The organism is Streptomyces griseobrunneus (assembly GCF_046713465.1).
Taxonomy (GTDB): Bacteria; Actinomycetota; Actinomycetes; order Streptomycetales; family Streptomycetaceae; genus Streptomyces; species Streptomyces microflavus.
The window spans coordinates 509,153-563,681 of record NZ_CP177080.1; the positions used below are offsets into that span (position 1 = coordinate 509,153).

Annotated in this window: 54 protein-coding genes, 3 pseudogenes and 1 riboswitch (2 of these 58 cut by a window edge); of the genes and pseudogenes, 15 read left to right on the top strand and 42 right to left on the bottom strand. The window is 71.8% G+C overall.

Annotation, left to right across the window (positions count from 1 at the left end; all coding sequences use genetic code 11):
- The 5 genes from ACK8N7_RS02480 to ACK8N7_RS02500 all read right to left on the bottom strand — a co-directional run.
- On the bottom strand, positions 1-98 hold the beginning of the coding sequence (locus ACK8N7_RS02480; RefSeq protein WP_500440672.1) for a nickel-dependent hydrogenase large subunit. Its footprint begins 1,693 nt before the window's first position; the window shows 98 of its 1,791 coding nt (coding positions 1-98); the start codon lies at positions 96-98; its stop codon lies beyond the left edge, outside the window.
- A gap of 77 nt (positions 99-175) precedes the next feature.
- Complete coding sequence (locus ACK8N7_RS02485; protein ID WP_403219145.1) at positions 176-1,258, bottom strand: NADH-quinone oxidoreductase subunit B family protein; 1,083 nt, start codon at positions 1,256-1,258, stop codon at positions 176-178.
- A gap of 192 nt (positions 1,259-1,450) precedes the next feature.
- Entirely contained in the window at positions 1,451-2,014 is a 564-nt protein-coding gene (locus tag ACK8N7_RS02490; protein WP_500440675.1) for a type 1 glutamine amidotransferase domain-containing protein, read from the bottom strand.
- 51 nt (positions 2,015-2,065) lie between these two features.
- Entirely contained in the window at positions 2,066-3,181 is a 1,116-nt protein-coding gene (locus ACK8N7_RS02495; protein ID WP_500440676.1) for a glutamate--cysteine ligase 2, read from the bottom strand.
- Positions 3,182-3,188: 7 nt separating this feature from the next.
- On the bottom strand, positions 3,189-3,416 hold the full coding sequence (locus ACK8N7_RS02500; protein ID WP_500440678.1) for a DUF5133 domain-containing protein: 228 nt from the start codon (positions 3,414-3,416) through the stop codon (positions 3,189-3,191).
- A gap of 209 nt (positions 3,417-3,625) precedes the next feature.
- On the opposite strand from ACK8N7_RS02500, the gene ACK8N7_RS02505 reads away from it, so the two are divergent.
- Positions 3,626-3,874 carry a hypothetical protein gene (locus ACK8N7_RS02505; RefSeq protein WP_403219139.1) on the top strand — a complete coding sequence of 83 codons (249 nt, stop codon included), beginning with the start codon at positions 3,626-3,628 and terminating at the stop codon, positions 3,872-3,874.
- 83 nt (positions 3,875-3,957) lie between these two features.
- Here the strand turns inward: ACK8N7_RS02505 and ACK8N7_RS02510 are convergent, their stop codons facing one another.
- From ACK8N7_RS02510 to ACK8N7_RS02550, 9 genes are all read right to left on the bottom strand, one after another.
- Positions 3,958-4,086, bottom strand: coding sequence for an LPFR motif small protein (locus tag ACK8N7_RS02510; RefSeq protein ID WP_015613079.1), 129 nt, complete (start codon positions 4,084-4,086; stop codon positions 3,958-3,960).
- A gap of 179 nt (positions 4,087-4,265) precedes the next feature.
- Complete coding sequence (locus ACK8N7_RS02515) at positions 4,266-4,469, bottom strand: cold-shock protein (protein ID WP_015613078.1); 204 nt, start codon at positions 4,467-4,469, stop codon at positions 4,266-4,268.
- A 233-nt stretch (positions 4,470-4,702) separates the two neighbouring features.
- Complete coding sequence (locus tag ACK8N7_RS02520; RefSeq protein WP_500440681.1) at positions 4,703-5,080, bottom strand: DoxX family protein; 378 nt, start codon at positions 5,078-5,080, stop codon at positions 4,703-4,705.
- Positions 5,081-5,203: 123 nt separating this feature from the next.
- On the bottom strand, positions 5,204-5,602 hold the full coding sequence (locus ACK8N7_RS02525) for a DUF6221 family protein (protein WP_015613076.1): 399 nt from the start codon (positions 5,600-5,602) through the stop codon (positions 5,204-5,206).
- Positions 5,603-5,742: 140 nt separating this feature from the next.
- A complete protein-coding gene (locus tag ACK8N7_RS02530) occupies positions 5,743-6,198 on the bottom strand; it encodes a VOC family protein (RefSeq protein WP_403219135.1) in 456 nt (151 codons plus the stop codon).
- Positions 6,182-7,789, bottom strand: coding sequence for an MFS transporter (locus ACK8N7_RS02535; protein WP_403219133.1), 1,608 nt, complete (start codon positions 7,787-7,789; stop codon positions 6,182-6,184). Before ACK8N7_RS02535 ends, ACK8N7_RS02530 begins: the two co-directional genes overlap by 17 nt.
- A gap of 160 nt (positions 7,790-7,949) precedes the next feature.
- Positions 7,950-8,963, bottom strand: coding sequence for an NAD(P)/FAD-dependent oxidoreductase (locus tag ACK8N7_RS02540; RefSeq protein ID WP_403219305.1), 1,014 nt, complete (start codon positions 8,961-8,963; stop codon positions 7,950-7,952).
- Entirely contained in the window at positions 8,960-9,487 is a 528-nt protein-coding gene (locus ACK8N7_RS02545) for an isoprenylcysteine carboxyl methyltransferase family protein (protein ID WP_500440684.1), read from the bottom strand. Before ACK8N7_RS02545 ends, ACK8N7_RS02540 begins: the two co-directional genes overlap by 4 nt.
- Positions 9,488-9,553: 66 nt before the next feature.
- On the bottom strand, positions 9,554-10,606 hold the full coding sequence (locus tag ACK8N7_RS02550; RefSeq protein ID WP_403219309.1) for a type III polyketide synthase: 1,053 nt from the start codon (positions 10,604-10,606) through the stop codon (positions 9,554-9,556).
- Between the two features lie 118 nt (positions 10,607-10,724).
- Here ACK8N7_RS02550 and ACK8N7_RS02555 point away from each other — a divergent pair, with 118 nt between their 5' ends.
- From ACK8N7_RS02555 to ACK8N7_RS02570, 4 genes are all read left to right on the top strand, one after another.
- Entirely contained in the window at positions 10,725-11,594 is an 870-nt protein-coding gene (locus tag ACK8N7_RS02555; protein WP_403219312.1) for a UbiA family prenyltransferase, read from the top strand.
- A 220-nt stretch (positions 11,595-11,814) separates the two neighbouring features.
- Positions 11,815-14,766 carry a CARDB domain-containing protein gene (locus ACK8N7_RS02560; protein ID WP_500440687.1) on the top strand — a complete coding sequence of 984 codons (2,952 nt, stop codon included), beginning with the start codon at positions 11,815-11,817 and terminating at the stop codon, positions 14,764-14,766.
- A gap of 122 nt (positions 14,767-14,888) precedes the next feature.
- Positions 14,889-15,968 carry an NAD(P)H-dependent amine dehydrogenase family protein gene (locus ACK8N7_RS02565; RefSeq protein ID WP_403219317.1) on the top strand — a complete coding sequence of 360 codons (1,080 nt, stop codon included), beginning with the start codon at positions 14,889-14,891 and terminating at the stop codon, positions 15,966-15,968.
- Positions 15,965-16,444: a carboxymuconolactone decarboxylase family protein gene (locus ACK8N7_RS02570; protein ID WP_015613067.1), complete on the top strand. Its 480-nt coding sequence runs from the start codon at positions 15,965-15,967 to the stop codon at positions 16,442-16,444. Before ACK8N7_RS02565 ends, ACK8N7_RS02570 begins: the two co-directional genes overlap by 4 nt.
- Positions 16,445-16,530: 86 nt before the next feature.
- On the opposite strand, the gene ACK8N7_RS02575 is transcribed toward ACK8N7_RS02570, so the two are convergent.
- Positions 16,531-18,174, bottom strand: coding sequence for a GMC oxidoreductase (locus tag ACK8N7_RS02575; RefSeq protein WP_500440689.1), 1,644 nt, complete (start codon positions 18,172-18,174; stop codon positions 16,531-16,533).
- A gap of 158 nt (positions 18,175-18,332) precedes the next feature.
- Positions 18,333-19,181 carry a transglycosylase SLT domain-containing protein gene (locus ACK8N7_RS02580; RefSeq protein WP_403219322.1) on the bottom strand — a complete coding sequence of 283 codons (849 nt, stop codon included), beginning with the start codon at positions 19,179-19,181 and terminating at the stop codon, positions 18,333-18,335.
- A 3-nt stretch (positions 19,182-19,184) separates the two neighbouring features.
- Positions 19,185-19,339: riboswitch (cyclic di-AMP (ydaO/yuaA leader) on the bottom strand.
- Between the two features lie 484 nt (positions 19,340-19,823).
- On the opposite strand from ACK8N7_RS02580, the gene ACK8N7_RS02585 reads away from it, so the two are divergent.
- The gene (locus ACK8N7_RS02585; protein ID WP_403219323.1) at positions 19,824-21,215 is read left to right on the top strand and encodes an FAD-dependent oxidoreductase; all 1,392 of its coding nucleotides are present in this window, start codon (positions 19,824-19,826) and stop codon (positions 21,213-21,215) included.
- A gap of 40 nt (positions 21,216-21,255) precedes the next feature.
- Here ACK8N7_RS02585 and ACK8N7_RS02590 read toward each other — a convergent pair whose 3' ends face one another.
- Together ACK8N7_RS02590 and ACK8N7_RS02595 are read right to left on the bottom strand one after the other, a co-directional pair.
- Positions 21,256-23,868, bottom strand: a complete 2,613-nt coding sequence (locus ACK8N7_RS02590; protein ID WP_403219326.1) for a SpoIIE family protein phosphatase — start codon at positions 23,866-23,868, stop codon at positions 21,256-21,258.
- Between the two features lie 85 nt (positions 23,869-23,953).
- Positions 23,954-24,568, bottom strand: coding sequence for a hypothetical protein (locus tag ACK8N7_RS02595; RefSeq protein WP_500440691.1), 615 nt, complete (start codon positions 24,566-24,568; stop codon positions 23,954-23,956).
- 147 nt (positions 24,569-24,715) lie between these two features.
- On the opposite strand from ACK8N7_RS02595, the gene ACK8N7_RS02600 reads away from it, so the two are divergent.
- Entirely contained in the window at positions 24,716-26,002 is a 1,287-nt protein-coding gene (locus tag ACK8N7_RS02600; protein WP_500440692.1) for a helix-turn-helix domain-containing protein, read from the top strand.
- A 134-nt stretch (positions 26,003-26,136) separates the two neighbouring features.
- Positions 26,137-27,144: a PHP domain-containing protein gene (locus ACK8N7_RS02605; RefSeq protein WP_500440694.1), complete on the top strand. Its 1,008-nt coding sequence runs from the start codon at positions 26,137-26,139 to the stop codon at positions 27,142-27,144.
- 128 nt (positions 27,145-27,272) lie between these two features.
- Here ACK8N7_RS02605 and ACK8N7_RS02610 read toward each other — a convergent pair whose 3' ends face one another.
- Together ACK8N7_RS02610 and ACK8N7_RS02615 are read right to left on the bottom strand one after the other, a co-directional pair.
- Positions 27,273-27,464 carry a DUF6381 family protein gene (locus ACK8N7_RS02610; protein ID WP_031124967.1) on the bottom strand — a complete coding sequence of 64 codons (192 nt, stop codon included), beginning with the start codon at positions 27,462-27,464 and terminating at the stop codon, positions 27,273-27,275.
- Between the two features lie 121 nt (positions 27,465-27,585).
- Positions 27,586-28,788 carry an FUSC family protein gene (locus ACK8N7_RS02615; protein ID WP_500440696.1) on the bottom strand — a complete coding sequence of 401 codons (1,203 nt, stop codon included), beginning with the start codon at positions 28,786-28,788 and terminating at the stop codon, positions 27,586-27,588.
- Positions 28,789-28,924: 136 nt separating this feature from the next.
- Here ACK8N7_RS02615 and ACK8N7_RS02620 point away from each other — a divergent pair, with 136 nt between their 5' ends.
- Positions 28,925-29,107 carry a DUF6480 family protein gene (locus tag ACK8N7_RS02620; RefSeq protein ID WP_500440698.1) on the top strand — a complete coding sequence of 61 codons (183 nt, stop codon included), beginning with the start codon at positions 28,925-28,927 and terminating at the stop codon, positions 29,105-29,107.
- A gap of 43 nt (positions 29,108-29,150) precedes the next feature.
- Positions 29,151-29,549, top strand: a pseudogene (locus tag ACK8N7_RS02625) (endonuclease); the annotation flags it as partial.
- A 167-nt stretch (positions 29,550-29,716) separates the two neighbouring features.
- Here ACK8N7_RS02625 and ACK8N7_RS02630 read toward each other — a convergent pair.
- From ACK8N7_RS02630 to ACK8N7_RS02655, 6 genes and pseudogenes are all read right to left on the bottom strand, one after another.
- Complete coding sequence (locus ACK8N7_RS02630) at positions 29,717-29,896, bottom strand: hypothetical protein (RefSeq protein ID WP_015613055.1); 180 nt, start codon at positions 29,894-29,896, stop codon at positions 29,717-29,719.
- Positions 29,897-29,985: 89 nt separating this feature from the next.
- Positions 29,986-30,378 carry a hypothetical protein gene (locus tag ACK8N7_RS02635; protein WP_015613054.1) on the bottom strand — a complete coding sequence of 131 codons (393 nt, stop codon included), beginning with the start codon at positions 30,376-30,378 and terminating at the stop codon, positions 29,986-29,988.
- A gap of 71 nt (positions 30,379-30,449) precedes the next feature.
- Positions 30,450-32,038: pseudogene (locus ACK8N7_RS02640) on the bottom strand (hypothetical protein).
- Between the two features lie 188 nt (positions 32,039-32,226).
- Positions 32,227-32,973, bottom strand: coding sequence for a hypothetical protein (locus ACK8N7_RS02645; RefSeq protein WP_500440700.1), 747 nt, complete (start codon positions 32,971-32,973; stop codon positions 32,227-32,229).
- 55 nt (positions 32,974-33,028) lie between these two features.
- A complete protein-coding gene (locus ACK8N7_RS02650; protein ID WP_030081942.1) occupies positions 33,029-33,223 on the bottom strand; it encodes a hypothetical protein in 195 nt (64 codons plus the stop codon).
- Between the two features lie 117 nt (positions 33,224-33,340).
- Positions 33,341-34,255 (bottom strand): phosphatidylinositol-specific phospholipase C/glycerophosphodiester phosphodiesterase family protein, encoded by a 915-nt coding sequence (locus tag ACK8N7_RS02655; RefSeq protein WP_500440703.1) that lies wholly within the window; start codon positions 34,253-34,255, stop codon positions 33,341-33,343.
- A gap of 235 nt (positions 34,256-34,490) precedes the next feature.
- On the opposite strand from ACK8N7_RS02655, the gene ACK8N7_RS02660 reads away from it, so the two are divergent.
- Complete coding sequence (locus ACK8N7_RS02660; RefSeq protein ID WP_500440705.1) at positions 34,491-35,000, top strand: GNAT family N-acetyltransferase; 510 nt, start codon at positions 34,491-34,493, stop codon at positions 34,998-35,000.
- A 19-nt stretch (positions 35,001-35,019) separates the two neighbouring features.
- On the opposite strand, the gene ACK8N7_RS02665 is transcribed toward ACK8N7_RS02660, so the two are convergent.
- The 11 genes and pseudogenes from ACK8N7_RS02665 to ACK8N7_RS02715 all read right to left on the bottom strand — a co-directional run bounded on the left by ACK8N7_RS02665 (position 35,020) and on the right by ACK8N7_RS02715 (position 46,087).
- Complete coding sequence (locus ACK8N7_RS02665; protein WP_500440707.1) at positions 35,020-35,694, bottom strand: ABC transporter ATP-binding protein; 675 nt, start codon at positions 35,692-35,694, stop codon at positions 35,020-35,022.
- Entirely contained in the window at positions 35,687-36,691 is a 1,005-nt protein-coding gene (locus tag ACK8N7_RS02670) for an ABC transporter ATP-binding protein (protein ID WP_500440708.1), read from the bottom strand. Before ACK8N7_RS02670 ends, ACK8N7_RS02665 begins: the two co-directional genes overlap by 8 nt.
- Complete coding sequence (locus ACK8N7_RS02675; RefSeq protein ID WP_403218389.1) at positions 36,688-37,545, bottom strand: ABC transporter permease; 858 nt, start codon at positions 37,543-37,545, stop codon at positions 36,688-36,690. Before ACK8N7_RS02675 ends, ACK8N7_RS02670 begins: the two co-directional genes overlap by 4 nt.
- Positions 37,538-38,503, bottom strand: a complete 966-nt coding sequence (locus ACK8N7_RS02680) for an ABC transporter permease (protein WP_403218390.1) — start codon at positions 38,501-38,503, stop codon at positions 37,538-37,540. The genes ACK8N7_RS02675 and ACK8N7_RS02680 overlap by 8 nt, the downstream gene beginning before the upstream one ends.
- A 23-nt stretch (positions 38,504-38,526) precedes the next feature.
- A complete protein-coding gene (locus tag ACK8N7_RS02685) occupies positions 38,527-40,152 on the bottom strand; it encodes an ABC transporter substrate-binding protein (RefSeq protein WP_500440710.1) in 1,626 nt (541 codons plus the stop codon).
- 158 nt (positions 40,153-40,310) lie between these two features.
- Complete coding sequence (locus ACK8N7_RS02690; RefSeq protein WP_500440712.1) at positions 40,311-40,826, bottom strand: hypothetical protein; 516 nt, start codon at positions 40,824-40,826, stop codon at positions 40,311-40,313.
- Positions 40,827-40,972: 146 nt separating this feature from the next.
- The gene (locus ACK8N7_RS02695) at positions 40,973-42,091 is read right to left on the bottom strand and encodes an acyl-CoA dehydrogenase family protein (RefSeq protein WP_403218393.1); all 1,119 of its coding nucleotides are present in this window, start codon (positions 42,089-42,091) and stop codon (positions 40,973-40,975) included.
- Positions 42,088-43,281 carry an acyl-CoA dehydrogenase family protein gene (locus tag ACK8N7_RS02700; protein WP_500440714.1) on the bottom strand — a complete coding sequence of 398 codons (1,194 nt, stop codon included), beginning with the start codon at positions 43,279-43,281 and terminating at the stop codon, positions 42,088-42,090. Before ACK8N7_RS02700 ends, ACK8N7_RS02695 begins: the two co-directional genes overlap by 4 nt.
- A complete protein-coding gene (locus ACK8N7_RS02705) occupies positions 43,278-44,243 on the bottom strand; it encodes an NADPH:quinone oxidoreductase family protein (protein ID WP_500440716.1) in 966 nt (321 codons plus the stop codon). Before ACK8N7_RS02705 ends, ACK8N7_RS02700 begins: the two co-directional genes overlap by 4 nt.
- A gap of 125 nt (positions 44,244-44,368) precedes the next feature.
- On the bottom strand, positions 44,369-44,968 hold the full coding sequence (locus tag ACK8N7_RS02710) for a helix-turn-helix domain-containing protein (protein WP_015613039.1): 600 nt from the start codon (positions 44,966-44,968) through the stop codon (positions 44,369-44,371).
- A gap of 121 nt (positions 44,969-45,089) precedes the next feature.
- Positions 45,090-46,087 (bottom strand): annotated as a pseudogene (locus ACK8N7_RS02715) (IS5 family transposase).
- Between the two features lie 113 nt (positions 46,088-46,200).
- Here ACK8N7_RS02715 and ACK8N7_RS02720 point away from each other — a divergent pair.
- The gene (locus tag ACK8N7_RS02720; RefSeq protein ID WP_500440718.1) at positions 46,201-47,346 is read left to right on the top strand and encodes an IS701 family transposase; all 1,146 of its coding nucleotides are present in this window, start codon (positions 46,201-46,203) and stop codon (positions 47,344-47,346) included.
- Positions 47,347-47,527: 181 nt separating this feature from the next.
- Here ACK8N7_RS02720 and ACK8N7_RS02725 read toward each other — a convergent pair whose 3' ends face one another.
- Complete coding sequence (locus tag ACK8N7_RS02725) at positions 47,528-48,262, bottom strand: PIG-L deacetylase family protein (RefSeq protein ID WP_403218397.1); 735 nt, start codon at positions 48,260-48,262, stop codon at positions 47,528-47,530.
- Positions 48,263-48,494: 232 nt separating this feature from the next.
- Here ACK8N7_RS02725 and ACK8N7_RS02730 point away from each other — a divergent pair, with 232 nt between their 5' ends.
- Positions 48,495-49,070 carry a rhodanese-like domain-containing protein gene (locus ACK8N7_RS02730; protein ID WP_403218398.1) on the top strand — a complete coding sequence of 192 codons (576 nt, stop codon included), beginning with the start codon at positions 48,495-48,497 and terminating at the stop codon, positions 49,068-49,070.
- A gap of 12 nt (positions 49,071-49,082) precedes the next feature.
- Here ACK8N7_RS02730 and ACK8N7_RS02735 read toward each other — a convergent pair whose 3' ends face one another.
- The gene (locus ACK8N7_RS02735; RefSeq protein WP_403218399.1) at positions 49,083-50,378 is read right to left on the bottom strand and encodes an alpha/beta fold hydrolase; all 1,296 of its coding nucleotides are present in this window, start codon (positions 50,376-50,378) and stop codon (positions 49,083-49,085) included.
- 127 nt (positions 50,379-50,505) lie between these two features.
- Between ACK8N7_RS02735 and ACK8N7_RS02740 the strand changes: the two genes are divergently transcribed.
- A complete protein-coding gene (locus ACK8N7_RS02740) occupies positions 50,506-51,669 on the top strand; it encodes an ABC transporter ATP-binding protein (protein WP_403218400.1) in 1,164 nt (387 codons plus the stop codon).
- A 292-nt stretch (positions 51,670-51,961) separates the two neighbouring features.
- Positions 51,962-52,858, top strand: a complete 897-nt coding sequence (locus ACK8N7_RS02745; RefSeq protein WP_500440721.1) for a nitroreductase/quinone reductase family protein — start codon at positions 51,962-51,964, stop codon at positions 52,856-52,858.
- Between the two features lie 12 nt (positions 52,859-52,870).
- On the opposite strand, the gene ACK8N7_RS02750 is transcribed toward ACK8N7_RS02745, so the two are convergent.
- The 3 genes in view from ACK8N7_RS02750 to ACK8N7_RS02760 are tightly spaced (each overlapping or abutting the next) and all read right to left on the bottom strand, a layout consistent with a single transcriptional unit that may run on beyond the window.
- On the bottom strand, positions 52,871-53,830 hold the full coding sequence (locus ACK8N7_RS02750; protein WP_403218402.1) for an ABC transporter substrate-binding protein: 960 nt from the start codon (positions 53,828-53,830) through the stop codon (positions 52,871-52,873).
- Positions 53,827-54,498, bottom strand: coding sequence for an ABC transporter permease (locus ACK8N7_RS02755; protein ID WP_403218403.1), 672 nt, complete (start codon positions 54,496-54,498; stop codon positions 53,827-53,829). The genes ACK8N7_RS02750 and ACK8N7_RS02755 overlap by 4 nt, the downstream gene beginning before the upstream one ends.
- Positions 54,498-54,529: the end of an ABC transporter permease gene (locus tag ACK8N7_RS02760; RefSeq protein ID WP_403218404.1), read on the bottom strand. It continues 649 nt past the right edge of the window; only the last 32 of its 681 coding nucleotides appear in the window; its start codon lies beyond the right edge, outside the window; it ends in the stop codon at positions 54,498-54,500. Before ACK8N7_RS02760 ends, ACK8N7_RS02755 begins: the two co-directional genes overlap by 1 nt.

The window sequence follows — 54,529 nt, forward strand, 5'->3', positions numbered from 1 at the left end:
TGGATGCCGAGGCTGCCGACGATGCGCGTGATCGGGTCCCACGACATCTCCATGAGGCCGTCAGCGTCGACGGCGGGTTTGCCGGTCTCAGTCGCCATGGTCCCGCGCCGCCTTTCTGGTAGGTCGTGCCACTCGCCCTGCCCTGCGGCCCACCGGGGTGTCCCGGGGGCGCGGGTCACCACGGCGGCCGGTAGCCGGTCTTGATGGTGTCGGTCCTGGTGCGCCACTTCGGTTCCTTGTCGGCCGTCCTCGCGGTGAATTGGCGCAGCCGGCGGATGACGGAGCCGTACACGCCGCTCGCCGCCGCGGAGACGTGGCCGCCGGGTGGCTCGTCCATGAACGGCATGAACTTGTCGGGGAAGCCCGGCATGGTGCAGCCGATGCAGATGCCGCCGACGTTGGGGCAGCCGCCGACGCCGTTGATCCAGCCGCGCTTGGGTACGTTGCACTTGACGACCGGGCCCCAGCAGCCGAGCTTGACCAGGCACTGCGGGGAGCCGTACTCGTCTGCGAACTGGCCCTGCTCGTAGTAGCCGGCCCGGTCGCAGCCCTCGTGGACGGTGGCGCCGAACAGCCAGGTGGGCCGCAGCTCCTCGTCCAGCGGAATCATGGGCGCGGCGCCGGCTGCCTGGTAGAGCAGGTACAGCAGGGTCTCGGAGGCGTTGTCCGGGTGGACGGGACAGCCGGGGATGCAGACGATCGGGATGCCCGCCTTCGACTTCCACTCCCAGCCCAGGTAGTCGGGTACGCCCATGGCCCCGGTGGGGTTGCCCGCCATGGCGTGGATGCCGCCGTAGGTGGCGCAGGTGCCGATGGCGACTACCGCCAGGGCCTTGGGGGTGAGCCGGTCGAGCCACTCGCTGGTGGTGATGGGCTGGCCGGTCTCGGGGTCGTCACCGAAGCCGCACCAGTAGCCCTCGGGCTTGATGCGCTCGTTCGGGATGGAGCCCTCGACCACCAGGACGAAGGGTTCCAGTTCGCCCCGGTCCGCCTTGAAGAACCACTCGACGAAGTTGTCGGCGCCCTGGACGGGCCCGCACTCGTAGTCGATGAGGGGCCAGTGCACGGCGACCCTGGGCAGGCCGGGCAGGGCGCCGAGCGCGATCTCCTCGATGCTCGGCTGGGTGGCGGCGGTGAGGGAGACCGAGTCCCCGTCGCAGCTCAGCCCGGCGTTGATCCACAGAATGTGAACGGTCGGGTCTTCCTGAGGTGTGTCCGGTACGTCCGTGTCGGCCGTAGTGGCGGTCGGGGCGTCCATGAGCCCTCCTCGGGTCGGCCCGCGTCAGGAACTTCTTGCCGGCAGCCTCTTTCCTGGATACCCCGAGGGCGTCCCGGCCGGTAAGTGCGCCGTGGCCCTATTGCCTCCGCGTACCCGTACCGGCGCACGCGTGCGCGGACACGCCGACGGCCCCCGCCGCGCGGTGAGCGGTCGGGGGCCGTCGGGCGGGTGTCAGGACCCGGTGAGCACCGCGTCGATCTCGCGGAGGAAGTCGTCCAGGTCGTCGGGCGTACGCGAGGTGATCAGCGGCCAGCCGCCCTCGTCGTCGCGGACCACCGACTTGTCGACCCAGGTGCCGCCCGCGTTGGTGATGTCGGTCTTCAGGGACGCGTACGAGGTCAGGGTCTTGCCCTGGACGTAGCCGCCCTCGACCAGCGCCCACGGGCCGTGGCAGATCGCCGCGACGGGCCTGCCGGAGGCCGCGAACGAGCTGACGATCCGGGTGGTGGCGTCCTGGAGGCGCAGGGTGTCGGCGTTCAGCGTGCCGCCCGGGACGAGCAGGAGGTCGTACGCGGCGGGGTCGACGTCCGCCAGCGTGAGGTCGGGCCGCACGGTGTCGCCGGGGTCGCGGTCGCCCACGAGGGTGCGGATCTCGTCGTCGGAGACCGCCGCCACACTCACCTGTGCCCCCTTGTCGCGCAGGTGCTTCACGGGGACGACGAGTTCGTCCTGCTCGACCCCGTAGTTGGTGACGATCGCCAGGATCCGGCGGTCGCCGAGACCGGTGGTGGCCATGTGCTGCTCCTTTCCTCACACGTCATGCGGTCGTGTCGTCCTTACGTCTGCTCATCCCCCCGTGATCCGGACGCATTCCGCGACGGTGTCGCGGAGGCTTCCGGTCCGCTCCAGGATCTCGCGCTGGACCCTGGCCCCGTTGCCGCGTCGCTCCAGGGCGGCCAGCGCCTTCTCCGCGGCCTTGAGGTCGCCGCTGTCCTCCAGGGCGTCCCGCACATGGGCCAGGAGCGCCTGGAGCACGTCGGCCGCGGGCTCGGGCCGGAGTGTGCGGGGGTGGATCAGCCGGTCCTCAAGGCCCGAACGGGCTGCCTGCCAGGACGCCACCCGCAACAGCGCCACCTCGGTGTCCAGGGGAGGCTCACCCGCCCGCCACTGGCGCGCTGCCGTCTCCACCAGCGCCCGCACGAGCGTGGCCAGCAGGACCGTGTCCGCCGGGTCCAGGCAGACGTCGGCGATCCTGACCTCAACTGTGGGGTAGGTGTCCGAGAGGCGCGCGTCGAAGTAGACCATCCCGGCGTCCTTGAGGACGCCGGTCCCGACGAGGGCCTTCACCTGCTCGTGGTAGCGCTCGGCCGATCCGTGGAGCTCCACGGGCCCAGCCGAGGGCCACCTGCCCCACACCCGGCTGCGGTAGCTGGCGTACTGGGTGTCCTGCGCCTGCCAGAAGGGGGAATTCGCGCTCAGGGCGAGCAGGACCGGCAGCCAGCCGCGCACCTGGTCGAGGACCGCGACCCCCTCCTCGTCCGAGGCGACGGAGACATGTACGTGGCATCCGCAGGTCAGCTGCTCCTGGGCGGTCAGCCCGTAGCGTTCCGCCATCCAGCTGTACCGCTCGCCCGTCCCGATCGTGGGGCTGACCGGCAGCGGCGAGGTCGCCAGGGCCGCGACCGAAGCTCCCACGTCGGCGGCGTGGCGGATCGCCTCGGCCCGCCACCGGTGCACCGCCTCGGCTATCTCGTCCATCTCGCGGCAGGGATGCGTCGCGAACTCCAGCTGCTGACGGTGCAGCTCCGGCTCGAAGGCCGACTCCCCCTCCGCGTCCTTCTCGGCGAGGGCCAGCACAGCCGTGGACAGGGCACGCGCCTCCCCGCTCTCCGAGTCGACCAGCAGCAGTTCTTCTTCCACACCCACGGTCCGCACCACAGCGCCCGCCCCTTCGGTGTTCATCCGGCGATCAGGCCGAGAGGACGGAGTCGTCTTCGGGACGGGCACCCAGCAGCCGGTGCCGGGCGGCGACCAGCGCGCTGTCGACATCGCCCGTGCCCGTCGAGACGCACAGGGTGTAGGCCACGTCGTCCATGCGCTGCCGCGCCTCGGTGGAGCCGCTCTCCGCGTGCAGCAGGCGCAGGGCCTCGTACTGCTCGACCAGGTTGCGCAGCACCGTCGGGTGGGCCATCAGCATGCGGGTGATCCTTCCGCGTGATTCTTCTCAGAAAAGTCGTGTGCCCAGGAGGGGCACAGCGCCGAGTACCCCCGCCCGGGCGAGCCATACCCCGGTGTGAGGTGTCTCCTTCGCCCGTCCTCAGGTGAATCGTTCGCCCGGCAAGGGGTACCCAGCATGACGAACGATTCGTCCTCGGGCATTCCGGGGCAGCACGGAAGGAAGCTCTCATGACCGACCGCAGGCCGGAAGGCACCGCCTACACCGGGGCTTCCGGCAGCCCGCCTCCCGTACCGGCGGACATGCCGGACCAGCAGACCCAGGAGGGGGAGGACCCCCTCGACATACCGGTGCCGGACCGGGTCGCCCGCGCGAGCGACGGGCCCGACCCGGACGAGGCCGGTTCCGGCCGGGAGACGCCGCGCAACGCCGGCGCGCACCCCGAGCGGCATCCGACACCGGACGAGTCGCCCGGGTAGCCGCCCGTCACGGGCGCGTAAGACGTACACATGCCCGCGCCCCCGGTCCTTTCGTGGACCGGGGGCGCGGGCATGTGTACGTGTCAGTGGTGTCCGCGCGCCGTGCTCGACGCACCTCCGAAGAGGCGGGCGAGGGCCCGGAAGGGCAGCGTGACCACGGTGGCGATGGCTCCTCCGACGGATCGCAGCACATCGGCGACGGCCTTCAGCATGGGATGTCCTTCCTGCTCGTCCCGGAAGCTCCGGGATCTTCGGCTGGGACACCCCGGGTACCCGGCCCGCGCCGCCCCAACCGGATCGGGCCGATCCGTTCGGGGCGACAGGCGCCGGACGTCCTCGGGCCCCCGGGACGCGATGCGTCCCGGGGGCCCGAGGAACCGTTCGACCCGGATCAGGCGGCGGTGATGTTCTCCGCCTGCGGGCCCTTCTGGCCCTGGGTGATGTCGAAGGTCACCGCCTGGCCTTCCTGGAGCTCACGGAAGCCGGTGGAGTTGATGTTGGAGTAGTGCGCGAAGACGTCGGGGCCACCGCCGTCCTGCGCGATGAAGCCGAAGCCCTTTTCCGAGTTGAACCACTTGACGGTTCCGCTGGCCATGCCTGTACCTCTCAGCAGTAAACGGATCCGCACCGCGCGGACCCGGAGGTGATCGCCCTGGTTCTCAGGCACTGCACAGCAAAACGCCCGCGCCAGGCGCGGGCAGGTACTGCGAACCACGACATCTTCCGGCGACGCTACACGGCGGGATCACTCCTCACCAGAGAGCAACGCCATTTTGCTGTGGACCTTCCTCCCGGCGGTTGGCTCGAACCACACCGACTGCGCCCCGTTCAGGGCGTGTCGGCACCCCGGGCGACGCTGCGCGCCCACAGGACGAGAGGCACTTGGAGGGGCAGCCTGGCGAGGGCGGCGGCCCGCTGCGGCCGGGGCCGCCGGCGCCAGTCCACGGCCATCTGCACATTGGCCGGAAACACCCCGACGAAGAAGCCCGCGGTGGCCCGGGCGGCGGCGCTCCGCGTGCGGGGGTGCGCTATGCCTGCGGCGAGGGCGAGTTCGACCACTGCGCTCGCGTACGTCCAGGTTCGGGGCGCTCCGGGCAGGATCCGGGGCACGGTGGCGTCGAACGCCCTGGGGACGGCGAAGTGGAGCACCCCCGCTCCCGCCATGAGTCCGGCGAGCAGCAGGGGGGAACGCGTCCGGCGGGACATGGGATCTCCATACGTGGTCAGTTGGCCCGGAACCTCGACTTACTTGTGAGTAAGTTATCGGTTCCGGGCGCCGCCCGCTCCCTGTCCGCCGGATGAACCGGGCTGTCCGCCGGATCGACCGGGCTACTGGATGAACCGGGGCAGCCACCGCGCCTGGTAGTCCGGGTGCCCGGCGTACTCGGCGGCCAGCTGGCGTACGGCGAAGCCCAGGCCCACCGCCCGGCCGGAGCGGAAGTCCTGGGCCGGGCGGTCGGTGTCCAGCTCGGCGACCTCGACGTACTCGCCCAGCAGCACCCGGTGCGTCTCGATGCGCTCCAGGGTGCGCGCGGGGTCCTGCAGGGCGATGTGGTGGTCGAAGCCCTGGTCCCGCACCGTGAACGCGACGCCGCCTCTGCGGTCGTGGACCTCGCCGGGCACATCGGCCGGGCACCGCCATCGGTCCCCGCCGGCAGCCAGGGCGACCTGTTCCTCATCGGCTAGACGCGCCCGGACGAAGGCCACCATGTCTGTGTTGCCGGCCATTGGATGCTGCTCCCTCGTGTGCATGGATCACTGCGGTGATACGGGGAGCATTGTGGTGGACCGGGGCGGCGCGATCCACCGCGGCGGGCGGTGTACGGAGCGGTGGGCGGGTGTGCGAGCGACAAAGGGGACGGAGCGGATCAGTCGGTGGTCTCCCCGGTCCCCTTCGCGGCCAGGTCGGCGAGGACCTGGTGCAGGGGCTCGGTCAGCCGGCGGCGGTACTCCTGCACGGCCCAGCCGTTGCCGTCCGGGTCGGTGAAGTACATGAACGTGGCCCCGTCCTCGGGGGCGTACCGCTGGGGCTCGGAGACCTCGACCCCCCGGGCGACGAGCTCCGCGTGGGCGGCGTCGATGTCGGTGACACAGAGCTGGAGGCCGTGGTACGTGCCCGGTTGCGGGTCTCCGGTCGGGTTCGGCACGCCGTCGGTCAGGGCGATCGAGCAGCCGGAGCCGGGTGGGGTGAGCTGGACGACGCGCGCGCCCGGCATCACCTCGCCGTCGATGTCGACGTGGAAGCCGATCTTGTCGCGGTAGAAGTCGCGCGCCCGGTCCAGATCGGTCACCGGGAGCACGATCACTTCAAGGGTCCAGTCCATGGCTGTGCGGGCCTTTCGTCTCGTCGGGAGGTACGGGGGTGGCTTCGGCCTGGCCGGGGGGCGTGCCGCCCTGGAGCCGGGCCAGGTCGGAGGGGCGGACCTGGATGACCACCAGGGCGACCAGGGCGGCGAAGACGGCGAAGCAGGCCGCGACGACGAAGGCACTGGAGACACCGGAGGTGAGGACCTCGTCCCCCCAGGGCGGTGGCAGCTCCCCGGTCCTGCGGAACTGCAGCAGCTGGGCCGGGGTGGCCTGTTCCAGGAAGCCCGGCACCTGGTTCTTGGCCTCGTTGCGGCTGGCCGTGCCGAACATCGTCACCAGGATGGAGAGTCCGAGGGAGCCGCCCACCTGCTGGGTCGCGTTGAGGATGCCGGACGCGGCGCCCGCCTCCTTCGGGGCGACGCCCGACACCGCCATCAGGGTCAGCGAGACGAACTGCATGCCCATACCGAGGCCGAAGACGAGCATCGGGCCGAGGATGGAGCCGAGGTACGAGCTGTGGACATCGGTCAGCGTGAGCCAGCCGAGCCCGAGGGCGGCCAGAATCGCGCCCACCACCATGAAGGGTTTGGGACCGTACTTGGGGAGCAGCTGGGAGGCCAGGCCCGCGCCGACGGCGATGATGGCGCTCACGGGCAGGAAGGCGAGTCCGGCCCGCAGCGGGCTGAAGCCGAGCACGTCCTGCACGAAGAGGGTCAGGAAGAAGAACATCCCGAACAGCGCCGCGGAGAGGCTGAGCATCATGGCGTAGGTTCCGGCCCGATTGCGGTCGCGGAACATCCACAGCGGGGTGATCGGCTGCCGGGAGCGGCGTTCGATGGCGATGAACAACACCAGGAGCACGACGGCGGCGACGAACGAGCCGAGCGTGACGGGGTCGGTCCAACCGTCCTCGGACGCGCGGATGAAGCCGTAGACCAGCAGCACCATGCCCACCGTGGAGCTGAGGGCGCCCGCGATGTCGAAGTGGCCGGGGTGGCGCTCGGACTCGCGGATGTAGCGGGGGGCGGCGAACGCGATGAGCAGGCCGATGGGGACGTTGACGAAGAGTACCCAGCGCCAGTCCAGCCACTCGACCAGCATTCCGCCCGCCAGCAGTCCGATCGCGCTGCCGCCTGCCGAGACCGCGGCGAACACCCCGAACGCCCGGTTGCGTTCGGGGCCCTCGCGGAAGGTCGTGGTGATCAGCGACAGGGCGGTCGGCGACGCGATGGCGCCGCCGACGCCCTGCAGCGAGCGCGCGGCCAGCAACTGCCAGGACTCCTGGGAGAGTCCGCCGAGCAGCGAGGCGAAGACGAAGAGCAGCACACCGAAGATGAAGACCCGGCGGCGGCCCAGGATGTCACCGAGCCGCCCGCCGAGCAGCAGCAGTCCGCCGAACGTCAGTGTGTAGGCGTTGACCACCCAGGACAGGTTCTCGGTGGAGAAGCCCAGGGACTTCTGCATGTCAGGAAGCGCGATGTTGACGATGGTGATGTCGAGAACCACCATCAGCTGGCACGAGGCGATGACGAACAGTGCCATTCCGCTGCCCCGGCCCTTTTGATCGGGCCGGGCAGTGTTCGCGGGTGTCGCGTGGGAGCCCGTCATAGGTGGGTTCGTCTCTCGTTCCGAGGGCGCTGCGCCCTACCGGGGCGGTCGGTCTCTCCGTCGGCCGGGTGAACGCGGGCGCTCACCCGGCCGACGTTATGACGGAACCCGGAGCCCCGCCATTCGATCACCCGGGGGGCGGTCCGGACCCCGGGCCCGCTCACTGGAGCGCGCGGACCGCCATCCGGAAGAGGGCGGGTGCGCGATGGGCCGCGGCGACGACCAGGCGGCGCGCTGCGGGACGGTCCGCGGCGCCCAGCAGGGCCTGGGTGAGCAGCCGGTAGCGGCGCGTGGCCCGTGTCCAGCTCGCCGGATAGTCCTCCGGGCGTCCCGCGGCCAGACAGTCGACGGCGGCCGTCGCGGTGGCCACCGCCAGGGCGATGCCCTCCCCGGTGAGGGCGTCGGTGTAGCCGGCCGCGTCACCGACCAGCAGGACACGCCCGGCGCGTGGTCCCCGCGCCCGCTGCCGCAGCGGGCCCGCCCCGCGTACGGGGGTGGCGTCGGGGCCGGTCAGCCGGGCGGCGAGGGCCGGGAAGCAGGCCAGATGGTCGTCGTACGGGCGGCGGTCGCGGCTGAGCACCGCCACGCCCACCAGCCGCTCCCCGACGGGGGTCACGTACGCCTCGCCGTACGGCGACCAGTGGACCTCGACCAGGTCCGTCCACGGGGCGAGACGGTAGTGGCGGCGCAGCCCGTAGCGGCCGGGCCCGGGGACGGGACGGTCGAGGCCGAGGGCGCGCCGCAGCGGTGAGTGGAGCCCGTCGGCGGCGATGAGCCAGCGGGCGGTGAGACCGGCGGCGGTCACGGTGTCCCGGCCCTGGCGGACCTCCCGTACCTTGCCCTCCGCGATGCGTACGCCGAGTGCTTCGGCCCGCGCGTGGAGGGCCGCGTGCAGTTCGGTGCGCCGCACGCCGAGCCCGTACGCGCCCCGGAACGCCGCCTCCGCGCTGCGCCGGCCGTCGGTGTACCGGATGCCGCGCAGGGGGTGTCCGGCCGGGCGCACGCCCAGCCGGTGCAGGGCCGCGAGGCCGCCGGGCATGATGCCCTCGCCGCAGGCCTTGTCGACGGGGGCGGGGCGGGGTTCGACCACCACCGCCTCCAGACCGGCCTGTGCGGCCCGGATCGCGGCGGCCAGCCCGGCCGGGCCGCCTCCGGCGACCAGGATGTCGATCACACCCTTACGTCCGCCGCCGGGAGGCGGGCCAGCGCCTCGTCCTCGCACCGGATGCGGACGGCCATCAGGACGGCGTTGAGCAGGGTGAAGACCAGAGCGGTCACCCACGCCCCGTGCACGAGGGGCAGCGCGATGCCTTCGGCGGCGACGGCGGCGTAGTTGGGGTGGCGCAGCCACCGGTAGGGGCCGCCGGACACCAGGGGCAGTCCGGGGACGACGATCACACGGGTGTTCCACCGGGGGCCGAGCGTGGTGATGCACCACCAGCGCAGCAGTTGCGCGGCGGCGACGACGGCCGCCATGGTCCAGCCGACGGCGGGCAGGAAGGGGCGGTCGGCGAGGTGGACCTCGGCCAGGCACCCGGCGAGCAGGGCGGTGTGCAGGACGACCATCGCCGGGTAGTGGCCGCCGCCCGCCTCGGTGCCGCCCCGGGCCAGGCTCCAGCGGGTGTTGCGCCGGGCGACGACGAGTTCGGCGAGGCGCTCGACGGCGACGGCGAGCACCAGGGCGGTGTACCAGATCATGCGGCGCTCCAGTTCGTGTGCGGGCCGGGGGATGTCCGGCGGGGCGGGTCGTCGGGACGCTCCGGCCTACCAGCGCAGCAGCACCAGTTCGCAGCAGAAGCCGGGGCCCATGGCCAGCAGGAGCCCGGGGGTGCCCGGTTCGGGGCGGCGGTGTTCGAGGGTGTCCCGCAGGACGTGCAGGACCGAGGACGAGGACAGGTTGCCGACGTCGGCCAGCGAGCGCCAGGTGACGTCGAGCGCCCCGTCGGGCAGGTCGAGGACCTCGGTTACGGTCTCCAGGACCTTGGGCCCGCCCGGGTGGCAGACCCAGTGGGCGATGTCCTTCGGCTTGAGGCCGTGTTCGGCGAGGAACTCCCGTACGTCGTCGGCGAGGTACTGGCGTACGACGTCGGGCACGGCCGGATCGAGGACCACGCTGAATCCGGTGGAACCGATGGACCAGCCCATCACGTGCTCGGTCTCGGGGTACATCCGGCTGCGGGTGGCCACGATCTCGGGCCCGGAGACGGCCCGGCGCCCGCCGAGGGCGACCACCGCGGCGGCCCCGTCGCCGAACAGGGCGGTGGCCACCAGGTTGGCGGGCGTCACGTCGTGGCGCTGGAAGGTGAGGGAGCACAGCTCGACCGAGAGGAGCACGGCGACGTCGTCCGGGTGGCCGAGCAGGTAGTCGTGGATCCGGGCCACGCCGGCCGCTCCGGCGACACAGCCGAGGCCGAAGACCGGCAGCCGTTTCACGTCGGACCGCAGGCCGAGGCGGTCCACCAGCCGGGCGTCGACGGAGGGGGCCGCGATACCGGTGACGGAGGTGAACATCAGCAGGTCCACATCGGTGGGGCGCAGCCCCGCCGCCCGCAGTGCGCCCCGTACGGCCTGGCCGCCGAGGTCGACGGCCGAGCGGATGAACACGTCGTTGGCGGCGCCGAAGCCGTCCAGGTCGCGGTAGCCGTCGAGCGGCAGCACGGTGTGCCGGGTGCGGACGCGGGCGTTCTCGTGGAGCCGGTCGAGGACGCGGCGGTCGGCGCCGGGCGGCAGACAGGTGTGGGCCACCATGTCGGTGACCTCTCGCTGGGTGTGGCGGTGGGGCGGCAGGGCCCCGTGGACCGCGGCGATCCGGGTCATTGCGGCTCCTGCGTCGGGGACGTCATCACCCCATCCTGCCCAGAAAGACCGATGATTCCCGGTAAAGGAACCGCGCGGCCGTCGTGTTGACGGGCCGACAGGTCTCTACGATCGCCCGATGGATGCCATGGACGGGGCGAGGACATCCGCGACGGCGGTCCGGTGGACGGGCCGCGCGGCGGGTCTGGCTCTCGCCTGCCATCCGGGGCCGGTGGTCGCGGTGACGGCGCTCGCCTGCGCGCTGGCCGTCGGCGCGGGTCTCTCCCCGGCGCGGCTCGCGCTGGTCGGGGCGGCGGTGCTCACCGGCCAGCTCTCGGTGGGCTGGTGCAACGACGCGTTCGACGCGGGGCGCGACGCCCGCGCAGGGCGCCGGGGGAAGCCGGTGGCCGACGGCGTCGTCCCGGTCCGCGCGGTGTGGGCCGCGGCGGCGGTCGCGCTCGTCCTGTGCGTACCGCTCTCCCTGGCCTGCGGTGTTCTGGCCGGCACGGTGCATCTCGCCGCGGTCGCCGCCGCCTGGCTCTACAACCTGAGGCTGAAGGCGACGGCGCTCTCCTGGGTCCCGTACGCGATCGGGTTCGGCGCGCTCCCCGCGGCGGTGACGCTCACTCTGCCGGGCGCGCCCTGGCCGCGGTGGTGGACGGTCGCCGCGGGGGCGCTGCTCGGGTTCGCGGCCCATCTGGGCGACACCCTCCCGGACATCGAGGAGGACCGGGCCGCCGGCATCCGGGGGCTGCCGCACCGGCTCGGCTCCACGGGGACCCGGCTGCTGCTGCCGGTGCCGCTCCTCGCGGCCACGGCCGTCCTGGTGCTCGGTCCGCCCGGTCCGGTGGACGCCCGGTCCGCCGCCGTCCTCGTCCTCGCCGGTGCGGCGGCGCTGCTGGGGCCGGTGCTCGGCAGGTGGTGGCACAAGGCCGCGCTGGCGGGAGCGGTGACCGTGGCGGCCGCGGACCTGGCGCTGCTCCTGGCGCGCGGCACAGCGCTGTCCTGAACCAAGCACCTCGGCAGACTCTCTGACGGTCCGTCATTCAGCATGCCCTCATGACGTGAACATGCGAGAACCGTTGACAAATCAGAAACAGACCAGAAATCTATGAACCGCAGTTCGCAAAAGATTGACTGCATGACTCAAATAACGATGAACACCACGTGCTCCCCCGGCAGCACGACGCCTCCCCCTCCCCCGTCGCCCTGTGGAAGCAGAGGACAGCATGAGATGGAAACGACTCACCGAAAGATCGATCACCGGCCTGCTCATAGCCGGGCTGGTCACCGTCGGCCTCCTGCCCGTCTCGGCGGCGGCGGCTGAGCCGACCGACCTGGCCCGGGGCAAGAGCGTCACCGCCAGCGGATCGCACGGCGGCTTCCCCGTCGTCAACGCCAACGACGGCCAGGTGAACACCTACTGGGAGTCGAACGGGCACCCCTCGAACCTCACGGTGAAGCTGGGCGCCGACGCGGACCTCCAGTCCGTGGTGATCAAGCTGAACCCCGACCCGATCTGGGGGACCAGGACCCAGGACCTCCAGGTGCTCGGCCGGACCCAGAGCGGCACCAGCTTCACCTCGCTCAAGGCCCGCGCCGGCTATGTGTTCAACCCGGCCACCAACCAGAACACGGTGACGGTCCCGGTCAGCGGCCGGGTCGCCGACCTCCAGCTGCAGTTCTTCTCCAACACCGGGGCGCCCGGGGCCCAGGTCGCCGAGATCCAGGTCCTCGGGACTCCGGCGCCCAACCCGGACCTGACCGTGAGCGCCCTCTCCTGGAGCCCGTCGGCTCCGTCCGAGACGGACACCATCACGCTCCAGGGGACTGTCCGCAACATCGGTACCGCCCCCTCCGCCGCGACCACCGTCAATGTGAGCCTGGGCGGCGTCGTCGTGGGCAGCGCCCCGGTCGGCCCGCTCGCCGCGGGGGCCTCGGCTCCCGTCTCGGTCCAGGTCGGCAAGCGCCCGCAGGGCTCGTACACCGTCTCGGCGCTGGTGGACCCGACCGACACGATCATCGAGTCGGACAACACCAACAACAGCCGCACCACCGCCTCCCCGCTGGTGGTCGGCCAGAGCCCCGGCCCCGACCTGGAGGTCCGCTCCATCACCTCCAGCCCGTCCAACCCGGCCGTCGGCGCGGCGGTCAGTTTCACCGTGGCCGTACACAACCGCGGCACCAGCGCGGTGAGCGCGGGCACCGTCACCCGGCTGACGGTGGGCTCCACCACCCTCAACGGCACGACCCCGGCGATCCCGGCCGGCTCCACGGTCAACGTCGCCATCAGCGGCAGCTGGACGGCCGCGAGCGGCGGAGCCACGCTGACCGCCACGGCTGACGCGACGAACCAGGTCGCGGAGACCAACGAGACCAACAACGTCCTCGCCCGCTCCATCGTCGTCGGACGCGGCGCCGCCGTGCCGTACACGGAGTACGAGGCGGAGGACGCCGCGTACCAGGGCACGCTGCTCACGTCGGACGCCGAGCGGACCTTCGGCCACACCAACTTCGCCACGGAGTCCTCCGGCCGCAAGTCGGTCCGGCTGAACTCCACCGGTGAGTTCGTGGAGTTCACCTCGACCAACGCGTCGAACTCGATCGTCGTACGCAACTCCATCCCGGACGCGGCGGGCGGTGGCGGCCGCGAGGCGACCATCAGCCTCTACGCCAACGGCCAGTTCGTCCGCAAGCTCGACCTCTCCTCCAAGCACAGCTGGCTGTACGGGAACACCGACAGCCCGGAGGGTCTCACCAACACGCCGGGCGGCGACGCGCGGCGGCTGTTCGACGAGTCGCACGCACTGCTCGCCCAGACCTACCCGGCGGGCACCAAGTTCCGTCTCCAGCGGGACTCGGGCGACAACGCCTCCTTCTACATCATCGACCTGATCGACCTGGAGCAGGTGGCGGCGCCCTCGTCCCAGCCGTCGGGCTGTGTCTCCATCACCACGTACGGCGCGGTGGCCAACGACGGCATCGACGACACCGCCGCGATCCAGCGCGCGGTGACGGCGAACCAGAACGGCGAGATCGGCTGCGTCTGGATCCCGGCCGGCCAGTGGCGCCAGGAGCAGAAGATCCTCACCGACGACCCGCTGAACCGGGGTCAGTGGAACCAGGTGGGCATCTCGGACGTGACGATCCGGGGCGCGGGCATGTGGCACTCCCAGCTCTACACGCTGACCCCGCCGCACGAGGCGGGCGGGATCAACCACCCGCACGAGGGCAACTTCGGCTTCGACATCGACGACAACACGAAGATCTCCGACATCGCGATCTTCGGCTCCGGCACCATCCGCGGCGGTGACGGCAACCACGAGGGCGGCGTCGCGCTGAACGGCCGCTTCGGCAAGGACACGAAGATCAGCAACGTCTGGATCGAGCACGCCAACGTGGGTGTCTGGGCGGGCCGCGACTTCGACAACATCCCGGCCCTCTGGGGCCCGGGTGACGGCGTCGAGTTCACCGGCATGCGGATCCGCAACACCTACGCCGACGGCATCAACTTCGCCAACGGAACCCGCAACTCCACGGTCTACAACTCGTCCTTCCGCAACACCGGGGACGACGCGCTCGCGGTCTGGTCCAGCAAGTACGTCAAGGACCAGTCCGTGGACATCGGCCACGACAACAGCTTCCGCAACAACACCATCCAGCTGCCCTGGCGCGCCAACGGCATCGCGATCTACGGCGGTTACGGCAACAAGATCGAGAACAACATCATCTCCGACACCATGAACTACCCGGCCATCATGCTGGCGACCGACCACGACCCGCTGCCCTTCTCCGGGCAGACGCTGATCGCCAACAACGCCCTGTACCGCACCGGCGGCGCCTTCTGGAACGAGGACCAGGAGTTCGGCGCGATCACCCTCTTCCCGCAGAACCTGCCCATCCCCGGCGTCACGATCCGTGACACCGACATCATCGACTCCACCTACGACGGCATCCAGTTCAAGACGGGTGGCGGCGTGATGCAGGACGTCAAGATCGAGAACGTCCGGATCGACAAGTCCAACAACGGTTCCGGCATCCTCGCGATGGGCGGTGCCCGCGGCAACGCGACGCTGAGCAACGTGACGATCACCAACTCGCGCGACGGCCATGTACTGATCGAGCCCGGCTCGCAGTTCACGATCACCGGCAGCCCGAGCAGCGCACGCGCCGAGCAGTAGTCCCCGCTTCACGGTTCCCGGGCCGGCGGATCAACGCCGGCCCGGGAACACCCGTGTTCCCCGGCCGAAATGGCCCCGCCGCGGCTCTGGGAAGTACACGGTCCGGCCGCTACCCTCCGCGCATGATTCCCACGGTTGTCTGGGGTACCGGCAACGTCGGCCGCGCGGCGATCCGCGCCGTCGAGGCCCATCCGGCACTGACACTCACCGCCGTCCTCGTCCACGATCCCGCGAAGACCGGCCGCGACGCCGGCGATCTCGGCGGGGTCGGACGCACGCTCGGGGTCACGGCCACCGACGACATCACCGCCGTGCTGGCCGGCCGCCCCCGCGCGGTGGTCTACTCGGCATCCGGCGACATCCGCCCCGACGACGCGCTGGCCGACATCGGACGGGCGATCCGGGCCGGAGCGGTGGTCGTCACGCCCTCCCTCTATCCCCTCTACGATCAGCGCAACGCCCCGCCGGAGCTGCGGGATCCCGTCCTGGCCGCCGTCGCGGAGGGCGGCGGCTCCCTCTTCGTCTCCGGGGTCGACCCCGGCTGGGGCAACGACGTCCTGCCGCTGCTGGTCAGCGGTCTGGGCACCGAGGTGGACGTGATCCGCTGCCAGGAGATCTTCGACTACTCCACGTACGAGCAGGAGGATTCGGTACGCCACCTGATCGGCATGGGGCACCCGTTGGACTACCAGCCGCTGATGCTGGCGGAGAGCGTTCCGACGATGGTGTGGGGCGGTCAGATACGCCTTATGGCACGGGCGCTGGGCGTCGAACTGGACGAGATCCGCGAGACGCTCGACCGCCGGGCGCTGGAGACGACGGTACGCACCCGCACGATGGGCGAGTTCGCGGCGGGCACCCAGGGCGCGGTGCGGTTCGAGGTGCAGGGCATCGTGGCCGGGGAGCCCCGCATCGTGATCGAGCACATCACCCGTATCCATCCCTCGTGCGCACCGGACTGGCCCACCCCGCCCGACGGCGTGGGCGCCCACCGGGTGGTGATCGAGGGCCGCCCCCGTATCGAGGTGACGGTCGAGGCCTCCGACGAGGGCGAGAACCGGTCGGCGGGCGGCAACGCGACGGCGGTCGGGCGGCTCGTCTCGGCCATCGACTGGCTGGTGGACGCGAAACCGGGCCTGTACGACGCACTCGACGTCCCGCTGCGGCCTGCGGTCGGCAGGCTGGGAAGGAGAACCACATGATCATCGACATTCCGGAGGGCCAGGAGCCCATCGGTTACGTGTGGGGGGAGATGGTCCCCGGCATCGGCATGGCCGCCGCCACGTTCTCGATGTCCGTGTACGAGCACACGACGCTGGGCCTGCGGGAGTTCGAGGCGGCACGGCTGAGGATCGCGCAGATCAACGGATGCCTGTTCTGCCTGGACTGGCGGACCGAGCGGGACGGGGCGAAGGTCGAGGAGGAGTTCGCCGGGGCGGTGACCGAGTGGCGTACGACGGACGCCTTCGACGAACGGACCCGTCTCGCGGCGGAGTACGCGGAGCGGTACGCGCTGGACCACCACGGGCTCGACGACGCGTTCTGGAAGCGGATGACCGCGCACTACAGCCAGGTGGAGATCGTGGAGCTGTCCATGAGCATCGGCTCCTGGCTGGCTTTCGGGCGGCTCAACCATGTGCTGGGGATCGACGCGGTCTGCGTCCTGCCGGGTCATTAGCCGCACCCAATTGACGGAGCCCGGGGCCGCCGGGTTGGCACTCCCGGCCTCGGGCTCTCCGTATGTCCCGCCGCCTGCCGGCCGGACTACAGGTCGGTGGCGATGATCCGCTCGATGTTGCGCTCGGCGAGCGCGGTGATCGTCACGAACGGGTTGACGCTGGTGTTGCCGGGGATCAGCGCGCCGTCGATGACGTACAGCCCCGGGTAGCCGTGCAGCCGACCGTAGTTGTCGGTGGCCTTGTTCAGCACGGCGCCGCCCAGCGGGTGGTAGGTGAGGTGGTCGCCCCAGATCTTGTAGACCCCGAAGAGGTCCGTGCGGTAGATCGTCCCCTCCTTCTGGTTGATCTTGTCGAAGATGGTCCTGGCGGCGTCGATGGACGGCTGCTTCCACGCCGTCTGCCAGTTCAGCTCCGCCTTCCCCGCCGCCGCGTTCCAGGTGAACTGGCCCCGGTTGGGGTTCTTGGTGATGGAGAGGTAGAACGAGGCCCAGGTCTCGATGCCGGTGGGCAGCGGAGCGACTTCGGCGAACGCTCCGCCGGCGTCCCAGTTGTCGATGCCGCCGGTGGGGATGGACGACTGCACCTTCCCCGTCGGGTCCCAGAGGTGGTTGGCCCGGCCGCACATGACGTTGCCGTTGTCGCCCCAGCCCTTGCCGACCTCGCTGTTGAGGAGCGGCAGCGCGCCGGTCGCCTTGAGGCCGACGAGCAGCTTGCTGGTGCCGACGCTGCCCGCGGCGAAGAAGACCTTGTCCGCCCTGACGGTCTTGGTGACGGTGGTCTGGCCGACGGTGTTCAGCTGGTCGATGAGGACCGTGTAGCCGCCGCCGGGGGCCGGGGTGACCGTGGTGACCTTGTGGAGCGGGGAGATGGTGACCCGGCCGGTGGCCTTGATCCGGTCGATGTAGGTCTTCTGGAGCGACTTCTTGCCGTAGTTGTTGCCGTAGAGGATCTCGGCGTCCAGCGCGGACTTGGGTACGGTCCCGGCCGCCTCCTGCTTCATGTAGTCCCAGTCGTACACGGCGGGCACGAAGAGGAACGGGAAGCCGGAGCGCTGCGCGTGCTTCCGGCCGACGCGGGCGTACTGGTAGCAGTCGACGGAGTCGAACCAGGCGGGGTCGATGGTGGTGACCCCGAGGTCGGCGTTGGCGCGCGGGTAGTACGTGCTGTACATCTCGGCGGCGTTCACCGACGGGAGGATGGCGGCGAAGTTCTCCCGCTTGGGCGTGACAGCCATACCGCCGTTGACCAGCGAGCCGCCCCCGACACCGCGCCCCTGGTAGACGGTGATGCCGGCGAACTCCTCGGCGTCCAGGATCCCGGTGTAGCGGTTGACGTTCTTGTCGATCGGGAAGCCGAGGAAGTTGCTGAGCGGCTGCTTGGTTTTGGTGCGCAGCCAGAAGGAGCGGTCGTCCGGCTTGGTGGTGTTGGCGAAGATCTTGCCGTCCGAGCCGGGGGTGTCCCAGGCCATGCCCATCTCGACCATGTGCACGTCCGTGCCGGCCTGGGCGAGCCGGAGTGCGGCCACGGAGCCGCCGTACCCGGTGCCGATGATCAGCACCGGCACATGGGCGCCGGAGCCGATCGGGGCTGCTGCCACCCGGGGCGCGGCCCAGACGGGTGTGGTGGGTCCGGCGAGTGCCGCGACCCCGAGAAGAGAACCTGTTCCTGTGATGAATCTTCGACGGGAGACGCCCTTGGATGCGCCTTCATGCAGGTTAGTGTCGTTCATGTGACATCCCTCACTCTCGACAGAGTGAAACAGGTTCTACTGTCGATCGCGTGGTAAGTCATTAGAAACTTGGGGGTAACTTCCCGGCAAGCCCGAGGGGCCCCGGACCATGCGGTCCGGGGCCCCTCGGGCTGATGCGCGCCTGGCGCTTCCAGGGATCAGTAGGCGCCGAAGACGTTGTCGATCGAGCCGTACCGGTCCGCCGCGTAGTTGCACGCGGCGGTGATGTTGGCGACCGGGTCATAGCTGTCGGTCGAGGTGCCGGGCACGTGGTACGCCTGGAACGTCGGGTCGATGACCTGGAGCAGCCCCTTGGACGGGGTGCCCTTGACCGCGTTGGAGTCCCAGTTGTTGATCGCGTTCGGGTTGCCCGAGGACTCGCGAATGATGTTGCGGTGGATGCCCTCATAGCTGCCGGGGATGCCGCGCTCGGCCATGATCGCCAGCGACTCCTTGATCCAGCCATCCAGATCGTTCGAGTAGGTGGCGGGAGCGGCGGCGGCCGGGGCGGCCTGGGCCACGGGGGCGGCGGCGGTGCGCTCGGAGCGATCGGCGCGCTCCGCCGTCGCGGCGCGGCCGGCGGACGGGGCTGCGGCCTTGGCGGCCTTGCCGGCCTTGGCGCCTGACGGGGCGGCAGCCTTGGCGCCGATGGTCAGCGTGATACCCGGGTGAATAAGGTTCGGGTTCTCGCCGACGGCCTTCCGGTTGCCTTCGTACAGCTTCTTCCAGCCGCCGCTGACGGAATACTCACGGGCGATCTTGGAAAGCGTCTCACCGGCCACCACGGAATGCTTGGCGGGCGCGGCCTTCGTCACGGAATTCACCTGGGCGGTCACGGAGGCCGGAGCCACCGCCTTTTCCGCGGCGACGGAGTGCGCGGGGGCGGCGGAAGCGGTGGTGGCGCCGAGCACCGGGAGGGCCAGAACGGCTCCACCCGTGGTCAGGGCGGCGATGCCACGGCTCAGCGAGACGGACTTGGTACGGCGGTGCTTACCCTGTGCGGGCATGGGGAATTTCCTCTCCGGCGCCTACGAGGTGAGCTGTCGGGTTCAGACGGGAGATGTCTGGCCGCATGGACTGCGACTTCACCCCTAGCCGTTCCGGATACCGGACCGGCGGCTTACCTGGTTCCCCCGCTCCTGCCGTGCGTGGGTGGGTTTCGGTTTCCCGGACGGCGGCAGGATTCGGCGTTCCATCCGGATTGAGCGTGACCGTAGGCGAAAAGCATCGGACAGAACAAGCCCCGAATTCCGGATGACCTTTCTCCGCAAGATCGAATTCATGAATTCCCGGCCGCGCCCGTTCCGTCGCGGTGTCAACTTTCTTCGCGCAGAAGGGAACCGAACCCTCCGGATCCACGTCCGCGCCCTCGGACGTGACGCTCACCACTTCGCGCGGAGGCGGCCGAAACAGGCGCGGTCAAAGTTACCCAAGAGCCCCAATAGGTCCTTTAAGGAATAGAGGGTTAAAAGACTGAAATCGCCCATACCGCCCTGGAGAAACGGACTTATCGGGCGGCTCCGTAGGCCGGGTCGGAGTCCTCGCGCGGCCAGGGCTTACGGTGTGTGGTGGAGACTAGTAAGCCAACCCTTACCTCCGACGTACGCTGTTACCTGCCCGCGTTCGCCCGCCTTAAGGATCACCACGCCATGACACGCCCCGTCCGCGTCGCCATTGTCGGAGCCGGCCCTGCCGGTATCTACGCTGCGGACGCGCTGCTCAAATCCGAGGTCTGCCAGGACCCGGGGGTCTCCATCGACCTGTTCGAGCGCATGCCCGCACCCTTCGGGCTGATCCGTTACGGCGTGGCCCCCGACCACCCCCGGATCAAGGGCATCGTCAAGGCGCTGCACCAGGTGCTGGACAAGCCGCAGATCCGGCTCTTCGGGAACGTGAGCTACCCGCACGACATCGGCCTGGACGACCTGCGGTCCTTCTACGACGCGGTGATCTTCTCCACAGGCGCGGAGGCGGACCGGGCGCTCGACATCCCGGGCATCGAGCTGGACGGCTCCTACGGCGCGGCCGAGTTCGTCTCCTGGTACGACGGCCACCCCGAGGTCCCGCGCACCTGGCCGCTCACGGCGGAGAAGGTCGCCGTCCTCGGCGTCGGCAACGTGGCGCTGGACGTGGCCCGGGTCCTGGCCAAGACGGCGGACGAGCTGCTGCCGACCGAGATCCCGGACAACGTGTACCAGGGCCTCAAGGCGAACAAGGCGCTGGAGGTGCATGTGTTCGGGCGGCGTGGCCCGGCGCAGGCCAAGTTCAGCCCGATGGAGCTGCGGGAGCTGGACCACTCCCCCAACATCGAGGTCATCGTCAACCCCGAGGACATCGAGTACGACGAGGGCTCCATCGCCACCCGGCGGGAGAACAAGCAGACCAACATGGTCGCGCAGACCCTGGAGAACTGGGCGATCCGCGATGTCGGCGACCGCCCGCACAAGCTCTACCTGCACTTCTTCGAGTCCCCGGTCGAGATCCTCGGCGAGGACGGCAAGGTCACCGCGCTGCGCACCGAGCGCACCGAGCTGGACGGCACCGGCAACGTCCGGGGCACCGGCCGGTTCACCGACTGGGACATGCAGAGCGTCTACCGCGCCGTGGGCTACTACTCGGAGGAGCTGCCCAAGCTCCCCTTCGACGTGGCCTCCGGCACCGTCCCGCACGAGGCGGGACGCGTCATCGCCGGTGACGAGCACATGGCCTCGGTCTACGTCACGGGCTGGATCAAGCGCGGCCCGATCGGTCTGATCGGACACACCAAGGGCGACGCGAACGAGACGGTCGCCTGCGTGCTGGAGGACCGCGCCGCCGGCCGTCTGGCCGAGCCCGCGACCCCGGCTCCGGAGGCCGTCGAGGCCTTCCTGGAAGGCCGGAACGTCCGGTACACGACGTGGGAGGGCTGGCACAAGCTGGACGCCCACGAGCAGGCGCTCGGTGCCGCACAGGGCCGTGAGCGGATCAAGGTCGTGGAGCGCGAGGGCATGCTGGACGCCTCCGGCGCCTTCGTCCCGGCCGAACGGCCCTACGAGGCCTGATCCGAACGGCCTCCCGGGGCCGGATCAGGACCGTCACCCGTCAGGCCGGGTCCGGGGCACTCGTCGTGCCGCCCGGGCCCGGTCCGCGGAACGTCCGCCACAGGCCCGGCGGAGCAGTGTCACGGGACGGCGGCGGCAGCTTCTCCGGGATGTGCGTCCAGCGGTCCGCGAGCAGGATCGCGATGTCGTCGGGGCGGTCCGTGGCCTGCCTGGCCTCCTCGATCACCCGGTCCGCCGTCTCGGCCAGCGGGACCGAGCCGATCCCGGCGATGGTGGCGCGCAGCCGTTCGATGCCCTCGTCGATATCGGTTCCGGGGCGTTCGATGAGCCCGTCGGTGAACAGCGCCAGCATGGCGCCCGGGTCGAGCCGCAGCTCCGTGACCGGGTAGGTCGCCTGCCCGTCGATGCCCAGCACGATGCCGCCGGCCAGGTCCAGCACCTCGGTCCGGCCGTCGGGGTGCCGCAGCAACGGCTGCGGGTGGCCCGCCCGTACTGCACGGGCCCGTCCCGTCAGCGGGTCGAGGGCGATGTAGCAGCAGCTGGCGAACTGTCCCGGGTCGAGATCGATGAGCAGCCGGTTCGTGCCGCTCATCACCTCCTGCGGGTCGTGGTTGCTGAGGGCGAACGCCCTCACCGCACTGCGCAGTTGCCCCATGGTCGCGGCGGCGGCGACGCCGTGCCCCTGGACGTCGCCGATGATCAGGGCGAGTTCGTGGCCGGTCTCGATGACGTCGTACCAGTCGCCGCCCACCTCCATGTCCTGGGTGCCGGAGAGATAGCGCCCGAGGGTGTCGACCCCGTCGACCTCCGGCAGCCGGTGCGGCAGCAGGGCGTCCTGCAGCCCCCGGGCGAGCGCCGATTCGCTGTCGTACCGCTGGGCGCGTTGCAGGGCCTGGGCGATGAGCCCGGCCAGGGCGGTCAGGACGGTGCGCTCCTCCGGGCTGAACCCCCTGGGCCGGTCGAAGCCGAGGATGCACGAGCCGACGGGCCGCCCCGAGGCGATCAGCGGCAGGAACGCCCGCGCCCCGACGTCGGTCTCCATCGGGATGCCCGGATAGGCGTCGGCCAGGTGCTGCATCGACTCGAAGAAGATGGGCCGGCCGGTGGTCAAGGTCTCCACGCCGGGGATGGAGACGTCGAGTCCGACCCCGTCGAAGCGGTCGAGGAACCCCTGGGGGAACCCGGTCTCCCAGGCGAGGTGGAGGTGACGCTCGCTCAGTAGGTAGATGGCGAGCTGCCGGCCGCCGAACGCGGGCAGCAGCTCCTCGGTGACGACGGCGGAGACCTGACGGGCCGTCACGGCCTCGGTGAGCGCGATCGCCAGGGCCACCGGGCGGTAGAGCGCGGAGGACCGGTCGGCGGTGGATCCGATGCCCAGGCCCGGCGAGGTGACGGAGCCGGGCGCGTAGGCCGGCTGTTCCGTGGCCTGGAACACCGCGCTCAGCCCGTCGTGGCCCGGGTACAGCGAGACCGAGAGCCAGACGGACGGGGCCCGCCGGGCGAGGAAGTGGACGGGTTCGTCGGAGATCAGGGCGGCCCGGTAGTGGTCCTCGTACGCCGGGTGCCCGAACCACGGCAGGACCTCCCACACGACATGGCCGACCAGCTCCGCCCGCGGGCGGTCCAGCAGCTCCTCCGCGAGCGCGTTGGCGTAGGTGATGCGGCCGATCCGGTCCAGCGAGACGATCCCCCGGGGCAGCCGGTCCGCCGCCTCCGCGATGACGGGTCCAGCGCCGAAGTCGACCACGAAACCGCTCAGACGGCTCTCGCTGCCCTCACCGTCCGGGTGGGTCCAGCGGCCGGAGAGCTCCAGCAGGTGATACCGGCCGTCGGGGCCGCGCAGCCGCATCCGGCGGACCACCGGGTCGGCGGATTCGACCGCCTGCCGGGCCAGCGCCCACAGCCCGTACACGTCCTCCGGTACGAGGCGTTCGGCGAGGGCGTCGACGGTGCCGGGGAACTCCGCCGGCTCGGTGCCGAAGATCGCGCACAGGTCGTCGTCCGCGGTGAGTGTCCCGGAGTGCAGGTCCCAGTCGAAGCTGCCGACCCGCACCGGGGGCGCGGGGGCGGCAGGCAGCTGGACGGGGATCGGCTCCCGCTCCCAGACGACGGGGAGGGAGCGCGACTCCAGATCGGCGAGCGCGGCCCCGAGCCGGCGGCCCAGCAGGAGCAGCCGCTCCCCGTCGGCGGGGGCGACCGGCTCGCCCGGGGTTGCGGACCGCAGGACGGCCAGGACGCCCATGGAGCCCCGCGAGCCGATGACCGGGACCCACAGCGAGCCGAACGGGAACGGCAGCCCCGCCATCAGCTGCGGAAACCGCCGCATGGCCTCCTCGGCGTCGGCGAGCAGCACGGGCCGCCCGGTGCGGTAGGCCTCGGAGACGGGGAACGGCCGGTTCACGTGCATCCGCCACCAGGGGCGGAACAGCGGACCGGGCAGCCCGGCGAGCACGGCGAGACGCAGCAGTCCGGGCGTCCCGGAGCGGAGGTAGATGCCTCCGGCGTATCCTCCGACCGACTCGACGGCGCTGACGACCCCCTGCGCGAGTACGAGGGACAGTTCGTCCGGTACTCGGCCGCCGCCGTCGTCTTGCCCGGCCGCGGCCCCGCTTCCGGGGGGCGGGGTGGGCCGGGTCGCATCGTGCCGGGTCACACAGCCAGCATGCTCCCCGCAGAGGGGGCGGCGCACGTCGGCGGACCGGCCGGAACCCCGTGCCGGCCGGTCCGCCGACGCGGTCTCAGTGCAGCTTGGCGACAGCGGTGCCGGCCGTCTTCCTGAACCCCTTCAGCGGGGCGCCGTCCAGGTCACCCAGCTGTCCCCACTCCAGGACGGTCACCGTGCGGCCGTCCCGGCCGACGGAGTAGAGGCCGATGTCGGTGGAGCCGACCTCCGGGTAGGACGTGTCGATGCTGTAGACGTGTGCGCCCTCCTCCACGTTCACCCGGCCGTGGTACCGGCTGACGCCCTCCAGGCCGGGCTCCTGCTCCTTCAGCCGGTCGAGGCAGGCAGCCAGCGAGGTCCGCAGTTCGGCGGCGAGCGCCTTGGCATCGGCGGTGGTGGGCGCGACGGTGATCGTCTGGCGGGCCCCGGTGTCCAGCTCGGTGCGGAAGTCCCGGTGGCGGGTGCCGGCGGCCGGGGTGGTTCCCGCCGTGCAGGCGGAGCCGTCCTCGGGCAGGCCCTTCTGCACCGGGCCGGCGGTCCAGGGGGTGAGGGAGGCGGGCCACTGCCCGGCCGAGAGGAACTTCGGCGCGGCCGGGGCCGCCGAGGCGGGCGCCGTGGACAGTGCGGTGACGGCCAGGCCCGCGGCCGCGGCGGTCAGGAGTGCGGTGCGGATCGTGCGGGTGGTGCGCATGGTGGAACTCCCCGTTCAGATGGTCGAGCAGTCGGTCGGTGGAACGGCACCAGACTGCGGCGGGCGTCCCGGCGGGGACAAGAACGACACGGGTTCCGGCCGTCACGGAACCGTCCCACCACCGGTGACGTGGGTGTTTCCGGTGGGGTGGAACGCCCCCTGGGACGGCCGCGGGAGGTCGAGCGGGTGTTGGGCGAGCGGGGAACGGGCGAGGGGTCCGCACGGGAGGCGCTGGCGGAGCGGCTGCGGGGGCTGCGGGAGGGGTCGGGCCGGACGTACGCCTCCCTCGCCCGCCGGATCGGAGTCAGCGGTTCCACGCTGCACCGGTACTGCACCGGGCAGACCGTACCGGCGGAGTTCGCGCCGGTGGAGCGGCTGGCCCGGCTGTGCGGCCGCTCGGGCGAGGAGCGGGAAGCACTGCACCGCCTGTGGCTGCGGGCGGACGCGGAACGGGTCGAACGGCAGGAGGCGGGGGCGGTGGGGGCCCCGGCCGCCGAGGTGGGGGAAGACTCGGATGCGGGCACCGAGGCGGGGCAGGACGCGGAGGCGAGGGAGAGCCGGGGTACGCCGACGGGTACGCGGGCCCTCAGCGGCTCCGTACCGCCCGCCGCCGCTGCCGTGCACGGCCACGAGGACACTTCCGCGTACGCCGGGGGGCCGCCGGCTCGCGTACCGCGCTCCCCCTCCGTACGCGGGTGGGTGCAGGCTCTCGCCGTCTGCACCGTCGCCGGCCTGGCGCTCGTCCTGGTCGCGGCCTCCGCCGGCCCCTCACGGCCGCAGCGCCCCGAGCGGCAGCCATCGGTGGCGCGGCCCGCGGCTCCCCCGTTCACCTGGACCGGTGACGACCACGTCTGGAAGTACGGCTGCGGGCACGCCTACCTCGTCGGCGGACCCCCGGCAGCTGTCCCGCCGCCACCGGCCGAGGCCGACGCGGAGTCCTGGGCGACCGCGCTCGGCGCGGTGCACGCGGGCGAGACCGGCGTACGGATCACCCTCCAGGGCACGGACGAGCGGGCGGTCGTCCTCGAAGCGCTCCGGATCCGGTTGGTGGAGCGGCGGGAGCCCGCCGAGGGGCGGGTCCACCGGATGAGCTCCGGGTGCGGCGGAGCGCTCACCCCGCGGATGTTCGACGTCGATCTCGACGTGGAGCGCCCCGTGGCCCGGTCCGTCCCGGGCAACGACACGGGTGAGCCGATCCCGGCGGTCTCCTTCCCGTACCGCGTCTCGGCCTCGGACCCGGAGGTCTTCCTGGTCACCGGGCGTGCGGCCCGCTGCGACTGCGACTGGGTCGCGGAGCTGCGGTGGAGCAGCGGGGGCCGGTCCGGCACGGTACGGATCGACGACGACGGGCGCCCGTTCCGTACGAGCGGGGCGCCGGGGCGGCCCGTGCACGACTACGACTTCGTGGCCCGGCGCTGGGTGGCGGAGCCGTAGGGGCCCGGTGGGTCGCCCGGTCCCGGGTGAGGGCGGTGCGGTGGCCGTCCGGGCGCCGCTGCGGCCATCCTGGTGACAGGCGGCCCCGGACGGGTGACCTGCGGGGCGGCCGACGCTCCCCTCCGGAGGTGCCGATGGACCCCGTAACCGCTCTGCGGCGTATCGCGTTCCTGCTGGAACGCTCGCAGGCCGCCACCTACCGGGTGAAGGCCTTCCGGACGGCCGCCGAGGTCGTCACCGCGATGGCCCCCGGGGAGGTGGCCGAGCGGGTGGCCGCGGGGACCCTGGAGCGGGTCTCCGGGATCGGGCCCCGTACCGCGCAGGTGATCCGGGAAGCCCGGGCGGGTGAGGTTCCCGGCTATCTGGAGCGGTTGGAGGAGGAGGCCTCGTCCGAGCCCGCACCCGAGCAGGGCCGGGTGCTGCTGTCCCGGCTGCGGGGCGACTGCCACCTCCACTCCGACTGGTCGGACGGCGGCAGCCCGATCGAGGAGATGGGCCGGACGGCGGCGGAGCTGGGGCACGAGTGGGCGGTGCTCACCGACCATTCGCCCCGGCTGACGGTGGCCGGCGGTCTGTCACCCGAGCGGCTGAGGGAGCAGCTGGCGGTGGTGGCGCGGCTCAACGAGGAGTGGGCGCCGTTCCGTCTGCTGACGGGGATCGAGTGCGACATCCTGCCGGACGGTTCGCTGGACCAGGAGCCGGAGCTGCTGGAGCAGCTGGACGTGGTGGTGGTCTCCGTCCACTCCAAGCTGCGGATGGACCCGGCGCCGATGACCCGGCGGCTGGAGGTGGCCGTACGCCATCCGCAGGCGGACGTGCTGGGGCACTGCACGGGCCGTCTGCTGTCGGGGCGCGGCAGACCGCAGTCGCAGTTCGACGCGGACCGGGTCTTCGGCGCGTGTGCCGAGGCGGGGACGGCGGTGGAGATCAACTGCCGGCCGGAGCGGCTGGACCCGCCACGCAGCCTGCTCCGCAAGGCCGTCGAGGCGGGCACCCTCTTCGCGATCGACACCGACGCGCACGCCCCGGGCCAGCTGGACTGGCAGATCAACGGCTGCGCGCGGGCCGAGGAGTGCGGCGTACCGGCGGACCGGGTGGTGACGGCCTGGCCGCTGGAGCGGCTGCTGGAGTGGGCGGGGTGACCCGTCCACTCCAGCAGCCGCGGGGGTGACCGTTCCGCAGCCCTGGAGGGCCCGGACGTGGAGCGCCCGCCCCGGAAGGAGCCCGGGGCGGGGGGGTGGCCCTGAGCAGGGGCCGATGCTGCTCGCTCTCACTTCTGGGGATAGATGTCTCCGGCGGCCATACCGCTCTGCTGCTCGCTCCGGTCCCGGATCGTCCGGGACTTCTTCTCCAGCCGCTCACGTTCCTGCGGGTCTGTCGCGCGTTCCGCGGCCTCGGCGAGCTGCTGGGCCTTCTCACGCATCTGCCGCGCCAGGTCGGCGGGTTCGTTCGAACCGCTCATCACCACTCCTCGGGCACATTCCCGGGCACGTCCCGGGTACATCATGGGCAAAAGGGACCACTGCCCCCAGCGAACCAGCGACCGCACACTTCCGCATCCCGCGCACCCCGCAGGTGGGGTGTCACGTGGTGACCCGGCTCAGCCGCCGGACCAGCGAACGCAGCCGGGGGTGGCGTTCATGGGCTTCGGCGGAGCGCCGGTCCAACTCCTCGCCCAGCCGCTTCGTCCGTTCGTCGATGTCGAGCTCGGCCAGCACCCGGTCGATCTCGGCGAGCAGCGCCCCGTGCAGCTGCCACTGACGCGGATGCTCCTGGACGTCCTCCAGGAGCAGGTCCGCCACCCGGTCACGGGTGGCGCGGCTGCGGGCGAGCGCCTCGGCGAGCCGGTCCTCCGCCGCCTCGCCGTCGGCGGCGAACGAGGTGGTGACCAGTTCGGCGAAGCTCTCGACGGCCTCGGCGAGCTCGCCGAAGAGTTCCTGGAGCAGAGCCGCCACATCGGCCGGGAACAGCGTCTCCTCGGTGCGGGCCTTCGCCAGGTCGGTGAGCGTCCGGGACAGGACGCGCAGCACGACCGCGCAGATCTCCAGGGTGTCGAGCCCGGTGCGCAGGACCACCCGGTGGAGCAGCCCCTGTCTCACCCTGGGGTTGAGGGTGAGACTTTCCTCCGCCTGCCGGAGGGACGCGTCGACCTCGACGATGTCGTGGTCGAGCTTGCGGGCCTCGTGCAGCCGGGCCGCCGCCCGGGAGACGGGGTTGTTCCCCACCACCTCCTCGCCCATGCTGCGGAGCATCGTGCCCATCCGGGTGGCCAGGGAGTCGATGGAGACACCGGCCGACCTGACCCAGACGGGCGGGGCGAGGAGCAGGTTGAACAGCAGCCCGACCACCGCCCCGATGAGCGTCTCCCAGACCCGGTCCCAGGCGGTGTCGGCGACCTGGGAGACGCCGAGCACGAGCATCGCGCTGATCGCCACCTCGGGGACGAACTCGTTGACCCGCACCAGTCGCCCGATCATCAGCGAGGTGAAGATGGTCAGTCCGAGGCTCCACCAGCTCAGCCCCACCAGGGAGCTGAAGGCGATGGCGATGAGCACGCCGACGACGACGGAGTTCACCCGGCGGATGCCGGTGGTGAGGGTGGCGTAGAGGGTCACCTGGACGACCAGGAGCGCGGTGAGGGGCGCGGTCAGCGGAGCCGGTTCGGGCAGGGCCCAGACGGCCACGGAGTAGGCGATGACCGCGGCCGCGGTCGAGCGCAGCGTCTGTACCCCCGCGGGTTCGGTGGTGCGCTGCACGAGCTTGACGGGCGCGGAAACTGCGGGCATTCCTTGACGGTGCCCCCTTTTCCCCGTGCGCAGCGTTCCGACCCCGGGGTGCCTCCGTACGGCCCTGTACCGGCGGCGGGGCCGGGGCCCGCCTGTACGGCGTGCGCCGGCGCCCGGACGGAGGGACTCTGGATCCATGGCTGTTCTGCTGAATCCCCCTGGAGAGACGCCCCCCGCCGAGGGCTCGATCGGCGACGCCCACGAGGAGCGCCCGGACGGCGGTGTCTGGGAGCACCCGGCCATGTGGATCGGCCTGATCGTGCTGGGCGCGGTGCTGTTCGCCGGGTTCTTCGCCGCCCGGGTCTTCGGTCTGGCATGAGCGGGAGGGGCTCCCCCTCGGCGCACCGGATCGCCGGCGCGCTGGCCACTACCGGCGCTACGACGAACGCACCGCCACCCAGCTCGGCGAGGGCGCACAGCTCGTCCTGGACACCTGGCGCGGGGATCTGCGCCGGCTGCGCGAGGAGGCCGACGGTGACCGGGACCGGCTGATGCGGGGGCTCCGGCGGGTCCCGGGCATCGGACCGGCCGGGGCCGACATCTTCGTGCGCGAGGTGCAGTCCCTCTGGCCGGAGACCGGCCCCTGGATGGGAGCGAAGGGGCTGCAGGAGGCCGAGCGCCTGGGCCTGCCCACCTCCCCCGCCGGGCCGGCCCGGGCGGCGCGGGGGCACGACGACGCGCGGTTCGCGGCCGCGCTCGTGCGGGCGGCCCTGGACACGGACATCGTGGACGCGGTCAGGGAAGCGGCGCGGGGACGCTGACGGGGCGGGCCGCCCTCGGCGGCGCGTGACCGGCCGGGTGGTTCACGGCCCGCCGTCTCCACAGCGGGAGGCGCAGCGAGAGGCGCAGCGAGAGGCGCAGCGAGAGGCGCAGCGAGAGGCGCCCGTACCGTACGCGCTGAGCGCGACGGTACGGGCGCCCCACCGCCTCAGCGGTCGGAGGCCTCCCGCAGTGCGCGTGCCCGCTCCTCCTGCCGGCGGGCCGCGTCCTGCTCCTGCCTTCCTTCGGCCTTCATCCGCTCGTCGCCGAGGGCGATGCCGTCCGACTCCTTCTTCATGCCTTTCAGCCTTCGCGCCTTCGCGCGGGCCATGTCGGTGCCCTTACCCACAGCTGCCTCCGTACCGCGAGGAGATTCACGCTTCTCCCTCCACTATGCCTACGCACACCGGAGAACGCAGGAGGTCGCCGCCACGGGTTCTAGAGCACCGGGCCCTCGTCCTCGTCCTCGGGGCCGCCGGCCTCGACCCGCAGCGCGAGGTCCTGGAGGACATCGGCCGAGGAGACGTCCGTCTGCCCCGAGTCGTGCACCTGCGCCAGCATGGTGAAGGCGAGGGTGAAGGCGCTCACCAGTTGCTCGACCGCGCCGCCGACCTCGCGCCCGACCACCGTCACCACCTCCTCGACGGAGAAATCGTCGGGGATGGCGATGTGGGGCATCGTCTCGTTCAGCAGGGCGGTGACGGCGCCCGCTCCCGCATCCAGGTCTTCCCGTTCGAGGTCCGCCTCCAGCAGGCGCTGCATTTCGCGCGCCTCTGTGAGGATGCCGATCACGCGCTTCACGACTTCCCGTTGCTCCATGGCCGCGAGCATAGGGCGTGCGCGCCGGTCGCCACGTGCGGTGGAGTGCACTTCTGTGCTCCGTCGGCGTGCTCCTCGGCGCCTCAGCCGGTGTCGCGCACAGCGACGATGCCGTTGAAGACCCCCACGTACGCCGTTCCGTCGGGGCCGATGGTGATGGACGCCCAGTTGTTGTCGTGAGCGGGTCCGGTGCCGGTCAGTTTGCGCCAGCGGCGTTCACCGGTACGGAAGTCTACGGCGGTCAGGTACCAGGCGTCGATGCCGAGGACGTTGGGCTCCTTCTCGTAGAAGTAGAGCAGCCCGTTGGCGGTGGAGAGCTTGGGGACGGTGGAGGGTGAGCGGACGGCGCTCTCCCACACCGTGTCGCAGCCGCTGCCGTCGGGCCGTACGTCGATGCGGGTGACGCCGCCGACGACGCTGCGGCCGAGGAGCAGGGAGGTGGGGTTCTCGTAGCCGTAGTCGTTCTCGACGACGAGGCTGTCGCCCCAGCTGATGAGGGAGTTGTCGGTGGTCGAGCGGCCGTGGCCGAAGACCGGGACCGAGCAGACCAGGCGGCGGTCGGCGGGGACGTCCGTGCCCCGGCGGTGGACGAGGACGTTCATCCGGCCGTCCGCGTTGTCGGTGATCGCCACGTACTCCCCACCGGTCCCGAAGAGGTCCGGTGTGGTGCCCGAGCCCTGGTTCACCGAGCCGGGCTTGGTGCCGGTGCCCCGGTCGTAGGTCTGGCGCCACTGGATCCGGGGGGTGCCGTCGGGGTCGGCCGTGAAGCTGTACAGGGCGTGGTCGGAGACGATGGAGACCCCGCCCCGGGCCACGGAGAAGGAGTTCTGGATCTCCTCGCCGGCCAGCCGGACGGAGCGGATGACGGAGGTCTCCGGGTCGACCGTGCCGACCCGGCCGAGCCGGGTGACCCACCAGATCCGGCCCTGCCAGTCAGGCGTCACGGAGGTGACGGGGTCACAGGTGCCGCTGGGGAAGAGGCTGGTCCAGCTCACGCAGTCGTGCGGGACCTGACCGGTGAGGGCCCAGTCGTTCTCGACCACGAACTCCCAGCGGCCGTCCGCCTTCTGCCGGTGGGCGATCCGCAGGACGTGCGGCGGGAGTCGGCGAGGACGACCCGGTCCTGGTCGTCCAGGTAGAAGTAGGCGCCGCCCGAGGTGTCCTTGAACATCTTCGCGAAGTCGAGCGTGGTGATCGCCTCGACGGTCGAGGAGCGCTGCGGCAGCTTGCACTCGGCGAGCGTGTCGAGCGTGCGCGGGTCGAGCAGCTTGAGCAGGAAGCCGGTGAAGGTTCCGCAGACCGTGATCAGCCGGCTGGTCGCGTCGAAGGTGGCGGTGGCACACTCGCCGCCGACCGGGGCGATCTTCTCGCTGGCCACCTCGGGGTTCCGGCCGAGCGGTCCGGAGTACGGGTGGGTGCCGCTGCCCGCCGCGTCCGCGTGCATGCCGCTGCGGCCGTTGGGGGCGAGGTAGGGGTGTCGCGGGGGCGCCTGCCCGGGAACGGGGGAGGCGGTGACCGGCGCCCCCTGGTAGTCGCCGACCAAGCGGTGGCCGGGAGCCCTGGGGATGTCGTCGGCCACGGCGGGGGCCACGGGCCCCAGGAGCGTGACGGAGGCGACGGCGAGCGTCAGGGCCAGGACGCGGGTGAGCGCACGGCGGTACGGCGGGGGCATCGGGCTCCTCGGTTGCGGACGGGGGTCGCGCCGCCGCCCGACGTCAGGGCGCGCCCCTTGAGGTGTCCATGGAAAGCAGGAGGTTTCGCGGGCACGACACACCGCCGCAACACCGCGCCACGTGCGGCGACGCCCCGCAACACACCGGGCCGCGCCGTGTCCGCCTGTCCGCCCGCCTGTCAGCCCGCCTATCCGCGCGGCGGGAGCTTCTTGCGCGAGCGGTTCTCCAGCATCGCCCGGCGGATGCGGGCGGCCGCCGCGTGGGCGTGCTCCGGGGTCGCGGTGCGGTCGGCGACCGAGGTGACGAAGCGGTGCAGCGGCTGCCGGCAGCGGGTGCACGGGGTGTCGGTGGTGACGAGGTGGCCGTCCTCGCACTGCGGGTCGGAGCAGGAGCCGGGCATCAGCAGCCGCTCGGCGATGTCCTGGGCGCTCCAGCGGCGGCGGCCGTCCTCGTCCTTCTCGTTGAGCGCGTGGGCCCAGCGCAGGTTCCAGCGGCGTTCGATGCGCTCCCGGAGGAGACCGGCGGTGCGGTTGCGGCCCAGCTCCTGGTGGATCAGGTCGTGGACGGTGCTGGGGACCCGGCCGCCGAGCGCCTGGAGGAGCTGGTGCGGCAGCGCCTGGAGGACATAGCCGCGCGGGTTGATCCTGGCGGTCTCCCGCCAGCGGTCGCAGCCGCAGGACCCGTCGTGGCGCTTGGGGGCGTTGCAGCGGCCGCAGAGGCCGCGGCACTCGGCGCACACCCCGCCGTCGAGCCCGTCCAGATGGGGCGCGGGCGCCCGGCCGCACACCTGGCAGCAGGCGGCGCAGGGCCCGCAGAGGCGCTCGTTGCCCGCCTTCGTCGTCCAGGTACGCGTCTGGCACCGGCAGCAGAGGCCGGTGTTGCAGTACTCGTGGTGGGCGGCGCCCGAGTGCCGTCCGGGGGGCGGGAAAGACATCTGCCCATTGTGCGGGATCGCCGGGCGCCACGCGGACGGTCCGGGACGGACCGGGTCAGGGGTGCAGGCTGCTGACCAGGTTGGCGGTGGCGCCGATGCCGTCGTGAATGGTCGGCGCCATGCTCGTACTGGCCATGAGGAAACCCAGCAGGGCGCAGACCAGCGCGTGCGAGACCTTCAGCCCCCCGTTGCGCAGGAAGATCACCGCCAGGATCGTCAGAAGCAGCACCAGTGAGATCGAAATGGCCATGGCCAACCTCCTCCGCCGCGCCGGATTTGCGGCATTCGGCCGCCAGTGTGGCGCAGCGGGGCGGCCGTTCGGCGCGCTGGCGTGTCCGCCGAACGGGTACTCCAGTGCTGTGACGCGTTACGAGGCCCGGGCCGCGCCCGCACCGGCGCGGAGGAAGCGTTCGAGCCCGGCCAGGTCGTCGGTGTTCAGGTGGTCGACCCCGGCGGCGAGGAGCTCGCTCCAGACGGCCTCACGCTCGGGGCCCGGCAGGTCGGGGGTGGCCCAGAAGCGGATGCGGCGGCCCTCGCGGTGGGCGGCGGTGACGAGGGTGCGGAGCCGGTCGCGCTCGGCGCGGGGGAAGGGGCCGGCACCGAGCCAGCCGAAGGTCTGGGTCCAGTTCGCGCTGATCAGCGGGGTGAACGAGGCGGGCGAAGCGGTGCCGAGGTCGTCGAGGCGTCCGTCGTAGAAGGCGAGGCGGGTGCGCTGGACCTCCATCGGCGCCCGGGCGGCCCGGTCGCCGGAGATGACGGCGGTGACCGCGCCGGGGCGGACGCGGCCGTCGTGATAGCGGGTGAACAGGGCGCGGCGGCGGGCGAGCTGCCGGTCGAGTTCGCGGTAGGCGGCGACCCCGTCGGCCTTGATGTCGATGAGCAGTTGCAGCGGTGCGCGGTGGTGCGGGTGGACGCTGCCGTGCCCTGCGCGGACCAGGGCGCGTAACGGGTCGAGGTAGAGGGCGGCGAGGGTGCGTCGCGGGTCGAGCCCGGCGGGGTCGTGGGCCACCAGCAGCTCGCCGTCGACGAGGAAGATGTCCGCCTCGACGCTGGTGAATCCGTGCGCGAGGGCGTCGTACAGGGGGCGCGGGTGCAGGTAGTCGTTGTGCGCGTGGGCGTGCCGGAGGGGGCGGGGCGGGCGAGTGGTGGCGGCCGGGGACACGGCGGCGGGGGAGGCTACGGCCACCGCGGCCGGAGCGGCGATCACCGCGGCCGCGGTGGCGAGGGTGACGGTGAGGGCCCGACGGCGGGTCGGGGCCGAAGGGGTGGACGGAGCTTTCATGGGGGCTCCCTGAAGCGGCCGGGCGGAGGGCCCGGAGGCGGGCCGGACGCGACGAGTATGGGGCCGCCCGCCAACTGATCGTCAGGTACCTGCCAATTGTTGGCGTGATCGTCGCCCCCCGGTCAGCGCTTGATAAGCTGTCAGCGACTTCTCAGGCCTTCCCGCCGCGGACTCCACATCCGCCGGGGAGGCTTTTTTCATGCCCGGACAAGCCCTCCCCCTGTGAAGGATCCCCATGCCCGCTGTGCGCGTGCAGCCCGCCACGTCTGCTGACCGCCCCCTCATGGAGCGGCTCTGGCTGATGTTCCGCCACGACATGTCCGAGTTCAGCTCCGTCACGCCCGAACCGGACGGAACCTTCCGCAGCGACCGCCTGGACGCGGCCTTCGCCGACGCCGACCGGGTGCCCTATCTGCTGACGGCGGGCGAGCGCCCGGTCGGCCTCGCCTTCGTACGGGGTCTGGCCGGGCCGGTCCGGGTCCTGAACAGCTTCTTCGTCGTACGAGGGGCGCGCGGCGCGGGTATCGGGCTGCGGGCCGTCCGGGACGTCGTGGCCCGGCATCCCGGCCCGTGGGAGGTGGCCTTCCAGGACGACAACGCCCCGGCGGTACGTTTCTGGCGCCGCGTCGCCCGCGAGGTGGCCGGTGACGCCTGGACAGAGGAGCACCGGACGGTGCCCGGACGGCCGGAGCTGCCGCCGGACTCGTGGATCGCGTTCCACGTTCCCGCCACCGGGAAGCGTTGACCCCGCACGGCGAGGACCGTCACCCCACCGGCACGCTCTCCACGCTCCGCTCGCCCCAGCGGACCGTACGGTCGCACCAGCGTTCCAGGAGGACCCGGTCGTGGCCGACGGCCAGCAGGGCGGCTCCGGACTCCGCGCGGTAGGTCTCCACCACGGCGACCAGGGTGGCCGTCGTGGAGGCGTCGAGCATCGCGGTCATCTCGTCGCAGATCAGCAGCCCCGGCCGCAGCACGAGCGCCCGCGCCAGGCAGGCCCGCTGGAGCTGCCCGTCGCTCACCGCGTGCGGGCGGCGCTCCAGCAGCTCATCGGAGAGGCCGACCAGCGGGGCCAGTTCCGCCACCCGTGCCGGGACCTCGCGGCGGCGCCCGGTGGACCGGAGCGGCTGGGCGATCAGTTCGCGCAGGCTGAGGCGGGGGTCGGCGGAGAGCCGGGGCTGCTGGAAGACGACGCCCACGGCAGTGCGCTGCTCCTGCGGGGCGCGGTGCCGCCAGCCGCGTACGAGCGTTCCGTCGAGGGTCATGGTTCCGGCGTCCGGGCGGTGCAGGAGGGCGGCGACCTTGGCCAGGGTGGACTTGCCGCAGCCGCTGGGGCCGAGGAGCCCCACCGCCTCGCCGTGCCCGACGCTCAGGGAGACATCGCGGACGGCCGGGGCACGGCGGTCGTACCCGGCGGTGATACGGGTCAGTTCAAGCATCGGCGGCCGCCTTCGTGAGGGAGTGGGCGGGGCCGGTCAGCCCGTGGTGGCAGGCGAGTGTGTCCTCGAAGGCCGGGCGTTCGGCGGTGCAGCGGGCGTCGGCCCGGGTGCACCGGGCGGCGAAGGCGCAGCCGTCGGGGAGCGCGCCGAGTTCGGGCGGCATGCCGGGGATGGGGGCGAAGTCCCGTTCGGGCAGAGCGTCCAGCAGGCCCTTGGCGTACGGGTGGCGGGGACCGGGTGCGCCGAAGAAGGGAGCGGCTTCGGAAATCTCGACGATCCGGCCCGCGTACATCACGGCGACCCGGTCCGCGATCCGCTCGGCCGCCGCCAGGTCGTGCGTGATGATCAGCAGCGCGCGGCCCTCGTCGGTGTGGCGCCGCAGTTCGTCCACCGTCCGCTCGACCAGATCCCGGTCGAGGCCGGTGGTCGGTTCGTCCGCGAGCAGCAGCGGGGCGTCACCGATCAGGGCGAGGGCGGTGGCGGCGCGCTGGGCGAGGCCGCCGGAGAGTTCGTGCGGGTAGCGGTCCAGGTGGTCGGCCGGGAACGAGGCCCGGGCGGCGGCCTCCCCCGCCGCGTCCCGGACGGCGGCGGCCACGCGCACCCCGGTCAGCTCGCGCAGGGTCTCCTCCAGCTGGGCACGGACCGTGCGCACCGGCGTGAGGTGGGCGGCGGGGCTCTGCGGTACGAGTCCGATGCGCCGGCCCCGTACCGTACGGGCGAGGGTCCGCTCCCCCGCCGTCAGCAGGTCCGTGTCCCCGCCGAGCACCGCACTGCCGGTGGTCTCGGCGTTGGCCGGGAGCAGGCCCAGCAGGGCGGAGGCCAGGACCGACTTGCCGCAGCCGCTCTCACCGACCAGGGCGAGGCACTCCCCCGGGGCGACGGAGAAGCGGGCGTCGGTGACGGCCGCGATGTCCCGGCCGCCGCGCATCCGGAAGCGTACGGAGAGGTCGCGGACGTCGAGGACGGGAGTCCCAGGGGTTTCACGGTCGGCGGTCACAGCATCAGCTCCGATTTCCGGCGCGGGTTGATCCGGTCGCGCCAGGCCCCGGCGAGTCCCGCCAGGGCGAGGGTCGGAATGATCAGGAAGAGGCCGGGGAAGAGCGTCGGCCACCAGTCCCCCGCGAGCAGCGAACCGCGCGCGGACTGGACGAGGTTGCCGAGGCTGGCCTGGTGGGCGGGGAGTCCGAGCCCGAGGAAGGAGAGCGCGGACTCGTGCCACATGGCGTGCGGCACCATGAGGACCGCCGCGAGACCGGCCTGCGGCAGCACCCCGGGGAGCAGGTGCCGGACGATGACCCGGCCCCGGGAGGCACCGCCGGAGACCGCCGCGTCGATGAAGGGGCGCGAGCGGAGCGAGAGCACTTCGGAGCGGACGATCCGGGCGGTGGAGAGCCAGTGGGTGAGGCCCACCGAGATGATCACCGGCCAGACGCCGGGCCGGAACATCGCCACGATGAAGATCCCGAGCAGCAGGTGCGGCACCGAGGAGAACGTGTCCACCAGCCGCATCACGATCCGGTCGGTCCAGCCGCCGAAGGCCGCCGCGAGGGCGCCGATCGCCGTGCCGAGCACGGTGGCGGTGAGGGCCGCGACCAGTCCGACGAGCAGCGAGACGCGGAGCCCGTAGACACAGCGCAGCAGCAGGTCGCGTCCGACGTCGTCGGTGCCGAAGGGGTGTGCCCAGGAGGGCGGGTGGAGCTTGTTGGACAGGTCGACGGCCTGCTGGTCGAGCTGGGCCAGCGGCGGCACGACCAGGACGGCGAGCGCGACGGCGACGACGATGGTCACGGAGGTCGCCACCCGCACACGGCGGGTGGTGCGGCCCGGGTGGGCGAGGGCGGTGTCAGCCATCGAAGGCCACCCGGGGGTCGGCGAGTCCGTAGAGCAGGTCGGAGAGCAGGTTGCCCAGCAGGACGGCGGCGGTGGCGAGCACCGTGAGCGCGGCGAGCAGGGAGAAGTCGACCGAGGTGGCGGCCTCCACGGTGGCGGCGGCGATGCCGGGCCAGCTGAAGACGGTCTCGATGAGGAGCGCGCCGGTGATGAGTTCGGGGACGCGGGAGCCGATCAGGGTGAGCATCGGCAGCATCCCGGAGCGCAGGGCGTGGCCGAGGAGCACCGTGCGCTCGCTCAGCCCGCGGGCGCGCGCCCCGCGCACGGGGTCCTCGGCGAGTGCGTCGGTGACCCCTTGGCGTACGTAGAGGAAGAACCACGGCAGCTGGGAGATCCCGAGGACCGCGGCGGGCAGGACCAGGTGGGAGGCGACCTGGCCGAAGGTGACGGTCTCGCTGGCGGCGTCGGTGAGCCCGCCGGCCGGGAGGAGGTCAAGCTTCAGAGCGAAGAGCCAGATCGCGAGGAGGCCGAGCCAGAAGGCGGGGGCGGCTTCCAGGGTGTACGCGGCGGAGCTGACGCCCCGGTCGAGCCAGCCGCCGGGCCTGCGGGCGGCGAGGACGCCGAGTCCGGTGCCGAGCAGGATCGCGATCAGGAAGGCGGAGGCGGCGAGCAGGACGGACCAGCCCATGCGTTCGGCGATCACGTCGGCGACCGGCTGGCGCATCACGCTGGAGTCGCCGAGGTCGCCCTGGAGCGCCGAGGTCAGCCAGTGCCACCAGCGTGTGACGAGTGGCTGGTCGACGCCGAGGTTGGCCCGGATCTGGTCCAGGTTCTCCTGCGAGGCGGTGAGGCCCGCGGTACCCGCGTACGCCTTGACGGGGTCGAAGGGGGACGCGTCGGCGACGGCGAAGACGCCGAAGGTGACGGTGAGGAGGACCGGGACGGCGAACAGGACCCGCCGTCCCGTCATCCGTGCCATCGGCCCCCAGGGGAGGCGGTGGCTCACTTCTTCGTTTCTCCCGTGTCTCCCGTGCCTTCGGGCTTCCACTGCTCGACGTTCCACCAGGGGCCAGAAGCCAGCCCGTGGTCGTGCGGCTCGACCTGGGTGGTGAGCGCGCCGAAGCGGTTGTCGACGACGTAGAGGTGGTCGATGTGGGTGAGGAAGGTGTAGCCGGGGTTCTTCACCAGCTCGCGCTGGACGGTGTCGTAGGCCTTCTTGCGCTCGGCCTTGTCGCCGCTCTTCCGTCCCGCCTCGATCGCCGCGTCGACGGCATTGTTGTCGTACCAGGCCATGTTGTTGAAGCCGTCGCCCGCGAGGGAGGACTTCAGCAGGGTGTACTGGTCGAAGTCGGGGTCGGCGGGCGAGCCGCCGCCCGCGAGGACCGCGTCGTGCTTCATCCGGGGCTCGATGACCTCCCAGGTCCCGGCCTCGGCGGTGATGGCGATGCCCGCCTTCTTGGCGTCGGAGGCGTAGGCGAGGGCGTGCTCCTGGCGGAGCTTGTCGCCGGTGAGGTACCAGAGCGGGAACGCGGCACGCACCCCGTCCTTGACCCGGACGCCGTCCTTGCCGGGGATCCAGCCGGCCTCGTCCAGGATCTTCTTCGCGGCGGCGAGGTCGTGGGTGCGCTCGGTGCCCTTGGTGAACCACTCGCTGTCGGTGGGGACGGGCCCGTAGGCGGGCTTGCCGCTGCCGTTGAGGATGGCGTCGACCATGGTCTGCCGGTCGACCGCGACATCGAGGGCGCGGCGCACGGCGGTGTCACCGGCGACCTTGTTGTGCGTGGGCAGCGTCACCGTGCGGTAGTCGTAGGTGGTCGCGGCGTACGTCTTCTTCGCCTTGTCGCCCTCGAAGCCCTTGGCCAGGTTGGGCGGCAGGATCGCGCCGTCCAGGTCGCCGGAGCGCAGCCGGGTGGCGCGCACGTCGTCGTCCTTGATGATCGCCATGGTGAACTTCTTCACCTCGGGTTCGCCGCCCCAGTAGCGGGGGTTGGCGGTGAAGCTGAGCTTCTCGCCCTTGGACCACTTGGTGAGGACGTACGGCCCGGTGCCGACGGGCCGGGTGGTGAAGGCGCCGGTGTTGACGTCCTGCTTGCCCGCGATGTGCTCGGGGGCGATGGGCAGGACGGTGCGCTGGGCGAAGGGCGCGTAGGGGTACTTGAGCGTGAAGACGACGGTGTCCTCGCCCTGCGCCGTGACGTCCTTGACGGCGTCCAGCTCGGTGCGGGAGGGGTTGTTGGTCTTCTCGTCGAGGATGGTGCGGTAGGTGAAGACGACGTCCTTGGCGCCGAACGCCTTGCCGTCGCTGAACTTCACGCCCGGACGCAGCTTGTACGTGTACGTCAGCCCGTCGGCGCTGACCTCGGGGAGTTCGGCGGCGAGCGCGGGGCGCAGCTTCATGTCCGCGTCCAGGGCGAGCAGCCCGTCGAAGATCTTGGAGTTGCCGTCCTTGCCGTAGCCGAGCAGCGGGCTCAGGCTGTCGGGCTCGTAGGCGATGCCGACGACGGCCGAGGTGGTCCCGGTCCCGGAACCGCTCTTGGGGCTGTCCGGGTTGGAGCAGGCTGCCGCGGTCAGGGACAGTGCGGTCACCAGCGTGGCGGCGACCGCCCCCCGTATCGATCGGGCCGTCATACTCTGCACATCCCTGTTCAAGATCGACTGTTATTGCGAACAACATGCAATTAAACAGCACGCAAAAGGCCCTGGTACACCCCGCCTCGACTGGCGGGACGAGTGCACCAGGGCCGGTACAACAGGGGATGGCCGCTCAGGAGGCCGGCCTCGCCCGCCTACAGCGAAGCGTCGGCCAGGTCGATGGTGAGCACGTCCTCGTCCCTCGTCCGGTGGTCGATCGTGATCGAGCCGGCCGCGCCCGCATAGGCTTCCGTCCCTCCGGTGATCGCGAAGACGTGGGACCACGGCTGAGGGTTCACCGGGGACTCGGTCACGGCGGGAAGCGGCCGCTGGAAGGCCGTGGCGCCCGTGATCAGGCCGTCGTCGAGGCTCAGGACCAGCGTCGCCAGGACGAACGAGCCGTCCAGCCCCACGGCGACAGGCAGGCAGTGCGCGTTCTCGGTGCCCACCCTGTCGCCCTGTGCGTCCGACAGGTCGTACCGGACGAAGTACGGCACGCCGGCCGTGAGGACGTCCGGGATGTTCGCGCCCGTGCGCCTACCGGTCAGGACGATCCGGCGGTCCGCCTTGCTTGCCGCGTGGGCGGGGCCGCCCGCCCCGGCGACCAGTCCCCCGGCGACGGTCGCCACCGAGGCCAGCCGCAGAACCCTCCTGCGATCCATGTCCGTCATCGCCTGCCTCACACCCTTGTCGGTCGTATGCCCGAGCGCACTCGCGCCCCACGGACAAACGCCCACCGGGGCGGAACCGGATCGCCCCGCACGCGCACACCACCGCAATGGACGAGCGGACCGATGTGTCCGAAGGTGGTCGAGCGCTACGGAGCCGGCAGCTCCGCCAGCTCCGCGACGGCCTCGCGATGACTGCCCGCCGAGCCGTAGGCGACCGAGTCCGCCTTGGCACGCTTGAGGTAGAGGTGCGCCGGGTGCTCCCACGTCATGCCGATCCCGCCGTGGAGCTGTACGCACTCCTCGGCGGCGTGGACCGCGACGCGCGAGCAGTACGCCTGAGCCACCGCGACGGCGAGCGGGGCGTCGGGGCTGCCGGTGGCGAGAGCGTCGGCGGCGTTGCGGGCGGCGGCACGGGCCGAGACGACCTCCAGCCAGAGCTGCGCCATCCGGTGCTTGAGCGACTGGAACGAGCCCACGGGCCGGTTGAACTGGTGGCGTTCGCGGGTGTACCGGACCGTTTCGGTAAGGCACCACTCCGCGATCCCGAGCTGTTCGGAGGCGAGCAGTCCGGCTCCGGCGAGCAGACCACGCCGTACGGCGGTGGCGCTCGCGTCCGCGTCGGCGAGCAGGGTTCCCGCCGCCCCGGTCAGGGTGACGGCGGCCAGGGGCCGGGTCAGGTCGAGCGGGACGAGCGGCTGCACTGCGACACCCGGGTCAGTGACCTCGACGGCGTAGAGGCCTTCGGCGGTCGGCACCAGCAGGACGTCGGCGGCCGCCGCGTCGGCGACGCCGCGTACCGTGCCGTCCAGTGAGGTGAGTGCCGTGTCCGCCCCGGCGGGCGGGGTCGCGAATGGCACGGCGAGCACGGCCGTACGGGCGCCCGAGGCCAGCTCGCGCAGGAGCTCGGCGGCCGGTCCGTCCTCCCCGCCCAGCGCGAGCAGGGTCTCGGTGGCCACGACGGAGCTGGTCAGGTACGGGGCGGGGGCCACGCTGCGGCCCAGCTCCTCCAGGACCACAGCGGCCTCCCGGTGGGACGCGCCCTGGCCGCCGAGCTTCTCCGGTACGAGGAGTCCGGCGGCGCCGATGCCGGTGGCGAGGGCCTCCCACAGCCGGAGGTCGTACGGCGTGTCGGCCTCGGTCGCCGCGATCACCGTCGGCGCGTCGGCCCGGTCCGCGAGGAGGGCACGTACGGCGGAGCGCAGGTCCTCCTCGTCCTGGGAGTAGAGCAGGTCGGGAGTGGCGGGGGGCTGGGTGGGCACGGTCATCGGCTCAGGTCCTTCCAGGCGGCGTCCTTGTCGTTGCGGGGTTCGGCGGGCAGCCCGAGGACGCGTTCCGCCACGATGTTCAGCAGGACCTCGCTGGTGCCGCCCTCGATGGAGTTGCCCTTGGAGCGCAGATAGCGGTAGCCGGCGTCCCGTCCGGTGAAGTCGACCAGCTCCGGGCGGACCATGGTCCAGTCGCCGTACAACAGGCCCTCGTCGCAGAGGAGTTCGACCTCCAGGCCGCTGATCTCCTGGTTGAGGCGGGCGAAGGCGAGCTTCATGCCCGAGCCCTCGGGTCCCGGCTGTCCGGCGACGAGCTGCTGGCGCAGTCGCTCCCCGGTGAGCCGGGCGACCTCGGCCTCCACCCAGAGGGTGAGCAGGCGCTGGTGGGTGTCGTGGGTGCGCAGGTCGGGGCGTTCGCGCCAGGTCGTGGAGACCGGGCCGATCATGCCGCCCTCGCGCGGGATGCGGGAGCCGCCGATGGAGACGCGCTCGTTCATGAGGGTGGTCTGGGCGACCTTCCAGCCCTCGCCGACGGGGCCGAGCCGGAGGCTGTCGGGGATGCGTACGCCGGAGAGGAAGACCTCGTTGAACTCGGCCTCGCCGGTGATCTGGCGCAGCGGCCGGACATCGACGCCCGGGTCGGTCATGTCGCAGATGAAGTAGCTGATGCCCCGGTGTTTGGGGAGGTCCGGGTCGGTGCGGGCGATGAGGATCGCCCAGCGGGCCACATGGGCGCTGGAAGTCCAGACCTTCTGCCCGTCGACGGTCCAGTCACCGTCCTCGCCCTGGACGGCCCGGGTGGCGAGCGCCGCGAGGTCGGAGCCGGCGCCGGGCTCGCTGAAGAGCTGGCACCACACCTCCTCCCCCACCCACAGGGGGCGCAGGAAGCGCCGCTTCTGCTCGTCGGTGCCGAAGCCGAGGATGGTGGGCGCGGCCATGCCGAGGCCGATGCCGATGCGGCGTGGGTCGTTGTCGGGCGCGTCGGCTGCGGCGAGTTCGGCGTCGACGACCTGCTGGAGGGAGCGGGGCGCGTCGAGTCCGCCGAGCCCCACCGGGTAGTGGACCCAGGCGAGTCCGGCGTCGAAGCGGGCCTTGAGGAAGTCGGTGCGGCCGGTGGTGGCGGGCGGGTGCGCGGCGAGGAGCTCGTGGGTGCGGCGGCGGATCTCGGTGGCGTCGACGGCGGGGCTCATCGGGCACCTCCGGGCAGCACGACGATCCGGCCGGTACTGGTGCCGTCGGCGACACGCTGGACGGCCTCGGCCGCTCCGGCCATCGCGACACGCTCGCTGACCAGTGGTTTGACGATCCCTTGGGCGGCCAGCTTCGTCAGCTCGTCGTGGCAGGCGCGGACGGCGGCGGGGTCCTTGGTGTTGTAGAGGCCCCAGTGCAGCCCGACGATGGAGTAGTTCTTCACCAGGGCGTGGTTGAGCGCCGGGGCGGGAATGTTCCCGCTGGCGAAGCCGACGACGAGGACGCGGCCCTCGAAGGCGATGCACTTGACGGACTTGGCGTACGCGTCGCCGCCGACCGGGTCGTAGACGACGTCCGCGCCGCGCCCGCCGGTGGCTTCCTTCACCGCGCCGACGATGTCCTCGCTGCGCCGGTCGATGACCAGGTCGCAGCCGAGCTCGCGGGCGACGGCCGCCTTCTCCGGTCCGCCGACGACCCCGATCACGGTGGCGCCCGCGGCCTTGCCGAGCTGGACGGCCGCGCTGCCGACCCCGCCCGCCGCCGCGTGGACGAGGAGCGTCTCCCCGGCCTGGAGGCGGGCGCGGCGGTGCAGGCCGAACCAGCCGGTCTGGTAGCCGATGTGCAGGGCGGCCGCTTCGGCGTCGTCCAGTGCGTCGGGGGCGGGCAGCAGGGCCGCCTCGTCCGCGACGACGTACTCGGCGAAACCGCCGTACGGCAGGGCGGGGGTGGCGAGGACCCGCCGCCCGTCCTCCGTGTTGCCGCACACCTCGACGCCGGGGGTGAACGGCAGCGGCGGCCGCACCTGGTACTGGCCCCGGCAGAGCAGCGCGTCGGGGAAGTTGACGTTCGCCGCGCTGACCTGGACGAGCACCTGCCCGTCACCGGGGGTGGGCCGGTCGCTCTCCTCCAGCCGCATCACCTCGCCCGGCTCGCCGTTCCGGTGCACTCGCCATGCCTGCATGAGGGGCCTCCACAACACTGTCGGCATCAACCGCTGCCACTGTCGGCACTACCACTGCTCCGGCGCATACTAAGCGGTCGCTTGCCCATCTGGGAACACCCCGGCGGGCCCGTCACCAAGCCCCCTCACCCCCGCTTCGGCTTCGCCCTCACATGCATGCGCTCGCCCTGCGGGCCGAAGAGACTGAGGAACTCCACCGGCTTGTCCTCCGCCGGACCGAACCAGTGCGGCAGCCGGGTGTCGAACTCGGCGGCCTCCCCCGGCTCCAGCACCAGATCGTGCTCGGCCAGCAGCAGCCGCAGCTTCCCGGAGAGCACGAACAGCCACTCGTACCCCTCGTGGGTGCGCTGCTCCGGTGGCTCGCCGCTGCCCGCCTCCTGCACCATCTTGTACGCCTGGAGCCCGCCGGGACGGGCGGTCAGCGGCAGCATCGTCCGGCCGTGCTGCACGATCGGCTTGGCCCGGACCCGGGGGTCCCCGACGGGCGGGGCGCCCACGAGGTCGTCGAGCGGGACCTCATGGGCGCGGGCGATCGGGAGCAGCAGCTCCAGGCTGGGGCGGCGGCCGCCGGACTCCAGCCGGGAGAGCGTGGAGACGGAGATTCCGGTGGCGGCGGAGAGCGCCGAGAGGGTGACCCCCCGGTCCTTGCGCAGGCGGCGCAATCGGGGGCCGACCCCGGTGAGTACGGCGTCGAGTTCCGGATCGTCCCGGTCGTGTTCCTTCATGGGCCCATTGCAGAATCGGCAAGCCGGATTGTCAATAACGCTCCGCTGCCCTTGGTGGTGTCAGTGGGCCCCTGGTGGTGTGGTGTCCGTGGGCCCCCCTAGGGCGCGTATTGAGTCGTGATCACTGGCTGGCTCGGGTGAGGTCCTTGATCCAGATCATGGAAGCTCGGAGGTGGAGGCCGGCTTGATAGCTCTCGGGGGTTTTGTCGTAGCGGGTCGCGATGCCGCGCCATGCCTTGAGCTTGTTGATCAGGCGCTCGATGGTGTTGCGCTCTTTGTAGAGCTCGGCGTCGTGGGTGACGGGCCGGCCGCCCCGGCGGCCCTTCTTCTTCCGGTTGGCGGCCTGGTCCCTCTTCTCCGGGATCACAGCCTTGATGCGGCGTTTGCGCAGGTAGGCGCGGTTACCGCGGGACGAGTAAGCCTTGTCTCCGGCGACCGCGTCGGGCCGGGTGCGGGGACGGCCGACCCGCCCACGGGCCCGCACCTGCTCGAGCACGGGGATGAACTGAGGGCTGTCGGCGGCCTGCCCGGCGGTCAGCGTGAGCACGAGCGGGCGACACCTGCGATCACCCGCAACGTGGATCTTGCTGGCCTGGCCGCCCCGCGAACGTCCGAGCCGGGCGGCCTTCAACCGCAGCTTGCCGCGTCGCCGGATGCGTCGCTGTTCGGCCTGCCGGGCGACGTCTTCAACGTCCTGTCCGGCTTGTTCCTCTTCGATGCCCCCTTTGAGCGGGCCTCCTCCTCGGCGGCTTCCTCCAGCGCGGCGAGGACCTCCGGATCGAGGTGCATCCCGGCCGCGTCGTGGTGGGCGCGGGCCGTGGTGGAGTCCACACTGACCAGCGACAAGTCCACCCTGCCACGCTTTGCCGCCTCGGCGATCAGGCCCTCCAGCAGGGCCTCGAAGACCCCGGCGTCCCGCCACTGCCGAAACCGGTTGTGCACGGTGGACCAGGCGCCGAACTCGGCCGGCATCTCCCGCCATTGCGCTCCTGCGCGAAACCGCCAGATCACGCCCTCGAACTGCTGCCGCAGCCGCGTGGGATACGGACCGTACTCGCCGATTGGCAGGTACGGCGCGATGAACTCCCACTCCTCATCCGTCAGTTGCACGCGCGTCATGCACTCAGGACTACAGGATCCGTCCCCGAAGCGGAGGCGCATCCCACAGATTGATCACGACTCGATACACGCCCTAGTACTGCAATCACACTTGCGTGTGGTTGAGTTGGTGTATGGCTGAGCTCGGGGTGGGGTTGGTTGGGCAGTGGGACGGGGTGCTGGCGGGTTTGCATGCCAGGTTCGCGTCGCGTTTCGTGAGGTCGGAGCCGCGTGCGCGGGCGCTTGCGTATATGCGGGGCCTGATCGCTCCGCTGGAGCGGAAGAACGGCTGGACGCTGGCGGAACGGGCCGGTGACCGGCTGCCGATCAGGATGCAGCGGCTGCTGGGCGAGGCGGACTGGGACGCGGATGCAGTCCGTGACGACGTGCGGGACTACGTTGTCGAGACGATCGGTGACAAGGACGGCGTCCTGATCGGAGACGACACCGGCTTCCTGAAGAAGGGTGTGCGCTCGGCCGGCGTCCAGCGGCAATATTCCGGAACGGCTGGACGTACGGAAAATTGCCAGGTCGGCACCTTTCTGGCCTACGCCTCGACGAAAGGCCGGGCTCTGATCGACCGGGAACTGTATGTGCCCGCCTCGTGGACGGACGACCGTGAGCGGTGCCGGGACGCGGGGATTCCGGACGAGGTGTTGTTCGCGACGAAGACGGAGCATTTCAAGGCCATGCTCCTTCGTGCGGTGGAGGCCGGCGTGCCGTTCGCTTGGGTCACAGCGGACGAGGCCTACGGGCAGTCGAAATCCCTCAGGTGCTGGATGGAACAGCGGGCCATCAGCCATGTGATGTGCGTGAAGACCAGCGACACCGTCATCACCCGCGGCATGGGCGAACGCCGTGTCGACGACCTCGTCACCGGTCTCGCACCGCAGGCGTGGAAGCGTCTGTCCGCCGGGAAGGGATCCCACGGCGAGCGCATGTACCAGTGGGCGCGGATTCCCATCCGGATCTGGTGGGAGAACGGCCACGGCCACTGGGTCCTGGCCCGCCGAAGCCTCAAAGACCCCACGGACCTCGCCTACTACGTCTGCTACGGCCCCGTCGCCACCCGACTGAAAGACCTGGTCAGGGTGGCCGGCGCCCGCTGGGCCGTCGAAGAATGCTTCCAGACCGCGAAGGGCGACTGCGGCCTGGACCACTACCAAGTCCGTCTCTACCACGCCTGGTACCGGCACATCACCCTCGCCATGGCCGCCCTCGCGGCCCTGACCGCCGTCCGCGCCCACGAACTCTCAAAAGGGGAAACAGCGGTGGCCTGATACCGCTGTCCGTAGCGGAGATACGCCGCCTCATCGGCCACCTCCTCCGCCCCGCCCACCTCACCATCCACCACCACCTGCACTGGTCACACTGGCGAAGACTCAGCCAGACACGCGCCCGCGACAGCCACTACAAACAACGCGGACACACCCCGTAACTGTGATTGCAGTACTAGTGGTATCAGTGGGCGAAGACCTCGAAGGTGACGGCAGGACGCCCGCCGAACCGGTCGGCCTCGGCCCGCACCATGCCCTCCAGGAAGCCCCGGCAGTACTTCTCCGGTGCCTCGTCGGTCAGCACCTCGATGTACGTGCGGTGCTCCAGCAGGGACTGGACGGAGCGTTCGAAGCCCGCCGTCGCGTCGACCGCGTGCGTGGGCCGGTCGCTGCCCGCCACGGCGGTCCAGCGCACCCCGTCCCACGGCTCCAGGCCCTGTTCCGCCAGCTCCGGGAAGATCCACCGGTTGCCCGCGTCCGCGACGGCGTCCAGGGTGGCCCGGCCGACCGCGCGGTGGTCGGGCGTGTTCCAGGCGGCGCCGCCCCAGGTGTCCCGGTGGTTGAGGGTGACGACCAGTTCCGGGCGGTGGCGGCGGATGGCGGCGGCGATGTCGCGGCGCAGCCCGATGCCATACTCGATCACCCCGTCGCGGTGGTCCAGGAACTCCACCGTGCGGACACCGACGACGGCGGCGCTCGCCCGCTGTTCCCGCTCGCGCACGGGGGCGCACTCCTCGGGCGGCAGGGTGTCGATCCCGGCCTCTCCCCGGCTGGCGAGGAGATAGACGACCTCGCGGCCGCCGTCGGTCCAGTCGGCCACGGCGGCGGCCGCGCCGTACTCCAGGTCGTCGGGGTGGGCGACCACGGCCAGGGCGCGGCTCCAGTCGGCGGGCAGGGGTTCGAGCGGCTGCTGCGTCATACCCGCAGGCTACCGACGATCACCGGGGCGGGCCTGTGGCCGGGGCTCTGGGGGTACCGGGGCGGAAACGCCGGCCGGTAGCCGGTACGTCCCGGGGTACGGGACGGGATGCGGGCCCGTGATCGGGAGGTTTCCGGGTACCGGACGGAATGCGGGACCACCGTCCGGTGCTGGAGACACGTGTAGAGTCCCAGCCCTCCCGCGCCGCCCCGGTCGACGAAAGGAACCGCTCGTGACCAGCCCCGCCTCCCTCTCCCCCGCCCAGGCCGCAGCCCGTCTGGAGGAGTTCACCGTGATCGATGTGCGGGCTCCCGGCGAGTACGTCGCAGGCCATGTGCCCGGCGCGCTGAACATCCCGCTCGACAAGCTGCCCGAAGCCCTGCCCGCCCTCAAGTCCGCCTCCGCCCGCGGCTCGCTGCTGGTGGTGTGCGCCTCCGGCGTCCGTTCGACCCGGGCCTGCGAGATCCTCGCGGGCGCCGACATCGAGGCCGCCACCCTGACCGGCGGCACGTCCGCCTGGGAGGGCGACGGCCGCGGCCTGGACCGGCCCGAGGGCGCCCGCGCCACCTGGGCCATGGAGCGCCAGGTGCGGCTCGCGGCCGGTTCGCTGGTGGTGGCGGGCCTGGTGGCGGGCATCCGCTTCCCGGCCGCTCGCTGGCTCTCCGCGGGCATCGGCTCGGGCCTGGTCTTCTCCGCCGTCACCAACACCTGCGGCATGGCGTCCGTCCTGTCGAAGCTGCCGTACAACCAGGCCACGCGCTCCGGCACCACAGACCTGGACGCCACACTGGAGGCGCTCCAGCGCTGACGTCCATCGCTGTCAGACCTCGTCCCTGACCATCGCCAGCAGCCGGTCCAGGACCCGCGATCCACCGGCGCGCACGCCGTCGTGCTCGTACTCGTTCGTCACCCAGGTCCGCAGCCCCCGGATCGCCGCCGCCGTACGCAGCGAGTGCTCGGTGTCCACGTACATGTCGTCGTGGTAGACGGCGGCCGCGACGGGTACCTCGTTGGCGGCGAGCCGCTCGGGGTCGTACAGCGCGGGCCAGCCGGTGCGCCGGGCGAGCAGTTCGGCGGTCTCGCGCAGCGGGCGCAGCGCCGGGTCGACGTCGAAGTGCCAGGGGTGGATGGTCTCGCCGGTGAAGAGGACCGGCCCGTCGCCCGCCAGGGCCGTCGCCGCGTCGAACTGCGGGAACTCGGCGCGCACCCGCTCGGCCGACCAGTCGGTGGCGCGCTCGCCGTATCCGTAGATCGCCTCGTGGATCAGGGCGTAGAGCGGGTGCCCGGCGAACGATGACGCGGAGCGCAGGGCCTCTTGGAAGGCGTCGGAGAGTTCGGTGCCGTGCGGGGTGCGGACGAACGCGTTCTCCAGCAGGTAGTGGAGCTGATGGCTGCCGCTGCCGCCGCCCAGCATGCGGCCGAGCGACTGGAAGAGTTCGGGCGTCAGCCGGTACCCGGCGCTCTCGGGGCGGTGCTCGGCCAGGTACCCGGCGATCGCGCGGGCCCGCTCGACGTCCTGCGGATAGCGGGCGTAGTGCGCGGCGACCTTCCGCTCGATACGCGGGTACGCGGCCCGGTACACGTCGTCCGCGTGGGCGTCCAGCGAGGGCAGGCCGCCGGTGATGAGGACCGCCGCGAGACCCTCGGGCGCCGAGGAGAGGTAGCGGACCGCGCAGAACCCGCCGAAGGACTGGCCCAGCACCGTCCAGGGCGCACCGCCGGTGAGCCGCGGCCGGATGAACTCGCAGTCCCGGACGATCGCGTCGGAGCGGAAGTGGGCCAGGTAGTCGGCCTGTTCGCGCGGGCCGCCGCGCAGCGGGAGGGTCTGCCGGTTGGCGGGGGTGGACAGGCCGGTGCCGCGCTGGTCGAGCAGGAGCACCCGGAAGTCGCGCAGCGCCCGGCCGAGCCAGGCCTCCGTCCCGACGAACCTGCGGGCGCCGAAGCCTGGACCGCCCTCCAGGTAGACCAGCCAGGGCAGCTCCTCGCCCGCCCGCCCGGCGGCCACGGCCTCGCGCCCGTACAGCTCGATCTGCTCGCCGCCGGGGTCGCTGTGGTCGAGGGGAACGGTGAAACGCCGGTCGGTGAGGACGACGCCGGGCTGGCGGTAGCTGTTCACAGGATGCTCCTGGGTCGAGGGTCCGGCCCAGTTCAGCACATGGTTCCCGACGGCCGGCGCAGCGGCGGGTGACCCGGACAGTCCCGGTCCGTGTGCGCCGCGCCCGGGGCGCTCCTACTGTGCGGACATGATCCGGTTCGAGCAGGTCGGCAAGGTCTACCCGGACGGTACGAAGGCGGTCGACGGGCTCTCCTTCGAGGTGGCGGAAGGTGAGCTGGTGACCCTGGTCGGGCCCTCCGGCTGCGGCAAGACGACCACGATGATGATGGTGAACCGGCTGATCGAGCCGACGTCGGGCCGGATCCTGGTGGACGGCGAGGACATCGCCGGGATCGACCCGGTGAAGCTGCGCCGTCGCATCGGTTATGTGATCCAGCAGGTCGGCCTCTTCCCGCACCGCACGGTCCTGGACAACACCGCGACCGTCCCCGCGCTGGTCGGCTGGAAACGCGCGCGGGCCCGGGAGCGGGCGGCGGAGCTGCTGGACCTGGTGGGCCTGGACCCGAAGACGTACGGCTCGCGCTATCCGTCGCAGCTCTCCGGCGGCCAGCGCCAGCGGGTGGGCGTGGCGCGGGCGCTCGCCGCGGATCCGCCGGTGCTGCTGATGGACGAGCCGTTCGGGGCGGTGGACCCGGTGGTGAGGGAGCGGCTGCAGAACGAGTTCCTGGCGCTCCAGGAGCGGGTGCGCAAGACGGTCCTCCTGGTCACGCACGACATCGAGGAAGCCGTGCGGATGGGCGACCGGATCGCGGTGTACGGGGAGGGGCGCATCGAGCAGCTGGACACCCCGGCCGCCGTGCTCGGCACCCCGGCGACCCCGTACGTGGCCCGGTTCGTCGGCTCGGACCGGGGGCTGAAGCGGCTGTCGGTGACCGCGATCGAGCCGGAGGACCTGGAGGAGCCGCCGGTGGCCCGGCTGGAGGAGCCCGCGCCGGTGGCGGCGGACCGGCTGCGGGCGGCGGGTGCCCGCTGGGCGGTGGTGCTGAACGGTACGGGCGAGTTGCACGGCTGGGTGTCGGCGGATGCGCTGCGGAGCGCCGGGGAGCGGGGGACGGTGGGCGAGCTGGCCCGCCGGATGGAGGCGTGGGTGCCGGTCGGGGCCCCGCTGAAGCAGGCGTTCAGCGAGATGCTCCAGCACGACGCGGGGTGGGTGGCGGTACTGGACGGGGCCCGGTTCCTCGGGGTCCTGACCCCCGCGAAGCTCCACGAGGCGCTGCGCCGGTCGGTGGACGCGGACGCGCAGGGCGTGGGGCGCGAGGAGGTGGACTTCGACTCGGTGGCGGACGCGTGAGTGGGGACGGACAGGGATGTCGACGGGCAGGGGCGGGGACGGCCAAGGGGCGCCCGCGTTGACAGCGCCGGGTGCTCTCGTTCTAATGGTCCGCGTGCAGCGTGACGTCGGCCAAAGAGATCTGGGCCGGCCGACGGTCAAGCCGGCACCTTCTTCCAGGGACGACGTGATGAGTTCACTCACCGCCCACCGCATCTGACGCCTCCGCGACCGCGCGTGCCGCCGTTCCGGCCGTACCCGCGCGCCGCGCCGCGCCGTATCCACACTTTCTTCCGGGAGACCCAGAACACCCATGCCCTCTGCCTTCCAGCAGTCCGTCATCGATGAGTTCCGTGCAAACGGGGGCAAGGTCGGCGGCCCCTTCGCCGGCTCCGACCTCCTCCTGCTGACCACCACCGGCGCCCGCACCGGGCAGCCGCACACCACCCCGCTCGGCCATGTCCGCGACGGCGACCGGCTGCTGGTCGTCGGCTCGAACCTCGGCGCGCCGCACCACCCCGACTGGTACCACAACCTCCTCACCCACCCCGCCGTCCAGGTGGAGCTGGGTGACGAGGAGTTCCAGACCATCGCCGTACCCGCCGAAGGGCCCCGGCGCGACGAGCTCTTCGCCCGGGTGGTGGCCGAGGCTCCCGGATACGCCGAGTACCAGGCGGCGACCGACCGGGCACTGCCGGTCGTGGTCCTGGAGCTCCCCGATCCTCAGGCACCGGCCCTTGAGGTCACCTCTCTGGCGGACAAGCTCACCGAGGTCCACACCTGGCTGCGCGGCCAACTGGCCCAGGTGCACGCCGAGACGGAAGCGCACTTCGCCGCCGTGGCCGCTCACCGGGGAGCCGGCGCACCTCCCCCGCCCGGCCTCGGCCTCCAGATCCGGCAGCGCTGCCTGGCGTTCTGCCAGGCGCTGGAGTTCCACCACACGAGCGAGGACGGCCATGTGTTCCCGGTGATGGAGGGCTACCACCCCCACCTCCGCCATGTCTTCGACCGGCTCCGGGACGAGCACCGGACCATCGCGGCCGTGCAGTCGGCGCTCGCGGAGCTGGTGGCCGGTATCACCATCGCCGAGCCGGACCGGTTCCGCGGAGAACTGTCCCGTATGACGGAGCAGTTGACCGCCCACCTCGACTACGAGGAGGCCGAGATCCTGCCTCTGCTGGCGGGGGTGCCCTGGCCGCCGAGGCCCTGAGGACCGGAGCGCTCAGCCCTTCGGGATGAGCTTCTTCGACTCCAGGTAGGTGCGCGCGACGTCCTCGGGGAGCCTGCGCCAGCTGTCGACCTGTTCGTTCATGGACGCCAGGTCGGCGGTGGTCAGGACGGTGTTGAGCCGGCCGAGGGCGTCGCGTACCCCGTCGCTTCCGGCTCGGGCCCGGTTGACGACGGGGACCACGTAGTCGGCGTTCTGCAGCTTCTTGTCGTCCGCCAGCAGGACCAGGCCGAACTCGTCGAGCGTGGCGTCGGTGGTGGTGGTCAGGACCATCTGGTCCTGACCGTTCTGGACGGCCTGCTTCGCCTGGGTGGTGCCGACGCCCTTGGGGTCGACGGCGACGACGTCGATGCCGTACGTCTTCTCCAGCCCCGGTGCGCAGTAGGGCCGTTGTACGCATTCGTCGCCCGCCGCGAGGCGTACCGGGAGGTTCGCCCGGCCGAGGTCGCTGAGGGTCTTGAGGCCGTGCTTCTTCGCGTAGGAGGCGGCGACCGCGAAGGCGTTCTGGTCGACGGCCCGCCCGGGGTCGAGCACGGTGAGCCCGCGCGGGGCCGCGAGCGCGCGCAGCGCCTTCATGGTGACGGCGAGGTCGGGTGATCCGACGGGGGCGGCGTCGGCGCCGTTGGCCTTGGCGTTCAGCCAGTCGGCGAAGGTCGCCGCGTACTCCGGTACGACGTCGATCTGGCCGCTCTCCAGGGCGGGTTCGTAGATCTCCCGGTTGGTCACGGAGATGATGTCGGTGGAGTATCCGGCGCGCTCCAGCAGCAGGGCGTACATCTGGGCCAGCAGATCGCTCTCGGTGAATCCGGCCGAGCCGATGGTCAGCTCCTTGCTGTCGCCGGGCGGCGCGGTGACCTCGCCCTGGTTCTCCAGACTGGGGCCGGTGGTGCAGGCGGTGGCCGCGAGCAGGACGAGCCCGGCGAGGGCCGGGCGGGCGCGGATCAGAAGGCTCATGCGGCCTCCCTCCCCCGGCTGGGCGCGATGCGCTGCCCGGCCTCGAAGAGGCTCTCGACGAGGAGGGCGAAGACCGCCACGAGGACGGCTCCGGCCACCACCTGCGGGGTGGAGGCTAGGTTGAAGCCCGCGGTGATGATCCGGCCGAGACCCCCGCCGCCGGCCAGGGCGGCGAGTGTGGCCGTGGCGACCAGTTGCACGGCGGCGATCCGGACGCCGGTGAGGATCAGCGGAAGGGCGAGCGGCAGCTCCACGTTCCACAGCATCTGGCGGCCGGTCATGCCCATGCCCCGGGCGGCCCGCACGACATCCCGGTCCACCTCGCGCATCCCCACGTAGGCGTTGGTGAGCAGCGGCGGCACGGCGAACAGGACGAGCGCGATGATCGTCGACCACTGGCCGTACGTGCCCACGGGGGTGAGCAGCAACAGGACGAGGACGGCGAAGGTGGGGACGGCCCGGCCGATGTTGGAGATGTTGACGGCGAGCGCGCCGCCCTTGCCGAGATGGCCGAGGACCAGGGCGACGGGCAGCGCGATCAGGCAACTGATGAGCAGGCAGACGACGGTGAGGTAGAGGTGTTCGCCGAGCCGGTTCCAGACCCCGTCGGGGCCGGACCAGTGGGTGGCGGTGGTGAGCCAGGACCAGGTGTCGGAGAGCGTCTTCATTACCGGCTCCCCCTCCACGTCCAGGGGGTCA

Bases quoted from the DNA above. Each gene is read 5' to 3' on its own strand.
- ACK8N7_RS02485 (WP_403219145.1), bottom strand. From the start codon at position 1,258: ATGGACGCCCCGACCGCCACTACGGCCGACACGGACGTACCGGACACA.
- ACK8N7_RS02490 (WP_500440675.1), bottom strand. From the start codon at position 2,014: ATGGCCACCACCGGTCTCGGCGACCGCCGGATCCTGGCGATCGTCACC.
- ACK8N7_RS02495 (WP_500440676.1), bottom strand. From the start codon at position 3,181: ATGAACACCGAAGGGGCGGGCGCTGTGGTGCGGACCGTGGGTGTGGAA.
- ACK8N7_RS02500 (WP_500440678.1), bottom strand. From the start codon at position 3,416: ATGCTGATGGCCCACCCGACGGTGCTGCGCAACCTGGTCGAGCAGTAC.
- ACK8N7_RS02505 (WP_403219139.1), top strand. From the start codon at position 3,626: ATGACCGACCGCAGGCCGGAAGGCACCGCCTACACCGGGGCTTCCGGC.
- ACK8N7_RS02510 (WP_015613079.1), bottom strand. From the start codon at position 4,086: ATGCTGAAGGCCGTCGCCGATGTGCTGCGATCCGTCGGAGGAGCCATC.
- ACK8N7_RS02515 (WP_015613078.1), bottom strand. From the start codon at position 4,469: ATGGCCAGCGGAACCGTCAAGTGGTTCAACTCGGAAAAGGGCTTCGGC.
- ACK8N7_RS02520 (WP_500440681.1), bottom strand. From the start codon at position 5,080: ATGTCCCGCCGGACGCGTTCCCCCCTGCTGCTCGCCGGACTCATGGCG.
- ACK8N7_RS02525 (WP_015613076.1), bottom strand. From the start codon at position 5,602: ATGGCCGGCAACACAGACATGGTGGCCTTCGTCCGGGCGCGTCTAGCC.
- ACK8N7_RS02530 (WP_403219135.1), bottom strand. From the start codon at position 6,198: ATGGACTGGACCCTTGAAGTGATCGTGCTCCCGGTGACCGATCTGGAC.
- ACK8N7_RS02535 (WP_403219133.1), bottom strand. From the start codon at position 7,789: ATGACGGGCTCCCACGCGACACCCGCGAACACTGCCCGGCCCGATCAA.
- ACK8N7_RS02545 (WP_500440684.1), bottom strand. From the start codon at position 9,487: ATGATCTGGTACACCGCCCTGGTGCTCGCCGTCGCCGTCGAGCGCCTC.
- ACK8N7_RS02550 (WP_403219309.1), bottom strand. From the start codon at position 10,606: ATGACCCGGATCGCCGCGGTCCACGGGGCCCTGCCGCCCCACCGCCAC.
- ACK8N7_RS02555 (WP_403219312.1), top strand. From the start codon at position 10,725: ATGGATGCCATGGACGGGGCGAGGACATCCGCGACGGCGGTCCGGTGG.
- ACK8N7_RS02560 (WP_500440687.1), top strand. From the start codon at position 11,815: ATGAGATGGAAACGACTCACCGAAAGATCGATCACCGGCCTGCTCATA.
- ACK8N7_RS02565 (WP_403219317.1), top strand. From the start codon at position 14,889: ATGATTCCCACGGTTGTCTGGGGTACCGGCAACGTCGGCCGCGCGGCG.
- ACK8N7_RS02570 (WP_015613067.1), top strand. From the start codon at position 15,965: ATGATCATCGACATTCCGGAGGGCCAGGAGCCCATCGGTTACGTGTGG.
- ACK8N7_RS02575 (WP_500440689.1), bottom strand. From the start codon at position 18,174: ATGAACGACACTAACCTGCATGAAGGCGCATCCAAGGGCGTCTCCCGT.
- ACK8N7_RS02580 (WP_403219322.1), bottom strand. From the start codon at position 19,181: ATGCCCGCACAGGGTAAGCACCGCCGTACCAAGTCCGTCTCGCTGAGC.
- ACK8N7_RS02585 (WP_403219323.1), top strand. From the start codon at position 19,824: ATGACACGCCCCGTCCGCGTCGCCATTGTCGGAGCCGGCCCTGCCGGT.
- ACK8N7_RS02595 (WP_500440691.1), bottom strand. From the start codon at position 24,568: ATGCGCACCACCCGCACGATCCGCACCGCACTCCTGACCGCCGCGGCC.
- ACK8N7_RS02605 (WP_500440694.1), top strand. From the start codon at position 26,137: ATGGACCCCGTAACCGCTCTGCGGCGTATCGCGTTCCTGCTGGAACGC.
- ACK8N7_RS02610 (WP_031124967.1), bottom strand. From the start codon at position 27,464: ATGAGCGGTTCGAACGAACCCGCCGACCTGGCGCGGCAGATGCGTGAG.
- ACK8N7_RS02615 (WP_500440696.1), bottom strand. From the start codon at position 28,788: ATGCCCGCAGTTTCCGCGCCCGTCAAGCTCGTGCAGCGCACCACCGAA.
- ACK8N7_RS02620 (WP_500440698.1), top strand. From the start codon at position 28,925: ATGGCTGTTCTGCTGAATCCCCCTGGAGAGACGCCCCCCGCCGAGGGC.
- ACK8N7_RS02635 (WP_015613054.1), bottom strand. From the start codon at position 30,378: ATGCTCGCGGCCATGGAGCAACGGGAAGTCGTGAAGCGCGTGATCGGC.
- ACK8N7_RS02645 (WP_500440700.1), bottom strand. From the start codon at position 32,973: ATGTCTTTCCCGCCCCCCGGACGGCACTCGGGCGCCGCCCACCACGAG.
- ACK8N7_RS02650 (WP_030081942.1), bottom strand. From the start codon at position 33,223: ATGGCCATTTCGATCTCACTGGTGCTGCTTCTGACGATCCTGGCGGTG.
- ACK8N7_RS02655 (WP_500440703.1), bottom strand. From the start codon at position 34,255: ATGAAAGCTCCGTCCACCCCTTCGGCCCCGACCCGCCGTCGGGCCCTC.
- ACK8N7_RS02660 (WP_500440705.1), top strand. From the start codon at position 34,491: ATGCCCGCTGTGCGCGTGCAGCCCGCCACGTCTGCTGACCGCCCCCTC.
- ACK8N7_RS02665 (WP_500440707.1), bottom strand. From the start codon at position 35,694: ATGCTTGAACTGACCCGTATCACCGCCGGGTACGACCGCCGTGCCCCG.
- ACK8N7_RS02675 (WP_403218389.1), bottom strand. From the start codon at position 37,545: ATGGCTGACACCGCCCTCGCCCACCCGGGCCGCACCACCCGCCGTGTG.
- ACK8N7_RS02680 (WP_403218390.1), bottom strand. From the start codon at position 38,503: ATGGCACGGATGACGGGACGGCGGGTCCTGTTCGCCGTCCCGGTCCTC.
- ACK8N7_RS02685 (WP_500440710.1), bottom strand. From the start codon at position 40,152: ATGACGGCCCGATCGATACGGGGGGCGGTCGCCGCCACGCTGGTGACC.
- ACK8N7_RS02690 (WP_500440712.1), bottom strand. From the start codon at position 40,826: ATGACGGACATGGATCGCAGGAGGGTTCTGCGGCTGGCCTCGGTGGCG.
- ACK8N7_RS02695 (WP_403218393.1), bottom strand. From the start codon at position 42,091: ATGACCGTGCCCACCCAGCCCCCCGCCACTCCCGACCTGCTCTACTCC.
- ACK8N7_RS02700 (WP_500440714.1), bottom strand. From the start codon at position 43,281: ATGAGCCCCGCCGTCGACGCCACCGAGATCCGCCGCCGCACCCACGAG.
- ACK8N7_RS02705 (WP_500440716.1), bottom strand. From the start codon at position 44,243: ATGCAGGCATGGCGAGTGCACCGGAACGGCGAGCCGGGCGAGGTGATG.
- ACK8N7_RS02710 (WP_015613039.1), bottom strand. From the start codon at position 44,968: ATGAAGGAACACGACCGGGACGATCCGGAACTCGACGCCGTACTCACC.
- ACK8N7_RS02720 (WP_500440718.1), top strand. From the start codon at position 46,201: ATGGCTGAGCTCGGGGTGGGGTTGGTTGGGCAGTGGGACGGGGTGCTG.
- ACK8N7_RS02725 (WP_403218397.1), bottom strand. From the start codon at position 48,262: ATGACGCAGCAGCCGCTCGAACCCCTGCCCGCCGACTGGAGCCGCGCC.
- ACK8N7_RS02740 (WP_403218400.1), top strand. From the start codon at position 50,506: ATGATCCGGTTCGAGCAGGTCGGCAAGGTCTACCCGGACGGTACGAAG.
- ACK8N7_RS02745 (WP_500440721.1), top strand. From the start codon at position 51,962: ATGCCCTCTGCCTTCCAGCAGTCCGTCATCGATGAGTTCCGTGCAAAC.
- ACK8N7_RS02750 (WP_403218402.1), bottom strand. From the start codon at position 53,830: ATGAGCCTTCTGATCCGCGCCCGCCCGGCCCTCGCCGGGCTCGTCCTG.
- ACK8N7_RS02755 (WP_403218403.1), bottom strand. From the start codon at position 54,498: ATGAAGACGCTCTCCGACACCTGGTCCTGGCTCACCACCGCCACCCAC.